Source organism: Pseudomonas sp. EB271-G4-1, from assembly GCF_058791355.1.
In genome coordinates, this window is record NZ_JBYTEO010000052.1 from 1 (window position 1) to 50,069 (window position 50,069).

General features: G+C 60.2%; 44 protein-coding genes. 27 read left to right on the forward strand and 17 right to left on the reverse strand.

Features of this window, described 5'->3' with window-relative positions; translation table 11 throughout:
* Positions 1–195: 195 nt before the first annotated feature.
* A complete protein-coding gene (locus AC3WWR_RS22760; protein ID WP_020795374.1) occupies positions 196–654 on the forward strand; it encodes a pilus assembly protein in 459 nt (152 codons plus the stop codon).
* 160 nt (positions 655–814) lie between these two features.
* The gene (locus AC3WWR_RS22765) at positions 815–2,152 is read left to right on the forward strand and encodes a sensor histidine kinase (protein WP_020795375.1); all 1,338 of its coding nucleotides are present in this window, start codon (positions 815–817) and stop codon (positions 2,150–2,152) included.
* A gap of 34 nt (positions 2,153–2,186) precedes the next feature.
* Here AC3WWR_RS22765 and AC3WWR_RS22770 read toward each other — a convergent pair whose 3' ends face one another.
* Entirely contained in the window at positions 2,187–2,750 is a 564-nt protein-coding gene (locus AC3WWR_RS22770) for an NAD(P)H nitroreductase (protein WP_020795376.1), read from the reverse strand.
* Between the two features lie 119 nt (positions 2,751–2,869).
* Between AC3WWR_RS22770 and AC3WWR_RS22775 the strand changes: the two genes are divergently transcribed.
* Positions 2,870–4,324 (forward strand): TrkH family potassium uptake protein, encoded by a 1,455-nt coding sequence (locus tag AC3WWR_RS22775; protein WP_020795377.1) that lies wholly within the window; start codon positions 2,870–2,872, stop codon positions 4,322–4,324.
* Here the strand turns inward: AC3WWR_RS22775 and AC3WWR_RS22780 are convergent.
* Entirely contained in the window at positions 4,281–5,342 is a 1,062-nt protein-coding gene (locus tag AC3WWR_RS22780; RefSeq protein ID WP_020795378.1) for an AraC family transcriptional regulator, read from the reverse strand. The genes AC3WWR_RS22775 and AC3WWR_RS22780 overlap by 44 nt on opposite strands.
* 161 nt (positions 5,343–5,503) lie before the next feature.
* Here AC3WWR_RS22780 and AC3WWR_RS22785 point away from each other — a divergent pair, with 161 nt between their 5' ends.
* Together AC3WWR_RS22785 and AC3WWR_RS22790 are read left to right on the forward strand one after the other, a co-directional pair.
* Positions 5,504–5,815, forward strand: coding sequence for an Mpo1-like protein (locus AC3WWR_RS22785; RefSeq protein WP_033043007.1), 312 nt, complete (start codon positions 5,504–5,506; stop codon positions 5,813–5,815).
* Between the two features lie 18 nt (positions 5,816–5,833).
* Positions 5,834–6,424, forward strand: a complete 591-nt coding sequence (locus tag AC3WWR_RS22790; protein ID WP_020795380.1) for an HD domain-containing protein — start codon at positions 5,834–5,836, stop codon at positions 6,422–6,424.
* A 135-nt stretch (positions 6,425–6,559) separates the two neighbouring features.
* On the opposite strand, the gene AC3WWR_RS22795 is transcribed toward AC3WWR_RS22790, so the two are convergent.
* Positions 6,560–7,375: a UDP-2,3-diacylglucosamine diphosphatase gene (locus tag AC3WWR_RS22795; protein ID WP_020795381.1), complete on the reverse strand. Its 816-nt coding sequence runs from the start codon at positions 7,373–7,375 to the stop codon at positions 6,560–6,562.
* 172 nt (positions 7,376–7,547) lie between these two features.
* Between AC3WWR_RS22795 and AC3WWR_RS22800 the strand changes: the two genes are divergently transcribed.
* On the forward strand, positions 7,548–8,306 hold the full coding sequence (locus AC3WWR_RS22800) for a helix-turn-helix transcriptional regulator (RefSeq protein WP_020795382.1): 759 nt from the start codon (positions 7,548–7,550) through the stop codon (positions 8,304–8,306).
* 189 nt (positions 8,307–8,495) lie between these two features.
* Positions 8,496–9,389, forward strand: a complete 894-nt coding sequence (locus AC3WWR_RS22805) for a DMT family transporter (RefSeq protein WP_020795383.1) — start codon at positions 8,496–8,498, stop codon at positions 9,387–9,389.
* Here the strand turns inward: AC3WWR_RS22805 and AC3WWR_RS22810 are convergent.
* The 4 genes from AC3WWR_RS22810 to recQ form a co-directional block, all read right to left on the reverse strand.
* The gene (locus AC3WWR_RS22810) at positions 9,383–9,673 is read right to left on the reverse strand and encodes an Rdx family protein (protein WP_020795384.1); all 291 of its coding nucleotides are present in this window, start codon (positions 9,671–9,673) and stop codon (positions 9,383–9,385) included. The genes AC3WWR_RS22805 and AC3WWR_RS22810 overlap by 7 nt on opposite strands.
* A 128-nt stretch (positions 9,674–9,801) precedes the next feature.
* Positions 9,802–10,974, reverse strand: a complete 1,173-nt coding sequence (locus AC3WWR_RS22815; RefSeq protein WP_033045699.1) for a type IV pilus assembly protein FimV — start codon at positions 10,972–10,974, stop codon at positions 9,802–9,804.
* A 128-nt stretch (positions 10,975–11,102) separates the two neighbouring features.
* Entirely contained in the window at positions 11,103–11,537 is a 435-nt protein-coding gene (locus tag AC3WWR_RS22820) for a MarR family transcriptional regulator (RefSeq protein WP_274074810.1), read from the reverse strand.
* A gap of 120 nt (positions 11,538–11,657) precedes the next feature.
* A complete protein-coding gene (gene recQ / locus AC3WWR_RS22825) occupies positions 11,658–13,784 on the reverse strand; it encodes a DNA helicase RecQ (RefSeq protein WP_020795387.1) in 2,127 nt (708 codons plus the stop codon).
* A 390-nt stretch (positions 13,785–14,174) separates the two neighbouring features.
* Between recQ and AC3WWR_RS22830 the strand changes: the two genes are divergently transcribed.
* The 4 genes from AC3WWR_RS22830 to lapD all read left to right on the forward strand — a co-directional run bounded on the left by AC3WWR_RS22830 (position 14,175) and on the right by lapD (position 17,918).
* Entirely contained in the window at positions 14,175–14,762 is a 588-nt protein-coding gene (locus tag AC3WWR_RS22830) for a UPF0149 family protein (RefSeq protein WP_020795388.1), read from the forward strand.
* 10 nt (positions 14,763–14,772) lie between these two features.
* Positions 14,773–15,168 (forward strand): YbaN family protein, encoded by a 396-nt coding sequence (locus AC3WWR_RS22835; protein WP_020795389.1) that lies wholly within the window; start codon positions 14,773–14,775, stop codon positions 15,166–15,168.
* Positions 15,169–15,247: 79 nt separating this feature from the next.
* On the forward strand, positions 15,248–15,955 hold the full coding sequence (lapG, locus tag AC3WWR_RS22840) for a cysteine protease LapG (protein ID WP_492599095.1): 708 nt from the start codon (positions 15,248–15,250) through the stop codon (positions 15,953–15,955).
* 22 nt (positions 15,956–15,977) lie between these two features.
* Positions 15,978–17,918 carry a cyclic di-GMP receptor LapD gene (gene lapD / locus AC3WWR_RS22845; RefSeq protein WP_492599096.1) on the forward strand — a complete coding sequence of 647 codons (1,941 nt, stop codon included), beginning with the start codon at positions 15,978–15,980 and terminating at the stop codon, positions 17,916–17,918.
* Between the two features lie 213 nt (positions 17,919–18,131).
* On the opposite strand, the gene AC3WWR_RS22850 is transcribed toward lapD, so the two are convergent.
* Complete coding sequence (locus AC3WWR_RS22850; RefSeq protein ID WP_492599097.1) at positions 18,132–23,786, reverse strand: retention module-containing protein; 5,655 nt, start codon at positions 23,784–23,786, stop codon at positions 18,132–18,134.
* A 524-nt stretch (positions 23,787–24,310) separates the two neighbouring features.
* Between AC3WWR_RS22850 and AC3WWR_RS22855 the strand changes: the two genes are divergently transcribed.
* The 3 genes from AC3WWR_RS22855 (at position 24,311) to AC3WWR_RS22865 (ending at position 29,346) form a co-directional block, all read left to right on the forward strand.
* Positions 24,311–25,678 carry a TolC family outer membrane protein gene (locus tag AC3WWR_RS22855; protein WP_492599098.1) on the forward strand — a complete coding sequence of 456 codons (1,368 nt, stop codon included), beginning with the start codon at positions 24,311–24,313 and terminating at the stop codon, positions 25,676–25,678.
* Positions 25,679–25,812: 134 nt separating this feature from the next.
* The gene (locus AC3WWR_RS22860; protein WP_168757431.1) at positions 25,813–27,972 is read left to right on the forward strand and encodes a type I secretion system permease/ATPase; all 2,160 of its coding nucleotides are present in this window, start codon (positions 25,813–25,815) and stop codon (positions 27,970–27,972) included.
* A gap of 9 nt (positions 27,973–27,981) precedes the next feature.
* A complete protein-coding gene (locus tag AC3WWR_RS22865) occupies positions 27,982–29,346 on the forward strand; it encodes an HlyD family type I secretion periplasmic adaptor subunit (RefSeq protein WP_492599099.1) in 1,365 nt (454 codons plus the stop codon).
* A 31-nt stretch (positions 29,347–29,377) separates the two neighbouring features.
* On the opposite strand, the gene AC3WWR_RS22870 is transcribed toward AC3WWR_RS22865, so the two are convergent.
* Entirely contained in the window at positions 29,378–29,974 is a 597-nt protein-coding gene (locus tag AC3WWR_RS22870) for a tRNA-uridine aminocarboxypropyltransferase (protein ID WP_083348417.1), read from the reverse strand.
* A gap of 5 nt (positions 29,975–29,979) precedes the next feature.
* Positions 29,980–30,873: a LysR family transcriptional regulator gene (locus tag AC3WWR_RS22875; protein WP_007984914.1), complete on the reverse strand. Its 894-nt coding sequence runs from the start codon at positions 30,871–30,873 to the stop codon at positions 29,980–29,982.
* Positions 30,874–31,208: 335 nt separating this feature from the next.
* On the opposite strand from AC3WWR_RS22875, the gene speB reads away from it, so the two are divergent.
* From speB to AC3WWR_RS22905, 6 genes are all read left to right on the forward strand, one after another.
* Entirely contained in the window at positions 31,209–32,159 is a 951-nt protein-coding gene (gene speB, locus AC3WWR_RS22880; protein ID WP_008060136.1) for an agmatinase, read from the forward strand.
* A 9-nt stretch (positions 32,160–32,168) separates the two neighbouring features.
* On the forward strand, positions 32,169–32,591 hold the full coding sequence (locus AC3WWR_RS22885; protein WP_020795398.1) for a YybH family protein: 423 nt from the start codon (positions 32,169–32,171) through the stop codon (positions 32,589–32,591).
* A 55-nt stretch (positions 32,592–32,646) separates the two neighbouring features.
* Positions 32,647–34,158 carry a purine-cytosine permease family protein gene (locus AC3WWR_RS22890; RefSeq protein WP_020795399.1) on the forward strand — a complete coding sequence of 504 codons (1,512 nt, stop codon included), beginning with the start codon at positions 32,647–32,649 and terminating at the stop codon, positions 34,156–34,158.
* 163 nt (positions 34,159–34,321) lie between these two features.
* Positions 34,322–35,701: a sodium:solute symporter family protein gene (locus AC3WWR_RS22895; RefSeq protein WP_492599100.1), complete on the forward strand. Its 1,380-nt coding sequence runs from the start codon at positions 34,322–34,324 to the stop codon at positions 35,699–35,701.
* 87 nt (positions 35,702–35,788) lie between these two features.
* Positions 35,789–36,514 carry an MBL fold metallo-hydrolase gene (locus AC3WWR_RS22900; RefSeq protein ID WP_151140947.1) on the forward strand — a complete coding sequence of 242 codons (726 nt, stop codon included), beginning with the start codon at positions 35,789–35,791 and terminating at the stop codon, positions 36,512–36,514.
* 66 nt (positions 36,515–36,580) lie between these two features.
* Positions 36,581–36,832 carry an acyl carrier protein gene (locus tag AC3WWR_RS22905; protein WP_492599101.1) on the forward strand — a complete coding sequence of 84 codons (252 nt, stop codon included), beginning with the start codon at positions 36,581–36,583 and terminating at the stop codon, positions 36,830–36,832.
* Positions 36,833–36,916: 84 nt separating this feature from the next.
* Here AC3WWR_RS22905 and AC3WWR_RS22910 read toward each other — a convergent pair whose 3' ends face one another.
* The 3 genes from AC3WWR_RS22910 to AC3WWR_RS22920 all read right to left on the reverse strand — a co-directional run bounded on the left by AC3WWR_RS22910 (position 36,917) and on the right by AC3WWR_RS22920 (position 39,033).
* Positions 36,917–37,045 (reverse strand): PA1414 family protein, encoded by a 129-nt coding sequence (locus tag AC3WWR_RS22910; protein WP_007914492.1) that lies wholly within the window; start codon positions 37,043–37,045, stop codon positions 36,917–36,919.
* A 185-nt stretch (positions 37,046–37,230) separates the two neighbouring features.
* A complete protein-coding gene (locus AC3WWR_RS22915) occupies positions 37,231–38,163 on the reverse strand; it encodes a DMT family transporter (RefSeq protein WP_492599102.1) in 933 nt (310 codons plus the stop codon).
* 33 nt (positions 38,164–38,196) lie between these two features.
* Positions 38,197–39,033: a CvfB family protein gene (locus AC3WWR_RS22920; protein WP_020795405.1), complete on the reverse strand. Its 837-nt coding sequence runs from the start codon at positions 39,031–39,033 to the stop codon at positions 38,197–38,199.
* A gap of 348 nt (positions 39,034–39,381) precedes the next feature.
* On the opposite strand from AC3WWR_RS22920, the gene AC3WWR_RS22925 reads away from it, so the two are divergent.
* From AC3WWR_RS22925 to AC3WWR_RS22935, 3 genes are all read left to right on the forward strand, one after another.
* Entirely contained in the window at positions 39,382–39,570 is a 189-nt protein-coding gene (locus AC3WWR_RS22925) for a PFL_1563 family small protein (protein ID WP_020795406.1), read from the forward strand.
* 202 nt (positions 39,571–39,772) lie between these two features.
* A complete protein-coding gene (locus AC3WWR_RS22930; RefSeq protein WP_020795407.1) occupies positions 39,773–40,495 on the forward strand; it encodes a TorF family putative porin in 723 nt (240 codons plus the stop codon).
* Positions 40,496–40,571: 76 nt separating this feature from the next.
* Entirely contained in the window at positions 40,572–41,432 is an 861-nt protein-coding gene (locus tag AC3WWR_RS22935; RefSeq protein ID WP_033043011.1) for a DUF6279 family lipoprotein, read from the forward strand.
* 59 nt (positions 41,433–41,491) lie between these two features.
* Here the strand turns inward: AC3WWR_RS22935 and AC3WWR_RS22940 are convergent, their stop codons facing one another.
* The gene (locus tag AC3WWR_RS22940) at positions 41,492–41,881 is read right to left on the reverse strand and encodes a hypothetical protein (protein WP_033043012.1); all 390 of its coding nucleotides are present in this window, start codon (positions 41,879–41,881) and stop codon (positions 41,492–41,494) included.
* 179 nt (positions 41,882–42,060) lie between these two features.
* Here AC3WWR_RS22940 and AC3WWR_RS22945 point away from each other — a divergent pair, with 179 nt between their 5' ends.
* Both AC3WWR_RS22945 and AC3WWR_RS22950 read left to right on the forward strand, forming a co-directional pair.
* On the forward strand, positions 42,061–42,795 hold the full coding sequence (locus tag AC3WWR_RS22945) for a DUF899 domain-containing protein (protein WP_492599103.1): 735 nt from the start codon (positions 42,061–42,063) through the stop codon (positions 42,793–42,795).
* Positions 42,796–42,864: 69 nt separating this feature from the next.
* Positions 42,865–43,140: a hypothetical protein gene (locus AC3WWR_RS22950; protein WP_179056196.1), complete on the forward strand. Its 276-nt coding sequence runs from the start codon at positions 42,865–42,867 to the stop codon at positions 43,138–43,140.
* Between the two features lie 143 nt (positions 43,141–43,283).
* Here AC3WWR_RS22950 and AC3WWR_RS22955 read toward each other — a convergent pair whose 3' ends face one another.
* Positions 43,284–44,624: a DEAD/DEAH box helicase gene (locus tag AC3WWR_RS22955; protein WP_033043023.1), complete on the reverse strand. Its 1,341-nt coding sequence runs from the start codon at positions 44,622–44,624 to the stop codon at positions 43,284–43,286.
* A gap of 192 nt (positions 44,625–44,816) precedes the next feature.
* On the opposite strand from AC3WWR_RS22955, the gene AC3WWR_RS22960 reads away from it, so the two are divergent.
* Both AC3WWR_RS22960 and ycaC read left to right on the forward strand, forming a co-directional pair.
* Positions 44,817–46,115, forward strand: coding sequence for a mechanosensitive ion channel family protein (locus tag AC3WWR_RS22960; protein WP_020795413.1), 1,299 nt, complete (start codon positions 44,817–44,819; stop codon positions 46,113–46,115).
* A 137-nt stretch (positions 46,116–46,252) separates the two neighbouring features.
* Positions 46,253–46,885, forward strand: coding sequence for an isochorismate family cysteine hydrolase YcaC (gene ycaC / locus AC3WWR_RS22965; RefSeq protein WP_020795414.1), 633 nt, complete (start codon positions 46,253–46,255; stop codon positions 46,883–46,885).
* A 150-nt stretch (positions 46,886–47,035) separates the two neighbouring features.
* On the opposite strand, the gene AC3WWR_RS22970 is transcribed toward ycaC, so the two are convergent.
* Both AC3WWR_RS22970 and AC3WWR_RS22975 read right to left on the reverse strand, forming a co-directional pair.
* Positions 47,036–48,679 (reverse strand): acetolactate synthase large subunit, encoded by a 1,644-nt coding sequence (locus AC3WWR_RS22970; RefSeq protein WP_020795415.1) that lies wholly within the window; start codon positions 48,677–48,679, stop codon positions 47,036–47,038.
* A gap of 179 nt (positions 48,680–48,858) precedes the next feature.
* Positions 48,859–49,725 carry a carboxylate/amino acid/amine transporter gene (locus AC3WWR_RS22975; RefSeq protein WP_492599104.1) on the reverse strand — a complete coding sequence of 289 codons (867 nt, stop codon included), beginning with the start codon at positions 49,723–49,725 and terminating at the stop codon, positions 48,859–48,861.
* Positions 49,726–50,069: the final 344 nt, after the last annotated feature.

Sequence of the window (50,069 nt, forward strand, 5' to 3'; positions counted from 1 at the left end):
GGCTGCGATCTTTTGATCTTAAAAAGCAAAATCAAAAGATCGCAGCCTGCGGCAGCTCCTACAGGGTTTGTCTTTGTCAGGTCGCCGGCAATCGGTCTTTACCCAAGCTTTACGTACCGCTGACCGCCGCTGACCTTGATCTGCGTAATCTGTACTCATCCGGAACGTACCGGGAATGAGACAAGGAGATTCACCATGCGCAAGACTCTTATCGCTCTGATGTTCGCCGCCGCCCTCCCGACCGTTGCCATGGCCATGCCCGAAGGCGCAGGCCCGATGGGTGGCGAGATGGACGGTTCGCACCACGGTGGGCAGATGCACGGCATGCATGGCATGCACGGCAAAGGCCCGTACAGCCAACTGGACCTGAGCCGCGAGCAGCGCGAGCAGATCCGCAAGATCATGGGCGAGCAGATGCATGAGCGTAAGCAAGTGGTCGACAAGTACCTGGAAAAACTCTCGCCAGCCGACCAGAAAGCCATGAAAGATGAAATGGCCGCCAACCACAAGAAAGCCGAAGCCGACGTGCGTGCGTTGCTGAAACCGGATCAACAGAAGAAATTCGACGAGATCCAGAAGAAACAGGCTGAACGTCGCGCCGAATGGGCCGAGTTCAAGGCGTGGAAAGCGCAACAGGCACAAAAAGCGCAATAATGCGCTAACCCCTAGGCCCAACAGCTGAACTGTGGGAGCGAGCCTGCTCGCGATGGACTTCAACGATAATGCGGGGCATCAGGTAGCCCGTGTTGTCCTTGAGTTTTTCGCGAGCATGCTCGCTCCTACAGGTGATTTTGTGTTTGCTTGAGGAATTTCCGTGCGCTCATTGTTCTGGCGGATCCTGGCCAGCTTCTGGCTGGCCATCGCCCTCGTTGCAGGGCTCTCCATTCTGCTCGGGCACATGCTCAACCAGGATGCGTGGATACTCAGTCGCCACCCAGGTCTCAATACACTGGCTGAGCAATGGACGCAGACTTACGAATCCCAAGGCGAAGACGCGGCGCAGGATCTTCTGCAGAAGCGCAAGCGCCAGTATCACATCGATGTCCAGGTCCTCAACGAAAGCGGCGACCCGGTAGTACGCGGCACCTTCCCGCGACGTGCCGCTGCGTTTGAAGCGCGGCAGAACAACGATGACCGTCGCTTGCCATGGCGTCGCCTGACGGATGAATACACCAGCGACAAAAGCGGTGACACCTATCTGTTCATCTACCGGATTCCACATCCAGAACTCGACGCCTGGCACCGCGAAAGCCTGCTCTGGCCGTTGAGTGCACTGGGGATCGCATTAGTGGTGCTGACCCTGTTCAGCCTGTTGGTCACCTTATCCATCACTCGCCCTCTCAGCCGCTTGCGCGGTGCGGTGCATGACCTGGGACAAACCACCTATCAACAGAACAGCCTGGTCAAACTGGCCAACCGCCGCGATGAATTCGGCGTGTTGGCCAACGACTTCAATCGCATGGGCGCGCGCCTGCAAAGCCTGATCGGCAGTCAACGCCAGCTGCTGCGCGATGTGTCACACGAACTGCGTTCGCCCCTCGCTCGCCTGCGCATTGCGCTGGCTCTGGCCGAGCGAGCCACGCCGCAGGAACGAGAGAAACTCTGGCCGCGCCTGACCCGCGAATGCGACCGCCTCGAAGCGTTGATCAGCGAAATCCTCGTGCTGGCACGGGTTGACGCCGATAACGCCAGTGCCGAAGAGGTGGATCTCAACGCCCTGCTCAATACGTTGCAAAAGGATGCACAACTGGGTTCACCCGATCAGCTCGTGCACCTTGAAGCCGAGTCGCAACTGACCCTCAAGGGTTGGCCGACGATGATTGAGCGAGCCGTGGACAACCTGCTGCGCAACGCCCAGCGCTTCAACCCGGCGGGCGGCCTGCCGATTGAAATGCAGGCGCTGCGGAAAGGAGAACGGATTGTAGTGACCGTGCGTGACCATGGGCCGGGGGCGGACGAGGAACATTTGAGACAGCTGGGTGAGCCGTTCTATCGTGCGCCCGGACAGTCGGCGCCCGGGCATGGCCTGGGCCTGGCGATTGCGCGCCGTGCGGCGGAACGGCATGGCGGAAGCCTGGTGCTGGCCAATCACCCTGAGGGCGGGTTTATAGCCAGCCTGGAATTGCCACTGGTGCCGGGGGCTGTCGCCTAAGTAATCATTCCCACGCTCCGCGTGGGAATGATCTTTATGCGGCTGGCCAGGCGCTGACGAACTTGGCCAGGTCAACCTTCTCCGCTACCCGCGGCTCTTTTTGCGGCGTGCCAAGGTACAGGAAGGCAATCACCTCTTCGCCTTCGGCCAGGCCCAAGCCCTTGGCCACATGCGGCGAATAGGCCAGGTCACCGGTACGCCAGACCGCACCAATGCCTTGCGCATAGGCCGCCAGCAAGATCCCGTGGGCTGCACAACCCGCCGCCAGCCGTTGCTCGGACTTCGGATACTTGACGTGATCCTGCACCCGCGCGATCACGACCACCACCAAGGGTGCCCGCAGTGGTCCGTTACGCGCCTTGTCGATGGCCGCTTCGGTCACTTCAGCGTCCTGCAACTTTGCCGCCTCGGCCAGCAACTCGCCCATTTGCTCGCGCGCCGCACCTTCGACAGTCAGGAAACGCCAAGGCTGCAAATGACCGTGGTCCGGGGCACGCATGGCCGCGGCAAACAGCACTTCACGTTGCGCCTGGGTGGGGGCCGGTTCGATCAGGCGCGGGACGGAAACACGGTTGAGCAAAACGTCGAGAGCCTGCATCGGCCACCTCCAGAAAAAATTGTGCGGCTATTCTAGCTGTAACTACTGAGGCAGTGCGGTTTACATGCCCCGCCCCGCAGGTAGAATGGCGCCTTCCTTACTTCAGCCGAGCGGATTTCATGGCGTTGCCGACCTTACGTCTCATTGGTTTCATCATCGGCATCTTCCTGATAACCCTGGCCATCGCCATGGTCGTACCCATGGGTACGCTGGTGATCTTCGATCGCACCGGCGACCTGCCGTCGTTCCTCTGGGCCAGCATGATCACCTTTGTCGCCGGCCTCGCCCTGGTCATTCCCGGGCGCCCCGAGCATGTTCATCTGCGACCACGGGACATGTACCTGCTAACTGTCAGCAGTTGGCTGGTGGTGTGTATCTTCGCCGCGCTGCCCTTCCTGCTGACCCAGCACATCAGCTACACCGATTCGTTCTTCGAAAGCATGTCCGGGATCACCGCCACCGGTGCGACGGTGCTCAACCACCTGGACGACATGTCCCCCGGGATCCTGATGTGGCGCTCGCTGCTGCACTGGATCGGCGGCATCGGGTTTATCGGCATGGCGGTGGCGATCCTGCCGCTGCTGCGCATCGGTGGCATGCGGCTGTTCCAGACCGAATCCTCGGACCGCTCCGAGAAAGTCATGCCCCGTTCACACATGGTGGCGCGCCTGATCGTCGCAGCCTATGTCGGCATCACCATTTTCGGCAGCCTGGCGTTCTGGTGGGCCGGAATGAGTCCGTTCGACGCGATCAACCATGCGATGTCGGCGATTTCCACGGGCGGTTTTTCCACCTCGGACCAATCCCTGGCCAAGTGGACGCAGCCGGCGGTGCATTGGGTAGCCATCGTCATCATGATTCTCGGCAGCCTGCCGTTCACCCTGTATGTGGCAACCCTGCGCGGTAACCGCCGGGCGCTGATCAAGGATCAACAGGTCCAGGGCTTGCTCGGGATGCTGCTGGTGACCTGGCTGGTGCTCGGCACCTGGTACTGGTGGACTACCCAGCTGCATTGGCTCGAAGCGCTGCGGCATGTGGCGCTGAACGTGACGTCGGTGGTCACCACCACCGGCTTCGCGCTGGGGGACTACAGCCTGTGGGGAAATTTCTCGCTGATGCTGTTCTTCTATCTGGGTTTTGTTGGCGGCTGCTCCGGCTCAACCGCTGGCGGGATCAAGATTTTCCGCTTCCAGGTCGCCTATATCCTGCTCAAGGCCAACCTTAACCAACTGATTCACCCGCGGGCGGTGATCAAGCAGAAGTACAACGGTCACCGCCTCGATGAAGAGATCGTACGTTCGATCCTGACCTTTTCGTTCTTCTTCGCGATCACCATCTGCGTGATCGCGCTACTGCTGTCACTGCTCGGGGTGGACTGGATGACCGCCCTGACCGGTGCCGCCAGCACCGTGTCCGGCGTCGGCCCTGGGCTGGGCGAGACCATCGGTCCGGCCGGCAACTTCGCCTCGCTGCCGGACGCCGCCAAATGGATTCTCTCGTTCGGCATGCTCCTGGGCCGACTGGAGATCATTACGGTGTTTGTGCTGTGTATTCCGGCGTTCTGGCGTCACTGACCGGCAGCGGCGTTCCCGTCAATCGCGCCCGGTACTCGCCGGGCGTGGTGTCAAACCAGCGGCGGAACGCGCGGAAGAAATTGCTCGGATCAGCGAACCCCAGCAGGTAGGCAATTTCCAGCAGGGTCATGGTCGGTTGCGCCAGATACTGTTCGGCCAGCTCACGGCGGGTGTCGTCGAGCAACGTCTGGAAACTCGTGCCCTCCTCCTGCAGACGCCGTTGCAGGGTGCGTTGCGACAGGTGCAACGTCTGCGCGACCGCATCGCGCTTGGGTTCGCCCTGGGGCAGCAATCGGCACAAAACCTGCCGCGCCTTGTGCGTGACTCGACTCTCGGAAAATCGCGCCAGGTATTCGCCGGCGAAGCGGTCATGCAACAACGCCATGGCTTCGTTGGCCGTCGGCAGCGGCGCCTCCATGTCCGCCCGTTCGAAAATCAGCGCATCGTAGGGTGCGTTGAATACCAGTGGCGCGTGGAAGGCTTGTTTGTAGGGTTCGAGATTGAGCGGTTCAGCGCCTTGCACCAGGACCTTGCGCGGATGCAGCGTGCGCCCGGTCAGCCAGCCACACAGCGCCAGGGCGCAAGCCAGCGAGGCTTCGGCGCTTTGCCGGGTAGGCGGCAAATGGTCGCCATGCACCGTCAGAATAAGCGCATAGCCCTCATCCAGCAGGCGAAAACTCAGGTCGGCGCTTTCGGCGATGATCCGCTGGTAGCGCACCAGCCGCTTGAACCCTTCGGCCAGGGTCTGGCTGGACATCAAGGCATAGCCCGTCACATGAAACTGTGCAGGCCGCACCACCTTGCCCATGTTCAGGCCAATCGCCGGGTTACCGGACAGTTCAACCGCCCGTTGCCACAGTCGTGTCATGGAATCTTGCGGGAAGCGTGCATCCGGATCATCGAGTGCCGCGTAGTCGAGCCCCAGCTGCTTGAACAGAACCCGGCAATCCAGGCCGTCCATTTCCAGTGCTTTGACAATCCCCATCGCCCAGCTTGCAGAAGTCGTTCGTTCGCTCATGGCGTTTACTGTCTTGGTGAGCCGTCTGTCGCGGCAAGTTTTCCGAAGGATACTAAAGTGGCGCCTATTGTCACTGGCTGGCGCCAATGATCACTCTAGACTCAAATAAGCTACCCGCCGAACAACTTGCGGCCAGAACAATGACCACAGAGATCGCAGTCGTGGAAAACATCAAGCGTTTCAACAGTTTCGCTGAGTTTTACCCGTATTACCTCAGCGAACACAGCAACAGCACCTGCCGACGATTGCACTTCATCGGCACGACGTTGGTGATTTTCATTCTGGCGCTGACCATCGGTCGTGGCGCCTGGATGCTGTTGTGGGTTTTGCCGCTGGCAGGTTACAGCTTCGCCTGGGTTGGGCATTTCTTCTTCGAGAAGAATCGTCCTGCGACCTTCCAGCACCCTTTCTACAGCCTGCTCGGCGATTTCGTCATGTATCGCGACATGATTCTGGGACGTGTGCCGTTCTAGATCACCAGAGGATTGCCGATGAATGCCAATGCCCGTTTTACTCACATGAAGGATGGTACGCAGGAAGACTGGGCGATCATCGCCGCGGACTTCAGCGCCTATGCTCGTCAGTTGCCAATACGGATCGTCGCGCACCTGAAGTTGCTGGAAGGTGACTTCGGCGGTTTCCCCGTGGACCGCCTGACCCACTCGCTGCAAACCGCCACCCGTGCCTGGCGCGATGGACGCGACGAAGAATACGTGGTCTGCGCCCTGCTCCACGATATCGGCGACACCCTGGGTTCCTATAACCACCCGGACATCGCCGCCGCGATCCTCAAGCCTTTCGTCAGCCCTGAAAACCTGTGGATGGTGGAGAAACACGGGATTTTCCAGGGCTACTACTTCTTCCATCACCTGGGCATGGATCGGCACCTGCGCGAGCAATTTTGCGACCATCCGCAGTATCAGGCGACCATCGAGTTCTGTGCCAAGTACGATGCGGCGGCGTTTGATCCAGCGTATGACACGCTGCCGCTGAGTTTCTTCGAGCCTATGATGGAGCGCTTGTTTGCCCAGCCGAAGAATTCGATCTACAAGGCGGCGATGGAAGAGTATTCACCAGCCTGACAGATCTGCAGTGCCCGTGCCGGCCTCTTCGCGAGCAGGCTCGCTCCCACAGTTTGATCGCACGTTACTGAAGGAATTCGGTCACCTGTGGGAGCGAGCCTGCTCGCGAAGAGGCCAGTCCAGACGCCAAAACTCTTAGGCCAGTTCCGCCACCTTCGCCGCCTTCACCTGCGCCTCCCGCGCCTGCGCATCGGCCAACCGATACAATTCGATCGTGCCATCCCAATGTTCGATCAACGCGGTGCACGACTCCACCCAATCACCACAATTGAGGTAATCCACCTCGCCGACCTTGCGGATCTCGGCATGGTGAATATGCCCGCACACTACCCCATGCAGCTCGCGCTTGACGCACTCATGGGCAATGGCCTCTTCAAAATCACTGATGAAGCTGACCGCGGTCTTGACCTTGTGCTTGAGGTACGCCGACAGCGACCAGTAACCGTAGCCATATCGGGCGCGCCAATGGTTGAGCCAGCGGTTGAGGGTCAGGGTGAATTCGTACGCTGAGTCGCCAAGAAACGCCAGCCAGCGGTGATAGCGAGTGATCACGTCAAACTGATCGCCGTGGATCACCAGCAGGTGCCGGCCATCGGCGGTCACGTGCACCGCTTCGTCCACCAACTGGATATTGCCCAGGATCAGTTTCGAATAACGGCGCAGGAATTCGTCGTGGTTGCCGGTGACGTAGATGACCTCGGTGCCGCGCTTGCTCATGGTCAACAGGCGCCGGATCACATTGGTGTGCGCCTGGGGCCAGTACATGCCGCCGCGCAGTTTCCAGCCGTCGATGATATCGCCGACCAGGTAGATCTTGTCTGCGTGATAGCCCTTGAGAAACTGCGACAGGTGCTCGGCCTGACAATCGCGCGTGCCCAGGTGCACGTCGGAAATCCACAAGGTGCGCACACGTTGCTTACGACTGGGTTTGGCGAGCTCGGCGCTGGTCATGGGCGACCCTCAGGACAAGTTTTGGCAAGCTTGAACCGGTCGGGTTAATGACCCATGACAATGGCAAGTCAGTCCTGTGACAGCGCGCGCAAGCCGTGTCGGTGTAGACTGGGCCCTGACTCATCAACCCTGCAATGAGAGCCTGTAACGAAAGCTTGTAACGAGAACCGCGATGAGACCGATCCTTACCCTGCGCCATTACACCCATGACCTGATCGTCCACAGCCACGAGCACGCGCAATTGGTGTTCGGGCTGTCGGGTGCGCTGGATTTCGAGGTCGACGGGCGTGGCAGCCAGGTGGTCCAGCAAAGCTTCGTGGTGATTCCCTCCGGTTTTCACCATGCCTGCGGCAGCCCCAATGGCAGTCGATGCCTGGTCCTGGACGTGCCCGGCGATCAATGGCTTGGCCAATCCCTGGGCGATCATGCCGATGCCAGTCGGCGCCTGCTCGACAACGCCGGTCGCTTGTCGCTGGATGCGGGACAGAGCCAACTGGTCGAATGGCTGGCCAACAGTCAGGTCGATGACCCGGTGATCGCTCAACAGGGCGCGGTGCTATTACTGGCCAGCCTCAACAACACCAGGCCGGACCCGGTTGGTGGCCGGCGCCTACCCTACGCCGCGTTGAATGCGCACATTGACCAATACGCCGCCTACCCGCTGCAAGTCGCCGACTTGGCCCGCGTAGCCGGTCTTTCCAGCGCGCGTTTGCATGCGCGGTTCGTGGCCGAATGCGGGCAGACGCCGATGGAATACATCCGCAGCCGACGCTTGCACAAGGCCATGAGCTTGCTGCGCCATTCGGCGCTGCCTATTGGCGAGATTGCCTGTCGGGTCGGCTACAGCTCCCAAAGCGCCTTTGCCGCTGCAGTGCTGCGCGAGTTCGGCGCATCGCCCGGTAAGCTGCGGCGCGAGGCTGGCGACAAATAACGCGAGTCTGGCGACAGACACAGCGGACGTTTGCACGTTCAATGTAGGAGCTGCCGCAGGCTGCGATCTTTTGATCTTGATCTTTTCAAGATCTCTAAAAAGCAAGATCAAAAGATCGCAGCCTGCGGCAGCTCCTACAGGGGTCGGCGATGTAGTCGGCCAGATTCGATACCTTTATCAAGGATTGCCATGACTCCCCGTACCGCCCTGGGCGCCCTGCATATCGGCGCATTGATGTTCGGCTTGACCGGCGTGTTCGGCAAACTTGCCGTCGCCTCTGCGTCAATCATCGTCTTCGGCCGGGCGGCGTTCGCGGTGCTGGCGCTGGCGTTCTTTGCACGCTTCGCCAGCCAGACCCGCTGGCAGAAACTCGAAGCCGTGGATGTGCGCCGACTGTTGCTCAGCGGTTTGCTGCTGGCCGGGCACTGGGTGAGCTTCTTCGTTTCGGTGAAGATCGCTGGCGTGGCCATCGCCACCCTGGGCTTTGCCAGCTTCCCGGCCTTTACCGTGATCCTTGAAGGGCTGATTTTCCGCGAGCGCATCCGCGCCAATGAAATCCTGCTGGTGGCACTGGTCAGTGTCGGGCTGGTGCTGGTCACGCCTGAGTTCGACTTGGGCAGTGGCGCCACCACCGGCCTGCTCTGGTCGATCGCCTCGGGCCTGCTGTTTTCCCTGTTGTCGCTGACCAACCGCGCCAGCTCCGCGCGCATCCCGCCGGTGCAGGCGGCGTTGTGCCAGAACGTGGTGGTCGGATTGTGCCTGCTACCGGCAGCGGCCCCCCACCTGAGCGAAGTGCGAGCCATCGACTGGCTGTGGATCGGCCTGCTCGGGGTGTTCTGCACCGGCGTTGCCCATAGCCTGTTTGTCGCCAGCCTGGCGGTGATCAAGGCGCGGACCGCTGCGGTGGTCTTCGCCCTTGAGCCGGTTTACGGGATCACCATGGCCTGGCTGTTATTCAATGAAAACCCGACCCTGCGCATGCTGCTTGGCGGCGCATTGATCATCGTCGCGATCATGGTGTCCAGCAGGCTTTCCAGCGGATCAGGCAAGAAAGCCGTTGCTGCGGAGGCGGTGTCTCACTGAGTGGTGCGATCGTTGTGGCCCAGGTCGCGGTCCGGATCGATCTGGTCGCGGACTCGCTGCTTGAGCACCTTGGCCTCGGGGAAACCGCCGTCTGCCTTGCGCTCCCAGAGCTGCACCTGATCACAGAAAATGTGAAAGACCCCGCCCGTGCCGGGCACCAGCGACACCTTGCCCAGGTCATCGCCAAAAGTGCTGAGCAGTTCCTGGGCCAGCCAGGCCGCACGCAAAAGCCACTGGCATTGGGTGCAATAGGTGATGACGATTTCCGGTTTGCTGGTGGTCATGATCGGCGCATTTCCTGAAACGGAGGGGACGACCATGATAACGGTCGTTATTGCCCGCGAAGAACGATAACGCGGTTTGGCAATTACACCGCAGCGCCTGGTTCGCCAGCAAGCCTGGCTCCTACGGGTTATCTGTTGGTTCGAAGGCTTTCGTCAAGGGAAGCGGGCTCGATGGTCCATTCGATTTCAGGCTCGGGTAACGCAGGCGCTTCGCAGGGCTGGATGTTTTCCATCGGGCCCAAATCCCAATTCGTATCCATCGACAAATCATCCAGATTCAACTGGAACTCCTCGGTGGGTGGCGGCTGCGAGGGTGCTGCCGGGGCCAAGACCGTCGATGTAACGAGCGCGACCGGCGCAAGAGTGCGCGATTGAGGAGAATCCACGCGCACTTCCTGAAATGTCGGCCCAGCGTGCATTTCGGGTGGACTAGCCTGGGGGTGATGTGGTGATGGCTCTGGTGAAACCTGATCCTGCTGTCGTTGACGACGTCCCCATGCAAGCAGCAGCGCCACGGCCAACAGCGTCACAAACCCCAACATCCATAGCCAATTCACCCTTGGTTCCTCAACCACGACCGGCGCTGGCGCCACGGCAACCGGCGCAGCTGGCTCTGTCGGTGCCTGCTCGACCTCGGCCAATCGGGTTTGCAACTCGGCCACCTGCTTTTTCTCAACGGCGATTTGCTCGTCCTTTGCCTGTAGCTTCCCGTTAAGCTCATCGATGGTTGCCTGCATCTGCTGGTTGTGCAGGACTCTGGCGGCCAGTTGTTCAGCCAGGGGATTCGTTTCCGGGGCGGCGACAGGCGTCGCCGGCTGCACACTCGGAAATGCAGAAGCAGAACGATCCGGCGGCGGTTCATCGTCAATCGGCGCAATGTCCGCGGCGCCCGGAGGATCGATGAGCACGGTGTACTCGCGCAACAAGCGGCCATTGGGCTGGTCGAGCTGAACGAGAAAATCCAGGTAGGGTTCCTTCACCGGTTTGCTGGAGCTGACCCGGATCAGGCTGCGATCGCCTCGCAGGATGGGCGTGAATTTCAGGTCGTTGAGGAAAAACACACGCTCGACCCCGGCGCGGCTGAACTCGTCAGCCGTTGCCAGGCGGACCGACAACTCGCCCTCTTCCAGTCCGGCAGCATCCACCAGGGCGATGTCAGCGCGCAGCGGCTGATTCAAGGCCGAATGAAGGGTGATTTCACCCAGGCCCAACGCCGGCACCCAAGCCGAGTACGTGACGGCGGCACTGGCCAGCAACAGCCTGGCACCATACCGTACAACCAACAGCCGACTCTTGAGCATGAACATCCCTTAGGTAACCAAAAACCAATCTGCACGTGTTCGCGCATCCGGTACGAACACGATATTGCCGAGTAGTTCTTATAGTCTGCCCAATGCGCTCACTAAAAAGTCTGACGGGAAGCTTTGTCTCAGGATTTTTCGAGGTTGGCCAGAATGTGCCCATGAACCCGCATGCAGACCTTTACGTCGGCCTCATCGACACCCTCGAAGAGTTCATGTCGCAGTTGGGTGGCAATGGTTTCAATTTGTTCGATCAGGGGAAGCGCCGGGGCACACAACACGATTTTTTTCGCCCGACGGTCTTCTACCACCGCCTGACGTTGCACCAGGCCCTGGCTTTCCAGGCTGTCGAGCAGCCGAGCCAGGGTCGGTCCCTCGACACCGACGCTTTGCGCCAGCTCACGCTGGGTCGGGGCCTGTTCGAAGCGCGCCAGGTGCAGCAGCACCAGCCAGCGGGCCTGGGACAACCCCAGGCCGGCAAGACGACGGTCAAGCTCGGCACGCCAGCCACGCGACATCTGGGCCAGTTGCATGCCAAAACGGTGTTGATCGGTCAACGACATAAAACACTCATGATCAGACTGAAATTAGGGAAATACTAATAATTAGTCAGCTAAGCATGAGCCTTGGCTGGAGGCAAGGCTTGTTCTGTACTGAATCGTTACATCAGCGGGACCGGACGCTCAAAGTTCGAATTCGGACTGCAGGGCAGCGCGAATACAGTACAAAACCCCTTCCGGCACCCGACCGGCGAACAGCGCGGAAATTTCCGACACGGGTGGCAGTTCGCCCTCACCGTCGAGGAACGCATCCTGGACTTCGCCCATCAGGTCCTCCGGTAGATCCAGCGCCTGTTCCAGTGACAGTTGCTGTTTGCCAATGGCTTCGGCGAGCATGGTGTAGACGTTCTTTTCCGAGCATTGCAGCTGCCCGGCGATCTGCAACGGCGTCATACCGGCACGCGCCAGGGAGATCAGCTCGTGGCGCAGGTCTGCCACCACTTTCGGTGCTTCGGCCTGGCCACCGAGGACTTCGAGGAAAGCCTCGCCATAACGCTCCAGCTTGCGCGCACCGACGCCACTGACACGGGCCATTTGCGCCAGTGAGGTGGGCTGGCTGCGCAGCATTTCCAACAAGGTCGAGTCGGGAAAAATGACGTACGGCGGTACGCCATGTTCTTCGGCCAACTTGCGGCGCAGGGCACGCAGGGCTTCCCACTGTTCGCGCTCTTCGCCCCGGACGAGCTGGCTCGCCTGGCTCTTGCTGCTCTTTGCTGTGGTTTGCGCCTTCAGGTCGCGACGCAGCTCCAGGGTCACTTCGCCTTTGAGCAGTGGCCGGCACGTGTCGCTCAGGCGCAGGCCGCCATAGCCTTCCAGATCGATGTCGGCCAGGCCTCGGGCAACCAACTGGCGGAACAACGAACGCCACTCGCCTTCGGCCATCGCCTTGCCGACTCCGTACACCGAGAGGTGCTGATGCCCGAAGTTGCGCACCTTTTCGTTGTCCTTGCCCAGCAAGACATCCACCAGGTGTCCGACACCGTAGCGCTGGCCTGTCCGGTAGATCGCCGACAGCGCCTGGCGGGCGGGCTCTGTGGCGTCCCAGGTTTGCACGCCGTCGACACAGTTGTCGCAATGCCCGCAGGGCTCGGGCATTTCTTCGTCAAAGTAGGCCAGCAATGTCTGGCGACGGCAGCGGGTTTCCTCGCACAGCGACAGCATGGCATCGAGCTTGTGTTGCTCCAGACGCTTGTGGCGTTCGTCGCCTTCGGAGTTCTGCAACATTTGCTTGAGCATCACCACATCTTGCAGGCCGTAGGCCATCCAGGCGTCGGCCGGCAAACCGTCACGGCCGCCGCGTCCGGTTTCCTGGTAATAGGCCTCAAGCGACTTTGGCAAGTCGAGGTGGGCGACAAAGCGCACGTTGGGTTTGTCGATGCCCATGCCAAAGGCCACGGTCGCGACCATGATCAGGCCTTCCTCGTTGAGGAAGCGCTTCTGGTTGTGAGCGCGCAGATCGTTGGGCAGGCCGGCGTGATACGGCAGCGCCGGGAAACCTTGTTCAGTGAGGAACGCGGCCACTTCCTCGACTTTCTTGCGCGACAGGCAATAGACAATGCCGGCATCGCTGCGACGCTCGGCGAGAAACGCCAACAACTGCTTGCGCGGCTGTTCCTTGGGCACGATGCGATAAAAGATGTTCGGCCGGTCGAAGCTCGACAGGAAGCGCTCGGCGTCCTGCAGGTGCAGGCGCGTGACGATCTCTTCACGGGTCCGCTTGTCGGCGGTGGCGGTCAGGGCAATGCGCGGGACGTCGGGGAACAGTTCCGCCAACTGGCCCAATTGCAGGTATTCCGGGCGAAAGTCATGGCCCCATTGGGACACGCAATGGGCTTCGTCGATGGCGAACAGTGAGATATCCAGCCCTTGCAGGAAGCTCAGCATGCGCGGCTGGACCAGGCGCTCGGGTGCGAGGTAGAGCATTTTCACCTCGCCGCGCCGGATCCTTGCCGCCAGGTCACGCTGTTGTTCGGCACTGAGCGTTGAGTTCAATGCCGCGGCGGCCACACCGAGCTCTTCGAGGGTCGCGACCTGATCGTCCATCAGCGCGATCAACGGCGAAACCACGACCGCCAAGCCATCGCGCAACAGCGCCGGCACCTGGAAGCACAGGGATTTACCCCCCCCGGTAGGCATCAGGACCAGGGCATCGCCGCCACTGGCCACGCGCTCAATGATTGCACCCTGGCGGCCACGGAAACTGTCGTAGCCGAAGATGTCCTTGAGGACGCGCTGAGCCTGTTCGAGCATAAAAACTCCAAAAATCACCGAAACATCCCTGCAAGGCTGGTACAGGACCCGCAACCTTGCACCGACAAATAGTAAGTACAGATTGCATGACGCTGTGTATTCGAGCCGCGAAGCCAGCAGGGCATCACAAAACGCGCAAGTATACCCGACCCCTGTCCGGCAAAGGGCGCCACTGAGAAGAGGGAATCAACATGAGTTCTATGTGGAGCTGCCGCAGGCTGCGATCTTTTGATTTTGTTTTTTTGCAAGCAAGATCAAAAGATCGCAGCCTGCGGCAGCTCCTACGGGAAATGCGGTGTCCATTAGGGTGCAAATATGCCGTGCGGCTGGCCCAAGCGCTCAAGAAGGCCTAGAATTCCCGCATCGAATATTCCCCAAGGTAGCCCTTTAATGTCCTTCGCTGAGCAACTAACCCGCCTGCAAGTCTTCCTCGACGCCGATGAACTGCATGACGAGGCGCTGGACTACGTGGCCGCCCACGGCTACCTCACCGCGCTGTCGATCTGTTCCGAAGTCGTTCCCGATCGTGAATGGATCGATGCCCTCTTCGCTGAAGAGCCGCATTACAGTAGCGAAGCCCAGCGCGAAGAGATCGAAGCCACGCTAATCGGCCTTAAAGCCCACATCGCCCGTCAACTGGCCTCCGATGAAGAGTTCGAGCTGCCGTGCGACCTGGACCTGGGCGAAGACCCGGACGATTCCGACCTGCGCGGCTGGTGCATCGGTTTCATGGAAGGCGTATTCCTGCGCGAAGAAGCCTGGTTCGAAACCGCCGAAGACGAAGTCAGCGAAATGCTGCTGCCGATCATGGTCGGTTCGGGCCTGTTCGACGAGCAACCGGAATTCTCCGACATTGCCGCGGACGCCAACCTGATGGACGACATGATCGTGCAGATCCCGGAAGCCCTGACCGCGCTGTACCTGCTGTGCAACGCACCGGACGAGAAACCGGCGATCCTCAAGCCACGTCACCACTAAGGTTTTGCCTATGGACAACCCCATAGGCAACCGCTCCCTGATGTTGCGCTACGTGCTGCTGGCTATCGGCTGGCTGAGCGTAGCGCTGGGGGTGCTCGGGATTTTCCTGCCGGTGTTGCCCACCACGCCCTTCCTGTTGCTGGCAGCAGCCTGCTTCGCCCGCAGTTCTCCGCGTTTCTATCATTGGCTGGTGGGGCACCCGCGGCTCGGGCCGTGGATCCGTGACTACCTCGAGGGTAACGGCATTCCGCTCAAGGGCAAGGTCTACGCCATCGGCCTGATGTGGACCAGCATCCTGTTCTCCTGCTACCTGGTGCCAATGCCTTGGGCCCGAGGGTTCATGCTGACCAGTGCGGTGTTGGTGACCCTGTACATCCTTCGGCAGAAAACCCTGCGTAAATCCTGAAGGCTACTCCCCCGCCCAAGGGTCGACGCCTACCCAACCACCACCTAGACTTCATCTCTCTGCATTCGAGCAGCCAGGCATGCCACGAAGTCCGGGTGGTCCAGAATGGTCAACATTCCGACTTCGGTTTGGCGCATGGCTGTTGCTGGTCAGTTTTCCTTTGGTTGTGCCTGGCAGTACCTGGCCCCGCTGGGATTTCGCGCAGATCGCGCAAACCGCCGAAAAGCGTTATGCCCGCCTGGGACCGACACAGGGACGTATCCAGTCCTGGAGTGAAATGCTGCAAGGCGAACGCAACCTGCCCGAGCAGGAGCAATTGAAGGCGGTGAATCGCTACTTCAACCAGCAGCTGGATTTCCAGGACGATGCTCGCATCTGGCACCAGAATGATTACTGGGCCACGCCGGTCGAGGCGCTGATCAAGGCCGCCGGCGATTGCGAAGACTACGCCCTGGCGAAATATTTCAGCCTGCGCCAACTGGGCATTCCCAGCGACAAGCTGCGCATTACCTATGTGAAGGCCCTGACCCAAAACCAGGCGCACATGGTGCTGACTTATTACAGCAGCCCCGGCGCCGAACCGCTGGTGCTCGACAACCTGATCGGCGAAATCCGCCCCGCTTCGCAGCGCAAGGACCTGTTGCCGGTGTATGCGTTCAACGCCGAAGGCCTGTACCTGCCCGGCAAGCCTGGTAACCAGCGCAGCGGCGACTCGAAAAAGTTGTCTCGCTGGCAAGATGTCTTGCAAAAAATGCAAGCCGAAGGATTCGCCGTGGGCGACGGTTAGCCGCCACGCCAAGGAGCGCTTGATGAAACTGCGCAACCAGTTGTTTCTCGCCATCTGCCTGTTCTTGCTGGTGGCCTTCAGCGGCAGTTTTTATGCCAGCCTGGAAAGTTCTCGCGAGCAGACGCTTGGGCAGTTGCGCGCCCACGCCCAGGACGCCGCAACCGCCCTGGGCCTGACCTTGACCACACAAATCGACGACCCGGCCATGATGGAGTTGATGGTCAGTTCGATTTTCGACAGTGGCTATTTCAGCGATATCCGCGTCACCCACCTCGAGAATCGGCAGGTGTTGGTGCAGCGCAGCAACCCTGAACAAATCGATGGCGTGCCTGGCTGGTTCGTCAACCTGGTTAATTTGCGTCCCGAGGGTGGCGATGCACTGATCACCCGGGGCTGGCAACAGGTGGCGCGGGTCGAAGTGTTGAGCAATCCACAATTCGCCCTGGCCAAACTCTGGGACAGCACACTGGGCAGTCTTGTCTGGCTGCTGCTCTGCGGGCTGCTCAGTTCGGTGTTTGGCGGCTGGTTGCTGCGTCGACAATTTCGTCCGCTCGACAGCATGGTCCGCCAGGCCGAAGCCATCAGCAAACGCGAGTTTCTCAGCTTGCCGACGCTACCGCGCACACCGGAATTGAAACGTGTAGTGCTGGCGATGAACCAGATGGTAGAGAAACTCAAGACGTTGTTCGCCGAAGAGGCTGCGCGCAGTGAAAAACTGCTCAACGAATCCTATCAGGACAGCCTGACAGGGCTGGCCAACCGGCGATTGCTCGACGAACAACTGGCCGATCAATTACTGGTCACCGAGCAAAATGGCGACGGTCACCTGCTGATGCTACGGCTAAACGACCTGGCCGGCCTCAATCAACGCCTCGGCGGGCAGCGCACCGATGCGTTGATCCGCGCGGTCGGCGAATTGCTCAAGCGCCTGACTCAAGTTCCGCAACGTCGCACCTGGCTGGCAGCACGCAATCGCGGGGGCGAATTCAGCCTGATGGCACCGGACCTCGATACCGAGGATGCAACACGCCTGGCCGCCGAGATCAGCGCCACCCTGGAGAACCTGCGCCTGACCGGTGAAAGTGATTGCATGCCTGTCGCCCATCTGGGCATCGTCGCCTTCCACCCCGGCGATCCGGCAAGCCACGTACTGCATCAACTGGACCAGGCACTGAACGAAGCCCGGCAGCATCCCGAGCGCCCCTGGGCCGTGTTGGGCCGTAGCGACAGTGCGCCAAAGCTGGCACAACAGCACTGGCATGCCTGGCTCGACGACGCCCTGAACGAAGGTAAACTGCAGTTGTATTTCCAACCGGTGGTGCAATGCGCCGACACCCACCAGGTGCTGCATCACAAAGTCCTCGCACGCCTGCTCGATCCACAGGGCGAAGCGATTGCCGCCGGCCAGTTCTTGCCGTGGATCGAGCGTTTTGGCTGGTCGGCGCGATTCGACCTGGCGATGCTTGAAGCCACCCTCGAATACCTCATCATCAACCGTTTGCCCCTGGCGTTGAGCCTGTCCGGCAGCACCTTGCGCGATCAGGCGCAGGTGCAACTGATCCTCGACATGCTCGAATCCCTGCCGGAACTGGCGCCCTTGCTGACCCTGGAAATCGATGAGCGCCAACTGCCGCCGCCGGACCAGTTGCAACGCTTGAGCCACAGCCTGCTAGACACCGGTTACCGTATCGGGTTGCAGCATTTTGGCGGTCATTTCAGCCATATTGGCAACCTCACTCAACTGGGATTGGCGTACCTTAAAATCGACGGGGCCTATATCCGTGGCATCGATGAGGAGACCGACAAACAGTTGTTCATCGAGGCGATTTGCCGCACGACCCACAGCATCGACTTACCCTTGATAGCCGAGAGAGTGGAAACCCAAGGCGAGCTGGAAACGATCAAGGCACTGGGGGTACATGGCGTGATGGGGCGTTTGATCGGACAGCCGCTGCCGATGTGATTTGCAAAGGTTCGCACACAGAAAAAACCACAGCCCCTTGCACAGGGACTGTGGTTTTTTGGGCTTATCCCCTGTAGGAGCGAGCATGCTCGCGATGATCTCAAGTGCACCGCGTGCATCCAGGATCCCCGCGTCATCGTTGACGTCCATCGCGAGCATGCTCGCTCCTACAGGGATATCGGCGTTCAACCAGTTTTTCATTGCGGTTTCAGGTCACACGGTATCCACCTTCAGCGAGTGGTCATTGAGCATACCGTTGATGATGGTGGCCGTGTCCGCGCCGCCGATGACCCCGCCCGCCCCCGGCGTCACCCCATAGTGACTGGCCAGGTTGACACCCGCCAGGTCGATGGTCTGGTTCGGCGCCGCGCCAGCCATGGCACTGACGTCGATGCTGGTCACCAGAGAAGCGCCGCTGCCGCTGACGGTGAAGTGCAGGTAGTCATCCAGTGAGGCGGCGGTACTGTTCTCCCCTTGCAGCAGTTGCGACAGGTCGAGCTTGTCGGCCCCCGGCGTAAAGTCGGTGATGACGTCGTGGCCGCTGTTGCCGTTGAGCCACTGGAAGGTATCGGCGCCGCTGCCGCCGGTCAGGGAGTTGTTGCCCAACCCGCCGATCAGGAAGTCGTCGCCACCCTCGCCGTTGAGCACGTCGTTGCCCAGGCCGCCGGTGATGAGGTTGCCGTTGTTGTCTCCCGTGAGGGCATCATTGAAGTTGGAGCCGGTCAGGTTTTCGATGGCGGTCAAGGTGTCAGTGCCGGCACCGAAGGTGTCCTGTGCGCCGGTCTCGCCGAGATTGACCGTGACGCCGGCAGTGGCGTGGGCATAACTGGCGGTGTCGATGCCCGTACCACCATCGAGCAGATCGTTGCCAAGGCCGCTGTACAGCAAGTCATTGCCGTCACCGGCATGGATGATGGCGTCGCCATTGCCGGCTACCAGCGTGTCATCCCCCGCTGTCCCGGTGAGGGTGTGGCCATCCTGGTAGCTGATGTCGCTGCCGCCATGGTTATCGCTGGCGCTGTAGGTGTCATGGTTGTCCGGTGCCATGTCGTGGGCCCCGGAGTAATCGACGGTCATCTTCAACTGGTAGTTTTCAACAGCACTTGCACTTGGGGCCGGACCATCAGGGAGGCTGGTGACGTGGATGTGATAGGTCGCATCCGAGGTCGCCGTGATGGTCTGGTCGTCAGCGATGGCGATGTAGGCGCCATCATTGATCGAGTACTCCAGGCTGATGTGCCCGGCTGTGAGGTTGTGATCCAGGTTGAGGGTTTCTCCCTGCTTGAGATTGACGGTGATCAGGTCATGGTCGTGGTTGCCGTTGACGGACCCAAGCGCTCCGCTGACCACCAGCACTGCGGTCATGGCTGCCGTATTGGCGACGAACGCACTGCGGGCAATGGCGGCATTGCTGCCGGTCAGGCTGTAGATCTGTTGGGTCCCGGTAAAGTCCGCGCCTTTGGCTATCAGGTCCTGACCGTCCTGGTTCAGGGTTTTGGCGTAGACGGTCACGTCGCTGTCGCAGGACGGCACGAGGCTGCTGTTGTGCACGTCGATGGTCACGGTGGTGGTGCTTTCGTCACCGTCACCATCGCGCAGGGTGTAGGTGAACACGTCGCTCGCGCCCGGGCCGCTGACCGAGTTCGGGTAGCTGTGGTACAGCGCATTGCCCGCGGCATCCAGCGTCAGGTAGCCGTAGGCGCCGTTGATCTGGCTGTTCAGGCCGCCATGTACCGGGGTCGAGGTGTCATCGCCGGCACGCACGCCGACCACGCCGCCGCCGGCGAACTGACCATCGGCTCCTACGTGGTCGTTCCACAACACATTGCCGCCGATGTAGCCGCCCTCTCCCACCGAGGTGGCATCGGCGATAGCGGTCGGTACGTCATCGACGATGTTGACCACGATGGTGCTGGTGGCGATGTTGCCCAGGGCGTCGGTGGCCTGGTAGGTAAAACTTTCCTGCAGGGTGTTGGCGCCGTCGTTGGCCGCCGGCGTGGTGCTGGCCGGGCCAGCGAGGGTGTAGGTGTAGCTGCCGTCGGGGTGCAGCAGCAGTTGGCCGTAGGTGCCGATGGCGTTGCTGACCAGGCTGTAGGTGATGGCGCCGCTGCCGCCATGGACCGCACCGACCAGGGTGCCACTGGCGATTTCGCCGGTGTTGCACGGCTGGGCCAGGGCATTTTCGTACACGGTGACGTCCTGATCGCTGGCTGCGACCAGGCAGCTGTTGTGCACGTCGATGATGATGGTGGTGGTGCTTTCGTCACCGTCACCGTCACGCAAGGTGTAGGTGAACACGTCGCTCGCACCCGGGCCGCTCACTGAGTTCGGGTAGCTGTGGTACAGCGCGTTGCCCGCGGCATCCAGGGTCAGGTAGCCGTAGGTGCCGTTGATCTGGCTGTTCAGGCCTCCATGCACCGGGGTCGAGGTGTCCCCGCCTGCACGCACGCCGACCACGCCGCCGCCGGCGAACTGGCCGTCGGCCCCCGCGTTGTCGTTCCACAGCACATTGCCGCCGATGGAGCCGCCCTCTCCCACCGAGGTGTGGTCGATGTTAGCGGTGGGCATGTCATCGACGATGTTGATCACGATGGTGCTGGTGGCGACATTGCCCTGGGCATCTGTGGCCTGGTAGGTGAAGCTTTCGTGCAGGGTGTTGCCGCCGTCGTTGGCCTGCGGCATGGTGCTGGCCGGTGAGGTCAGGGTGTAGGTGTAGCTGCCGTCGGGGTGCAACAACAGCTGGCCGTAGGTACCGATGGCATTGCTGAGCAGGCTGTAGGTGATGGCACCGCTGCCGCCGTGAACCGCGCCGACCAGGGTGCCGCTGGCGGTTTCGACCGGGCTGCTCGGCTGGCTGCCATTCACGTTGCTGGGGGCCAGGTCCTGGCCGTCCTGGTGCAGGTCCAGGGCTTTTTCGTAGACGGTCACGTCGTGGTCGCTGGTCGCCACAAAGCAACTGTTGTGCACGTCGATCGTGACGGTGGTGGTGCTTTCGTCACCGTCGGCATCGCGCAGGGTATAGGTGAACACGTCGCTCGCACCCGGGCCGCTGACCGAGTTCGGGTAGCTGTGGTACACGGCGTTGCCCGCGGCATCCAGCGTCAGGTAGCCGTAGGTGCCGTTGATCTGGCTGTTCAGGCCGCCATGCACCGGGGTCGAAGTGTCATCGCCGGCACGCACGCCGACCACGCCACCGCCGGCGAACTGACCATCGGCTCCTACGTGGTCGTTCCACAGCACATTGCCGCCGATGTAGCCGCCCTCTCCCACCGAGGCTATATCGGGAGTAGCGATCGGCACGTCATCGACGATATTGATCACGATGGTGCTGGTCGCAACATTGCCCTGGCTGTCGGTGACCTGGTACGTGAAGCTTTCGTGCAGGGTGTTGGCACCATCGTTGACCTGCGGCATCGTGCTGGCCGGTGAGGTCAGGGTGTAGGTGTAGCTGCCATCAGGATGCAGCAACAGCTGGCCGTAGGTGCCGATGGCGTTGCTGAGCAGACTGTAGGTGATGGCGCCACTGGCACCATGGACCGAGCCGACCAGGGTGCCGCTGGCGGTTTCACCGGCGCTACTCGGCTGGCTGCCATTCACGCTGCCGGGCGCCAGGTCCTGGCCGTCCTGGTGCAGGTCCAGTGCTTTTTCGTACACAGTGACGTCCTGATCGCTGGCCGCGACCAGGCAGCTGTTGTGCACGTCGATGGTCACGGTGGTGGTGCTTTCATCACCGTCGGCGTCGCGCAGGGTGTAGGTGAACACATCGCTCGCGCCCGGGCCGCTCACCGAGTTCGGGTAGCTGTGGTACACGGCGTTGCCTGCGGCATCCAGCGTCAGGTAGCCGTAGGTGCCGTTGATCTGGCTGTTCAGGCCGCCATGCACCGGGGTCGAGGTATCTGCGCCGGCGCGCACGCCGACCACGCCACCGCCGGAGCCATCGGCACCGCCGACGTCATTCCACAGTACGTTGCCGGTGACAGTGCCACCCTCCACCACCGAGGTCGCATCGGGTTTGGCGGTCGGCAAGTCGTCGACGATCTTGACGTTGATTTCCCCACGCGCCTCGCTGCCGTCGGCATCGATGGCGATGACCTCGAAGTTCTCGCTGACGCTGTTGGCGCCGTCGGCGTTGGGGTGGGTCTCGGTGTAGTTCAGGGTGTAGCTGTAGCTCACCACGCCGGTGGCAGGGTCAAAGCCGGTGACGGTCAGGGTGCTGCCCAGCCAGGTACTGCCGGAGATCGGCAAGGGCTGCACCACGCCACCGCTGATGATCGAGACACCGGAAATGCTCAGGCTCTGCAGGCCGTCCGGGGCGATGACGGTGAAGGTCCCGTGCTGGGTCAGCGCCGGGGCATCGGGGTCGCTGCCGTACATGAGGTTTTTTTCGTAGACGGTCAGTTCGCCGCCTGCGACGTCCAGGCCGCCGAGGGTCACCCCGTCATCGTTGTTGTGCACGTTCAGCACCAGGTTGGCAGTACTGGTATCGCCGTCGGCGTCGGTCAGGGTGTAGGTGAAGGTCTCGGTACCATTGCCGCCCGCGTGCAAGGCCTTGAAGTCGGCATCGCCGGGATTGAGGGTATAGGTGTAGGTGCCATTGGCGTTGAGCACCAGGGTGCCGTAGGTGCCGATGAACGTGCCGGGGGTGATTGGGCCGCTGTTGGGTCCGATCGCTACACGGTCGGCACCTTGCACGTCATTGCCCAGGACGCTGCCTTCGAGGGTGAGTCGGGTTTCCGAGGCGGTGTCGAGGTTGTTGTCATCGTTCGCCTTGGGCATGTCGTCGACGATGGTGACGTCCAGGGAACCGGTGGCGGAGTCGCCATTGCTGTCACCGGCAATCACGGTGAAGTGTTCGCTGAGTTGAGTGCCGTCGCCGCTCGAATGGTTTTCGTTGTCGTTGAGGGTGTAGCTGTAACTCACTACGCCTGTTGTTGGGTTGTACCCGGTGATGGTCAGGGTGCTGCCCAGCGGCGTGATGATCGACTGCGGAAAACCGTTGGCTACGCCAGCGCTGATCACGGCGATCCCACCGATGCTCAGGCTGGTCAGCCCGTCAGGCGCCGTGACGGTGAAGGTGCCGTTCTGGGTCAGTGCGGCGGGATTACTTGCCGAACCGTCAGGCAGGTTGGCTTCGTTGACGGTCAGTTCACCACCCTCCACTGACAGACCATCGAGGGTGACCGGATGGTTCACCGGTGGCGTGATGACCGGGGGCAAGACTTCAGGTGGCGTGACGACAGGTGGCGTGACATCCGGTGGTATGACGGCTGGCGGCGTGACCTCCGACGATGGGACTTCGGGCAGTGTGACCACTGGCGGTGTAATCAGCGGCGCAGGCTCAGCGTTGTCAGAGTTGTTATCGCCGTCGTGCCGTGCAAGCGGGAACTCTGGAATGCCATTGAACCCGGCGGTGGGGAAGCCAATGGTCGGCTCGACCCGCCCCCCGACTTCCTCGAGCATGACGAAACTGTGGCCCCCACCCTGTGCTCCATCGGCAGGTTCGGTCGAACCCGGGCCGGCCGCCGTCGCTTCGGCGGTCTGGGTTGGGTCGTCACCGGCGGCGATGGCTTTTTGCAATTGCTCGACATCGGTCAACTGTGCCTGGCTCGGAGTCGTCGCTTCAGCCGTCTCCACATGGGGCGACGAATGCGCCAACAACTGGGCGGTCATTTGCAGGCTACTGCCGCGACCCAGCGTCAGTTCCTGGCCATTTTGCAGATGCACCGCCACTGCGCCTTCGGCCCCGGTCACCAGTTGATCGCCGGCAAACAACCGGTCCCCCTCGATCAACACTCGACGGGTGCCGTCACCCGCCACCGCGAAGACCTGACCGATAACCTTGCTGACGATACCGATGAGCGTAGCCATGTGCATTCCCTCCGCTGCCAACGCTTTGTCGGCACCCTGTCTGAATGCGGAGAACATGCCTGTGGGCTTAATTGGATTCCCTGGCGAATTGTGTGCGCTGTCCGCGATCTCGATAAACCCTTTGCAATCAATGGCATTGGGCCACCCGCCTCTACAACGTCATCCACCAGCGTTGCGTAACAGTCCTGAATCACACTGGCGACAAAAAACCGTCACCCCAGTCTGCGCCGCATCCCTCCCCTCCAGCACCTCTCCGTCCTTTTTCGATAATTGGACTTGAACTTTCCTTAAGCCCTGATGATCGCCATAAGGCACATAAATCAAGGGCTTTCGCAGTGAACAATGTGCTGGATTTGGCAGAGTACATAAGTTTTTTTTGGCATAAGTCTTATGAGAAAAACTTCTTAGGTTCGCCTCAAAATGTTCTTAGCTCTCTTGTTACAAGCATGAAACGGTTTTACCTATAAATGTCGTCAAATAATTGGCGACTCATAAAGCATCATTAGGATTCAGGGAGATGAACCATGCGTCTTTTAAACCCCCTCTGCAGCGCGGTTCTGCTGGCGATTGCCTGCGGTACCCAAGCGCATGCAATGTCACTGACGGAAGCGATCCAGAGCACTATCGCCACCCACCCGGAGCTTGCATCGCGGGTGGACAGCCGTCTGTCGGCTGATGAAGATGTGAAGGTCGCCAAGGGGGGCTTTTATCCATCGGTGGACCTGAATGCCGCATACGGGCGCGGGTACAGCGACAACACCAACACTCGCAACAATCAAGCGTTTGGCAATCACCACACCGAAATCCTCAATTACACCCAATCAGAACTGCGCCTTCGTCAAATGCTCTTCGATGGGTTCAACACCGCCAACGAAGTCGAGCGGACCAAGGGCGTCGTCAACTCCCGGGCGTACTACGCCCAAGGCACCGCCCAGGACCTGGCCCTGCGCACCGCCGAGGTTTACCTCGAAGTGCTCAAGCGCCGTGAACTGGTGACCCTGGCCAAAAACAACCTGCAAGCGCACCTGCGAGTCAACGACCAGATCGGCATGCGCACCCAGCGGGGGATCGGCAGCACCGCCGACGCCGACCAATCCACTGCCCGTCGGGCACTGGCGGAAAACAACCTCGACACCGCCGAAGTCGATTTGGCCGATGCCGAGTCGAACTTCGCCGCCGTCGTCGGGCGCCTACCCGATGAACTGGAAGCCCCGCCGTCGATCCGCGGCGAGGTGCCAGCCTCCCTGCCGGATGCCCAGCAAAGCATGGTGGAGAACAACCCCTACCTGAAATCCGCCCAGGCCGACGTGCAATCAGCCGAGAGCCAGTACGAAGTCGCCAAGTCGCCGTTCTACCCGCGCTTCGACGCCGAAGCCGCGGTGGGCGCGAACAACAACATCGCGGGCGAAGAAGGCCATGACAACGAGTGGCGGGTCGGGGTGGTGATGAACTACAACCTGTTCCGCGGCGGCAGTGACAAGGCGCGCCTGCAGTCCGATGCCCACAAGATCAATCAGGCAATGGACATTCGCAACAACGCCCTGCGCCAGCTCAACGAAAACATCCACCTGGCCTGGAACGCGATGGTCAACGCCAAGAAGCAAACCCCGACCGCCCGCGAGTATGCCGAAACCAGCCGACGCGTACGCGTGGCGTATCAGGATCAGTTCGGCCTCGGCCAACGGACCCTGCTCGACCTGCTGGACAGCGAAAACGAGCTTTACAACGCCAATCGCCGCTACACCGAAGTACGCTACACCGAGGAGTTTTCGATGTACCGGGTGCTGGCGAACATGGGTCAGTTGCTGAGCAAGCAACGCGTGGTGCTGCCCGCCGATGCAATCGCCCAGGCCGAAGTGAAAAGCGAAGCTCGCCTGCCTGAACTCAAATGACCCCCTGTAGGAGCTGCCGCAGGCTGCGATCTTTTGATCTTTTCTTTCTTAAAATCAAAGTCAAAAGATCGCAGCCTGCGGCAGCTCCTACGGGCTGATGTGCAGGTATCTATGCAATTACCGGAGCGATCAATGTGACCAGCATGGAAACCGCCAACACCGGTGTCGATCCACGCCTGAGCTTCGATGACCCACTTCTTGACGGTCTGTTGATCCTCTGCAAACTCCACGGCGCGACGGTCAGTCGCGCCAGCCTGAGTGCCGGGCTGCCTATGGCACACCAACGCCTGAGCCTGGACCTGCTGCCCCGCGCAGCGGCCCGGGCCGGATTGCAGGCGCGCCTGTTGCGCCGCGACCTCAAAGATATCTCTGCACTTAACCTGCCAGTGCTGCTGTTGCTCAACAACGGTCGTACCACCGTGCTGCGCCGCTTTGGCGAGGATGGCCGGGTCCTGGTTTTGCCCAGCGAAGCCGATGGCGGCGAACAATGGACCACGACGCAAGAGCTTGCCGGGCATTACAGTGGCCAGGCGCTGTTCGCCCGGCCACGGCATGAACTCGAAGACCTTCGTTCACCGCTGGTGCCACGGGTAGAGGCGTGGTTTCGCGACACCCTGAAGCTGTCGAAATGGTTGTACAGCGATGCGATCCTGGCGAGCTTCCTGATCAACCTGCTGGGGCTGATGGTGCCGCTGTTCGTGATGCAGACCTACGACCGCGTGGTGCCGAACCAGGCCACCTCGACCCTGTGGGTGTTGTCCATCGGCCTGCTGATCGGCACCGGTTTCGAACTGGTGCTACGGGTGGTGCGCGCGCATCTACTGGACACTGCCGGCAAGAAAACCGACGTGATTCTCTCGGCGACCCTGTTCGAACGCATCACCGGCATGGCGATGAAAGCCAAGCCTGCGACCATTGGTGGCTTTGCCCAGAGCATTCACGATTTCCAGGGCCTGCGCGAGTTCCTCACCGCCGTCACCCTCACCAGCCTGATCGACCTGCCCTTCGCACTGCTGATGCTGGTGGTGATCGGGCTGCTGGGTGGCTGGCTGGTGGTGATTCCGCTGCTGGCGTTTCCGATCACGATCATTTTCGCCATGATCATTCAGGCGCGCTTGCGTGACACCGTGCAGAGAAGCCTGGCCCTGGGCGCCGAACGCCAAGCCCTGCTGATCGAAACCCTGGGCGGCCTGGAAACCCTCAAGGCCTGCAGCGCCGAAAGCGAACGCCAGCACAAATGGGAAAGCACCCACGGCGCCCTCACCCGTCTCGACAGCCACGCGCGCAATCTCTCGGCGCTGGCCACCAATGGCACGCTGTTCATCCAACAGTTTTCCGGCATGGCCACCATCGTCGCCGGGGTCTACAGCATCATCGCCGGCAACCTCAGCGTCGGTGCGTTGGTAGCGACCTACATGCTCGGCAGTCGCGTCTTGGCGCCGCTGGGGCAAATCGCTGGCCTGATCACCCGCTACCAGCAAGCGCAACTGACCATGAAAAGCACCGACGCGCTGATGTCCCTGCCCCAGGAGCGCGATGCCAGACAACGGCCTCTGGAACGCACACAACTGCAAGGCGCCTTGGATGTGGTCGGCGTGACCTTCCACTACAACGGCCAGAACGCCCCGGCGCTGGCCAATGTCAGTTTCAGCGTGAAACCCGGCGAACGGATCGGCATCATCGGTCGCAGCGGCTCCGGCAAAAGTACCCTGGGGCGGCTGGTGATGGGGTTTTTCGAACCGGCGCAAGGCCAATTGCTGCTCGATGGCCTGGACCTGCGCCAACTGGACGTCGCCGACCTGCGCCATCAGATCGGTTACGTTGCCCATGACCTGCCGTTGCTGGCCGGCAGCCTGCGCGACAACCTGACCCTGGGCGCGCGCTACATCAGTGACGCACGCATGCTCGAAGTGGCTGAACTGACCGGCGTCACCGAACTCGCCCGGCAACACCCGCAAGGCTTCGACCGCCCGGTCGGCGAGCGTGGGCAGTTGCTGTCTGGTGGTCAACGCCAAGCGGTATTGCTGGCCCGCGCTTTATTGCTCGACCCACCGATCATGCTGCTCGACGAGCCCACCAGTGCCATGGACAACAGCAGCGAAGACGCCTTGCGGCAAAAACTCCACGCCTGGGTCCAGGGCAAGACCCTGCTGCTGGTGACCCATCGCACCTCGATGCTCAGTCTGGTCGATCGCCTGGTGGTACTGGACAACGGGAGGATCGTCGCCGACGGCCCGAAAGAAGCGGTCATCGATGCACTGCGCAAGGGCCGTGTCGGCTCTGCGGCCGTCTAGGAGTCGCCTATGCATGCTTCATCGAATGCATCGAAAGCACGTGGCTACTTTGACAGTTTCGGCAAAAGTGCCGAAGCCGAGTACATGCCGGAAACGGCTGGCGCCGCTCTGCAGGACTCCCCACGCTGGTCGCGGATCACCGTGTGGCTCGCCGCCGCGTTGCTGATCAGCGCTTTGGCCTGGGCCAAGTTCGCGGTACTGCAGGAAGTCACCATGGGCGAAGGCAAGGCGATTCCGTCGAGCAAGGTCCAGGTGATCCAGAACCTTGAGGGCGGCATCGTCACCGAGATCTTCGTGCGTGAAGGGCAAATGGTGAACAAGGGCGATACCCTGCTACGCCTGGATGACACGCGCTACCTGTCGAACAAGGGCGAAAGCGAGGTCGATCGTTACGCGCTGACCGCTCAGGTCGAACGCCTGTCGGCCGAAGCCGAAGGACGGCCATTCAAGCTGTCGGAAGAGGTGATAGCCAAGGCGCCGCAAGTCGCCGAAGACGAACGCTCGCTGTACGAACAGCGCCAACGCCGACTGGCCAGCGAACAACGCACGTTGACCGAACAACTGCGGCAAAAAACCCAGGAACTGGCGGAGTTTCGTTCCAAAGCCGGGCAGTACGGCTCCAGCCTGGCGTTGGTCAACCAGGAGATGGCGATGTCCGAGCCCCTGGTCAAGACCGGCGCCGTGTCGCCGGTGGAGATCCTGCGGCTCAAGCGCAGCGCGGTGGAAATCCGCGGTTCACTGAACGCCACTACCCTGGCCATTCCCCGGGCGGAATCGGCCATTGCCGAGATCCGCAGCAAGATCGACGAGTCCGAACAGTCGTTCCGCTCGGATGCAGCGAAAGAGCTGAATGAGAAACGCACCGACCTGTCGAAAATCACTGCCTCGAGCATTGCCATCGACGACCGCGTGACCCGCACTACCGTGTCCTCGCCGGTCAAGGGCATTATCAAGCTGTTGAAGGTCAACACCATCGGCGGTGTGGTCCAGCCGGGCAGTGACATGGTGGAAATCGTACCGCTGGAAGACAACCTGCTGATCGAGGCCAAGGTTCGACCACAGGACGTGGCGTTCCTGCATCCGGGCCAGAAAGCCATGGTCAAGTTCAGTGCCTACGACTACACGATCTACGGTGGCCTGAGTGCCAAGCTGGAATTGATCGGTGCCGACACCATCACCGACGACAAGGGCAACAGCTTTTACCTGATCCAGGTGCGCACCGATAAAAACCACCTTGGCGGGGACGCGAAACCATTGCTGATCATTCCTGGGATGGTGGCGACGGTGGATATCATTACCGGGGAAAAGACGGTGCTGGACTACCTGCTTAAACCGGTGCTGAAAGCACGGACCGAGGCGATGCGCGAGCGCTAGCTACCGATCGTTCCCACGCTCTGCGTGGGAACTATTGGTGGGTGTGATTGCGTAGGAAAGTCTCCTCCCCCATCGCCGCAATCTGCCCCTCGATCAGTGCTTCAAACGGCTTGAGCAACGGCGCAAACGAGGTCGGCGCCTCTAGAGTTTCCAGCGCCTGCACTATCGCCTCCACCGTCGACAAAGCCCCGGGCCCTGGCGCCTTGCGCAGTCGATAGCGGGACACGCCACCCTCGGCCAGGGTTACCCTGGGCAGCGCCGCCAGCAACGGGTTCAAGTGCAACATCTTGCGCGCCTTGCGCCAGGTTCCGTCCGGGACCACCAGCAACAGCGGCTCATCGGATGCGGTATACGCCTGCATCGGATGCGCATCCTCGCCGGGAAACAACAACCGCGCCTGATAGCCCGTCTGACTTAATAACCTCGGCAGATCCTCGAACACCTCACCGACGATCAGCTCGGCGTTCTTCAACCCAAGCGCCGCCAACCGCGCGGTGTTCAGCGCATGGTTCACTTCGCTCGGGTGTTGCAGCAGCAACACTCGGGTGCGGCTGTCGAGGCTGGGGATCAGCGGGCACAGGCAATGGCTCTGAGGACGCAGGCAGCGGGGGCATTGAATTCTCGGCATCTTCTTCACGCCTGGTTGAGTTGTGCTTTGAGCAAATCGCGAAAGGTCTGGATCAACGGCTCGCGACTACGCCCCCGGCGCACGATCATCGAGAACGGAGCCTGATAACCGAAGGTCGCCGGCAGCAACACACGCAGGTCACCCTTGTCGGCCCACGCCTGGGCATAGTGTTCCGGCAAGTAACCGATGTAGGCGCCGGACAGCACCAGAATCAGCTGCGCCTCCATACTCTCCACGGTCGCGGCACTGTGCTTGAAGCCGTGACGGGCCAGCTCGGCCTGACTCCAGTAGCCTCGGCCGACCATACGTTGCTGGGTGATGACTTGCTCGGGAATGCGCCGTTCATTGAACAACGGGTGCCGCGTGCTGCAATACAACCAGTGCTGCTCGCGGTACAGCGGCATGTACACCAGACCGCTCATGCGCGTGGAAAACGCGCCAATGGCCAGGTCGAGGCGGTTGTCCTGCACGCCCAGTTGCAGTTCATAGGGGCTCATCACCGACAAGTGCAAGTGCACCGCCGGGTGCTCCTGGCTGTAGGCGCCAATGGCTTCGGCGAACGGCAAGGCTTTGTCGCTGACCGTGGAGTCGATCACCCCCAGGTTCAGCGTGCCACGCAACTCGCCCTTGAGCGCGGCGGCGTATTGTTCGAAACCTTCGAGCTCACCTAGCAAACGCAGGGTTTCCTGATGAAACAGCTCACCCTTGCTGGTCAGGCTGAACCCGCCACGGCCGCGATGACACAGCACCAGCCCCAGGGCGGATTCGAGCTGGCTCATGTAGGTGCTGATGGCTGACGTCGAAAGGTTGAGCTCTTGCTGGGCGTTGGCGAAGCCCTGATGGCGGACCACGCTGACGAAAATGCGCAAAAGTTTCAGGTCGGGTAAAGCGTTGGCCATGGGGGCTCCGATTACAAAATAGCGCGTGATGCTCATGGCGATGGAGATCAACTGTGGGAGCGGGCTTGCTCGCGAAGGCGGTGTATCAGGCAACATTGATATCGACTGACACGACGCCTTCGCGAGCAAGCCCGCTCCCACATGGGTTGCGGCGTTCAACCTGTGAAGTCTATCTCTCCCACTTCCATTAGTTTAGAAAAATCTGAACTAAGTATTTGCCCGTAGCGATTCTTCCCGGCCACTACATTTCGCAGAATCGCTGCCACAAGGTTCGCCCGTGCCCTCCGTGAACGGCGAAACCCAATAAATAAAACAACGACGATGAGGCCTTACCCGTGGACAAGATTCTTCACCAACCACTGGGCGGCAACGAAATGCCGCGCTTCGGCGGCATCGCCACCATGATGCGACTCCCCCACGTACCGACCGCTGCAGGTCTGGACGCCGCTTTTGTCGGCGTGCCGCTGGACATCGGTACTTCCCTGCGCCCTGGCACCCGCTTCGGGCCTCGCGAAATTCGCGCTGAATCGGTGATGATTCGCCCGTACAACATGGCCACTGGCGCTGCGCCGTTCGATTCGCTGTCGGTTGCCGATATCGGCGACGTGGCGATCAACACCTTCAACCTGCTGGATGCCGTACGGATCATCGAAGAATCCTACGACAATATCCTCGAACACGATGTGATCCCCCTGACGCTGGGTGGCGACCACACCATCACCTTGCCGATCCTGCGTGCCATCCATAAAAAGCACGGCAAGGTCGGCCTGGTGCACATCGACGCCCACGCCGATGTGAACGATCACATGTTCGGCGAGAAAATCGCCCACGGAACCACGTTCCGTCGCGCCGTCGAAGAAGGCCTGATCGACCCGGACCGTGTGGTCCAGATCGGTCTGCGCGCCCAGGGCTACACCGCTGACGATTTCAACTGGAGCCGCAACCAGGGCTTCCGCGTGGTTCAGGCCGAAGAGTGCTGGCACAAATCCCTGGCACCATTGATGGCCGAAGTGCGCGAGAAAGTCGGCGGCGGTCCGGTGTACCTGAGCTTCGACATCGACGGTATCGACCCGGCCTGGGCACCTGGCACCGGCACCCCGGAAATCGGTGGCCTGACGACCATTCAGGCAATCGAGATCGTTCGTGGCTGCCAAGGCCTGGACCTGGTCGGTTGCGATCTGGTAGAAGTCTCGCCCGCTTACGACACCACCGGCAACACCTCGCTGCTGGCCGCCAACCTGCTGTACGAAATGCTCTGCGTACTGCCTGGTGTGGTCCATCGCTGAGTATCGGTCATGAATGAACGCGATCAGGTATTGAAAGCGGCTGCCGATCTGGTATCCGCCTTCGCCCGCAACGATCGCGAAGCCTACTTCGGCGCGTTCAGCGCCGATGCCAGCTTCGTCTTCTACACCCTCGAACAGCCCCTGCTGTCGCGCGATGCCTACCAGGCATTGTGGGACAGCTGGCGCGCCGAGGACGGCTTCGAGGTGCTCTCATGCACCTCGAGCAACGCTTTCGTCAGCCTGCAAGGTGACGCGGCGATTTTCATCCATGACGTGGCCACCGAGCTGCGCATGCAAGGGGAGCAGCACTTTAGCCAGGAGCGCGAGACGATTGTTTTCAGGAAACAAGCGTCTGGCCAAGAACAACAAGGCCTATGGCTGGCCTGCCACGAACATTTGTCCGCGATGCCGGAAGGGCTGCCATCCCCTTAGCCAACACAGGTGACGCTCACGCACGATGAGCGCGCCTTTATGATCGGAGCAGATCATGAATAACAACAACAACGACCAAAGCCTTACGCAAATTGAAACCCACGGGGTCGAACAGATCCCGGACAACGAACGCACCGCAGGCCCGACGGACTTGTTCCGGATGATTTTCGGGGGTTCCAACACCTTTGCCACCGCCGTACTCGGCAGCTTCCCGGTGCTGTTTGGCCTGTCCTTTCAGGCGGGCGTACTGGCGATTGTGCTGGGCGTGTTGCTGGGTTCGCTGATCCTCGCGCCGATGGGCCTGTTCGGCCCGATCAACGGGACCAACAACGCCGTGTCTTCCGGAGCGCACTTCGGCGTGCACGGGCGGATCGTCGGTTCGTTCCTGTCGCTGCTGACCGCCATCGCCTTCTTCTCGCTGTCGGTATGGAGTTCGGGTGATGCGCTGATCGGTGGCGCCAAGCGCCTGATCGGCCTGCCGGAAACCGACCTGACCCTGGGCCTGGCCTACGGTCTGTTCGCGATCCTGGTGCTGACCGTGTGCATCTATGGTTTCCGTTTCCTGCTATGGGTCAACAAGATCGCAGTGTGGAGCGCCAGCCTGTTGTTCCTGCTGGGCGTTTTCGCGTTCGCAGGTCCCTTCGATGTTAACTACGCCGGCACCGTGAACATGGGACAACCGGGTTTCTGGGCGGCGTTTATCGGCGCCGCGCTGGTGGCCATGAGCAACCCGATCTCCTTCGGGGCGTTCCTGGGCGACTGGTCGCGCTACATTCCGCGTGAGACCTCCAAGCGCCGGATCATGGCAGCGGTGGTGATTTCGCAGATCGCGACCTTCATCCCGTTCCTGTTCGGCCTGACCACCGCCACCATCGTAGCGATCAAGGCACCGGACTACATCGCAGCCAACAACTATGTCGGCGGCTTGCTGGCGGTATCGCCGAGCTGGTTCTTCCTGCCTGTCTGCCTGATTGCGGTGATCGGCGGCATGTCCACGGGTACGACTTCGCTGTACGGCACTGGCCTGGACATGTCCAGCGTGTTCCCCCGGGTACTGTCGCGGGTCAAGGCCACGCTGCTGATCGGTGTGATGTCGATTGCCTTCATCTTCATCGGTCGCTTCGCGGCGAACCTGGTGCAGAGCGTCTCGACCTTCGCCGTGCTGATCATCACCTGCACCACCCCCTGGATGGTGATCATGATCATCGGCCTGCTGGTGCGTCGCGGCTTCTACTGCCCGGATGACCTGCAAGTGTTTACCCGTGGCGAGAAAGGTGGCCGCTACTGGTTCACCCACGGCTGGAACTGGCGTGGCCTGGGTGCCTGGATCCCGAGCGCGGCTGTCGGCCTGTGCTTCGTGAACCTGCCGGGGCAATTCGTCGGACCACTGGGCGAAATGGCTGGCGGTATCGACATCAGCCTGCCGGTCACCCTGGGCCTGGCCTCGCTGGTGTACCTGGCGCTGCTGAGCCTGTTCCCGGAATCGAGCGCGGTGTTCGGACCCAATGATTCACGCAGCAAGAGCATCAACACCACGCTCAAACCCGAAATTCGTCAGCCCGCCTGACATCGGTCCACCTGTGGGAGCGAGCCTGCTCGCGAAGACGACGGCACATCCAACATTAATGTGACTGACTGACCGCTTTCGCGAGCAAGCCCGCTCCCACAGAAAGCAGCCCCACAGAAACGCTTTTGTTTCACATAAAAAAGACAATCGGAGACACGCCACAATGGCTTTGGATTTATTCGTCGTACTCATCTACGCCGCCGCGATGCTGATACTCGGCTATTACGGCATGCGCAAGGCCAAGACCAACGAAGACTTTTTGGTCGCCGGTCGTAACCTCGGCCCGAGCCTGTACATGGGCACCATGGCTGCCACCGTCCTGGGCGGCGCGTCCACCGTGGGCACCGTGCGCCTGGGCTACGTGCATGGCATCTCCGGTTTCTGGCTGTGCGCCGCACTGGGTTGCGGGATCGTCGCGCTGAACCTCTTCCTCGCAAAACCGCTGTTGAAACTGAAGATCTACACCGTCACCCAGGTGCTGGAAAAACGCTACAACCCGATGGCGCGCTCCGCGAGCGCGGCAATCATGCTGGCGTACGCGCTGATGATCGGCGTGACCTCGATCCTGGCCATCGGCACCGTGCTGCAAGTGCTGTTCGGCCTGCCGTTCTGGGTCTCGGTCCTGCTCGGCGGTGGCGTCGTGGTGGTCTATTCGGCCATTGGCGGCATGTGGTCGCTGACCCTGACCGACATTGTCCAGTTCGTCATCAAGACCGTGGGCCTGATGTTCATCCTGTTGCCAATCTGCCTGTACCGCGTCGGCGGTTGGGATGATCTGGTGTTGAAACTGCCGGCGGCAAGCTTCAGCTTCACCACCATCGGCTGGGACACCATCATCACCTACTTCATGATCTACTTCTTCGGCATCCTGATCGGCCAGGACATCTGGCAACGGGTGTTCACCGTCAAGACCGCCAAGGTGGCCCAGGTCGCCGGTACGTTCGCCGGTGTCTACTGCATTCTCTACGGTCTGGCCTGCGCCCTGATCGGCATGGCCGCTCACGTCCTGATCCCGGACCTGGACAACGTCAACAACGCTTTCGCCGCCATCGTCAAACTGTCCCTGCCGGACGGTATCCGCGGCCTGGTGATCGCTGCCGCACTGGCTGCCATGATGTCCACCGCCAGCGCCGGCCTGCTCGCCGCCGCTACCACCCTGACCGAAGACCTGCTGCCAAAACTGCGCGGCGGCAAACAGTCGAGCCTGGGCCTGAACCGCCTGGTTACCCTGCTGACCGGTGTCGTGGTGCTGGGTATCGCCCTGGTCGTAAACGACGTGATCAGCGCCCTGACCCTGGCCTACAACCTGTTGGTGGGCGGCATGCTGGTTCCGCTGATTGGCGCTATCTTCTGGAAACGCGCCACCACCGCCGGCGCCATCGCCAGCATGGGCCTGGGATTCGCCACCGCACTGGTGTTCATGTTCAAGGACGGCCTGGACGCCAATACGCCGATCTACTACAGCCTCGCCGTAGGCCTGGTGAGCTTCGTGGTGGTCAGCCTGTTGTCCCCTCGCCCCGCGATGCAGGCAAGCGCCGCCTAAGCTGAAACATAACGACTTGATGCTTTCTTCGACGAGTGTGGCGTCGGTTGCCACACTCGTTTTTTTTTCGCTTGAAGGAAACTGCCCATGAAGATCGTCAGCCGCGATCACTGGTTCGAAGTCAAACAGCTCAGTGATGGCATCCGCCTGATTCACGAGCCTTACATTCGCCCCTTCTATCGCTGCAACCTCTGGCACATACAAGGCCGCGACAAAGACCTGCTACTCGACAGCGGCTCGGGGCTGGTCAGCCTGCGCGAACAACTGCCGTGGATTACCGAGCGACCCTTGGTGGCAGTGGCCAGTCACTGCCATTTCGACCACATTGCCGGGCATCACGAATTCGCCGAGCGCCTTGTACACCCGGCCGAAGCGGAAATCCTCGCCGCGCCGGACGGCGAAAATGACTTGAGCAAAGCCTTTGTCGGCGATGACATGTTCGAAGCGCACCCCGACTGCCCATTGTGCTACGCCGAGTACCGGGTCAAGGCTGCACCGGCCACCGGGACGATCGACGAAGGCGACGTGCTTGACCTGGGCAACCGGGTGCTGCAAGTGCTGCATACGCCGGGGCACTCGCCGGGAGGCATCAGCCTGTACGAAGCCGCGACCGAGACCCTGTTCAGCGGCGACATCATCTACGATGGGCCGTTGATCGAAGACGCCTACCACTCCAACCTCGATGATTACGCACGCAGCCTGCAGCGCTTGCGCGCCCTGCCGATCCGTACGGTACATGGCGGGCACTTCGGCAGTTTTTCCGGGGACCATCTGCGGCACATGATTGACCAGTGGCAGCGCTCACACGCCTGAAGCCTGCTGTACTCAACCTCAGGAACAACCAGCAGGGACAGTCACCACAATCGTAGAAGACCTGCCATGAAGAAAGCTGCCGTGCGTGCCGCTGTACATCACTTCATCAGCCGCCTGCTGGAAGGCCAGGATGACTTCGACGACAACGCCAGCCTGGCGCAGCTGGGATTGGATAAAGCGGATATCGAAGACTTGATCTTCCATCTCGAAGACGAACTTGGCTTGACGGCTTTCACCGCCGAGGAAGACCAGATGCTCAACACCGCCAGGACGGCGAACGACTTGAGCCGGTTCTTGATGGAGATCGGGCGGCATTGACCTGGCCGATCTTCCTGCACGCATCACTGCGCATGGAGTAGCCAGCAGCAACCCTTGGCTGCTGCTGCAAAGACGGCGTCGCGATTACCGGCGACGCTGCTGGCGTCGGCGCTGTTCGTCGTCGGTGCGAATAGGCACAGGTTGCAGAGGCGGTTCGATCAAACCGAGTGCAACACCCAAGTCGTGCAGCCAGTTTTGAATTTTCTCTTTCATGATGCCCCCTTCAGGGTAGTGCCGGGCGACCGGAATTCTGTAGCCGCTTCGCACTGATAATAGTCCGAAGTGTCGAGCAATGCTCGTCGAACATCACAACGATCTGTTACTGAATGGATCACAATCCGACGGCCTGACTTCATCTTGGCGCATCACAGACCGCGGGCGGCCTGCATGCCAGCCGTTCAAGCCTGCCCAAGGACCCTGCGCAACCGGCGACGTACCCACTGTTCAGCGCTGACGAAGGTAATCCCCAGCAACACCAGCACGGCACCGATGACGAAGTTGAGGCTCAGCGCCTCCCCCAGCAGGACAACCCCGAACGTGACGCCAAACAAGGGCGTCATGAATGAAAAAACCGCGAGGTTGGCCGCCAGATAACGGCGCAGCAACCAGAACCAGACCAGATAGCTGAAGAACGACACCACGATGCCCTGGAACAGCACACTGGCCAGCGCGACGCCGGTCAAGCTGACATGGGTAATCTGGCCGCTGAGCAATGCAATCAGCAGCAGGCCGACAAAACCGAAGATCAACTGGTAAAACAAAGTCAGGGTCACCGGCGCCTCCGACAGACGCGACGCGCGCACCACCACAGTGGTCGCCCCCCAGCAAGCCCCCGCCAGTACGCCCAACGCATCGCCCAGCAACATGCGGCGATCGAGGTTATCCCAGGACACCCCTGCAGCAAACGCAATGCCGATCCCGACGAAGGCCAGGAAAATGCCCAGCCATTGCACAGGCCGCAGACGCTCACTCGGCAGCAACCAGTGCACGCCCAACGCCGTAAAAATCGGCGCGGTGTAGAGGAACACCGACATGTGCGCCGCCGTGGTCAATTGCAGGCCTTCGGAAATGAACAGGAACTCCAGGCCAAACAAGGCCCCGGCCAACAGCCCGCCACGCCAGGTGGCGCCTACCTGATCCCAGCCACCCTTCCAGCAGATCAACAATCCCACCAGCAGCGCGGACATCCCCGAACGCCCCGCTGCCTGCATGACCGGCGCAATATCGGGCGCCGCCCACTTGATCATCACCTGCTGGATGCCCCAGACCAGGCACAACCCCACCATCACTTGCAGGGCAAATCCATCGGCGCTGCGCCGGGTGGCGCTCACCCTGATACCTCGACATCAAAGCACATGGGCGACTCAGCTCAATTCGATACGATCGGCATGAATCACGATCTGGCCGTTCTTGTACAACGCGCCGATAGCCTTTTTGAAGTTGCCCTTGCTGACGCCGAACATGCTGCTGATCAGGGTCGGATCGCTTTTGTCGCTGACTGCCAGGCTGCCGTTGTTCTCGCGTAACTTGGCGAGGATCTTGGAGTTCAGGCTACTGGCCGCTTCGACGCCTACGGGCTGCAGGCTCAGGCTGATCTTGCCGTCGCTACGAACTTCCTTGATGAAGCCCTTCTCTTCCTTGCCAGCGCGCATGAACTTGAAGATTTCGTTCTTGTGAATCAGGCCCCAGTGCTTGTTGTTAATGATGGCCTTGAAACCCATGTCGGTGGCTTCGGCCACCAGCAAGTCAACTTCCTGGCCTGGGGTGTAGTTGGCGGGCGTCTTGTCCAGGTACCGATCCAGGCGCGCGGTCGCCGTAATGCGACGGGTATGCTTGTCGAGGTAGACATGCACCACGGCGTATTCCCCGGCCGTCATCTGGCGTTTTTCTTCCGAATACGGCAGCAGCAGGTCTTTGGGCAGCCCCCAATCCAGGAATACGCCAATGCTGTTGACTTCCACAACTTTCAAACTGGCGAATTCACCGACTTGAACTTTCGGCTTTTCAGTCGTTGCGATGAGTTTGTCATCGCTGTCCAGATAAACAAAAACGTTTAGCCAGTCTTCATCTTCACTGGGAATATCTTTTGGAATATAACGATTAGGCAACAGGATTTCGCCATCCGCGCCACCGTCCAGATATAAACCGAAGTTAGTGTGTTTAACTACTTGCAAACTGTTGTAACGCCCGACTAAAGCCATGTCCAATACCCTCATTGCGTGGCGGCATTCTACCCGGTTTTAGCGGCCAGGATCGCCAGTCAGCCCGATGGCGCCAGAAATTCCCTGCAAAGCCTTAGTTTTTCCCGGTTTTGCCATTTTCTGGCCGCCGCTCGTCAGACCGGAGCGGCGATTGTCCTTGCCGCCCGCCCAAGGCGAAAACGCTCTATTTTCACCAGGTTCTTAGTTAAAACAGCGGCTTAGGGCGATATTTCAAAATACAACTTACCAATTATGCCCCCCCGCTCAATGTGCCCCAGCGGATATTTGCCAAGCAAATAGGCAGTTAATCCTGTACGATGCCTGGCCAAGTTAATTTTCTACAGGTTAATGGCCGCCATGCGCGTAAAAGCATCCAACAGCAAAGCAAAGCCAGCTCCAGCCGTCGAAACCAGCGAATCGATCAACAACCAGATCGCTGCGTTCCTCAAATCCGGTGGTGAAATCCAGCAAATTGCCAAAGGTGTCAGCGGCCAGTCGTTCGGCCCATCCAAGCAGATCACCCTGGGCAAGAAGTAATAGCCTGCGCTGCACCTGGTCCCTAAGCGCTTTGAGCTTCGAAGCGCTTGGACTGGAACCTGGCAACATCCTCGCCTGACCCTCCTTTCTTGTAAAAATCGACGAACGGCCTACGCGGCTCATTATTCGTCGGTATCCTTGCACGCGTCTAGATCAAGCGTTTCAGCAGGCCTTAGCCTGTCCGCGGTTCATGGAGTGACGCATGCGCACACCTTCTTTTTTATCCTTGCTGCTCGGCGGCCTGCTGGCGAGCCAAGCGGTGCACGGGCAAATCTTTCAACGCGAGTTGGGGGATTTCGACCTCAAGCTCGGGAGCAGTCCCAGCCGCAGCATGGCCCAAGGCCTCGTCAAGCCATCGGCCATCGGTTCGTTCCATGGCGGCCTGGACCTGACCCATGACAGCGGTTTCTACGTCGGCCAATGGTCGCCGAGCATGGGCATCAGCCCGGGAAAAAACCTTGAAATCGACTCTTACGCGGGCTTCAAGCAACCCTTCGACCAGGTCCTTGGCTACGAAGTGGGCATCATCCATTACAGCTACCCCGAAGTTGCGACCCTCGACAGCCAGGAAATCTTCGGTGGCCTGACCCTGCTGGGCAGCCGCTTCGGCGCAGCCTTGAGCAACGATCCAGACAAGCAGAACAGCACGCTGTTTGCCGACCTGCGCGGCAACCAGCCGTTCGGCATCGGCGTCAGCATGAAATACACCACCCATCAGTTGAACACGCCGGTCGCCGTGGACGGTGGGTATGTCGGCAGCTTCACCGATTGGTCGGTAAAACTGTCCCGACCGTTCATGGGCATCGACCTCGATTTAATCTATAGCGATTCCAGCCTCAGCGGCAGCTATTGTTCAGCCTATACCGGGCAAAACAGCCAGTGCGACGCACTCCTCACCCTCAAGGCCGAACACACCTTCTACTGATGGGCTGAACTGCCGGGTTCATTGCGCGTTCAGATGAGAATCAGCGCCAGAAACCAGGCTTCGCAAGGATTCGCCCATGTCACGCTGGATCAAACACATTGCCTTTGTGCTCATGTTCACCCTCGCCCTCGGCGCGTGCAACCGCATGGGCCTGGCTTATCGCAACCTCGACGTGATCATTCCCTGGACGCTCAGCGATTACCTGGACATGAACGGCGAGCAGAAAAGCTGGCTCAATGAACGCTTGAAGGAACACCTGAGCTGGCATTGCACGACACAAATGCCGGGTTATCTCGACTGGCTGGACCGCTTGCAGACCATGATCGCGACCAATCAGGTCACCGATGACGCGCTGAAGGCGCGCACGGCGGAAGCCGAAAAAGCGATTGCCGAAACAGCCCGGGAAATCACCCCGTCAGCCATCGAATTGCTGCAGGGCCTGGACGACAATCAGGTCGCGGAAATGAACGAGGCCTTCGCCAAGGACCAGCGCAAGCGCCAGGAGCGATACGTGAAACCACCGCTGGACCAGCAGATAAAAAAGCGTGGCGAGCGCATGGTGAAGCGCCTGAATGAATGGCTCGGACCACTCGGCCCCTCGCAACAACAGCGAGTCATGGCCTGGTCGAATGCCTTGGGCGACCAGAACACCGAGTGGATTGCCAACCGCGTCCACTGGCAGAAACAGTTCAGTGCCGCCGTGGCGCAGCGCCAGGCACCACAATTCCCACAGCGAATCGAGACGCTCCTGGTCAACCGCGAAAGCTTATGGACACCCGCCTATCGACAGGCCTTCGCCAACACCGAAGCCCAGGCGCGGGCGCTGTTTGTGGATTTGATGGCGCAAAGTACGCCACAACAACGTGAGCGCTTGTTGACGAAGATCGAGGGCGTGAAGAAGGATTTCAGTGATTTGAAGTGTCTCAAATCAGGTTGAATGCCACGTATACATTGTGGGAGCGAGCCAGCTCGCTCCCACAGGAGCATTAAATACAATCAGGCAATCTGCGCCTTGGAAGCCACTTCATCAAACGTCAATTCGTTTAATGCGTCCTCCTGCTCGTCCAGCACCTGACGCGGATGCTCATCGCCCGGAATACTGCTGTCAATCAGGCTCAACAGCCTCGAACCACGCATCGTTAAAATGTAGTTCGAACCAGTACCGCCCTGCTCTTCGGGCCGCGGCTCGATATAACCGCGCATTAACAGTAACTTTTCATACTCGCCGGCCACCGCCTTCAGGTGGTCCAGGTTTTCAGGCTGCTCACCTTCAGCGGCTTTCTGCGCGGCGTACTGTTCGGCGTAGTGGCGCGGGGTAAAGCTAGCCTCACCGTTCTGCACTTCATGCAGTAAGCGCTCAATCAAATCCCAGTTATAAGTCATCATCCCGAATCAACCTCCGGTAGCCGTGAGTGAGAGGGTCTTCATAGTTGTGACAAAAGAGCACGGCAGCCGTTCAGCCCGAGTTTCCATACCGCTACCGACCGACGGTATGTCGATTTGCCGGTACGCCAAACGACTAGGCTGTGTAAGTCGCCTCCCCGCATCACGCAGGAGAAAACCAAATGAATATTCAGAACCACCCCGTTGTGTCGCGGGAAGAATGGCTTGCCGCGCGCAAACAACACCTGGCCCATGAAAAAGCCTTCACCAAGGAGCGGGACAGGCTCAGCGCAGAGCGCCGCGCCTTGCCGTGGGTGAAAATCGACAAGGACTACCACTTCCAGGGGCCTGACGGTGAACTGAAACTCGCCGACCTGTTCGGTGGCCGAAGCCAGTTGGTCATTTACCATTTCATGTTCGCCGACGGCTGGGACGAAGGCTGCCCAGGTTGCTCTTTCCTGTCCGACCACATCGACGGGGCGAACCAGCATCTGGCGCACCACGATGTCTCTGTGGTGGCGGTATCCCACGCACCGTTCGCCCAGTTCCAGGCGTTCAAGCGGCGCATGGGCTGGAAATTCGACTGGGTGTCGTCCGAAGGCTGTGATTTCAATTATGACTTCGGTGTGACGGCCCGCCCCGAAGACGTCGCCGCCGGAAGGGCCACCTACAACTACGAAAAAACCGACGGTTCGGAAGAAGAGCTTCCCGGCCTCAGTGTGTTTTATCGCAACGACACCGGCGAGATTTTCCACACCTACTCCACTTATGCCCGAGGGCTGGACCTGCTGGTAGGGACCTACAACTACCTCGACCTGACGCCCAAGGGACGCAACGAAGATGAAATCATGGATTGGGTGCGACATCATGATCGGTATGAGGATAAAGCACCGACGAGCTGCTGCCATGGGGGATGAGGGTGAACTTTTTCCCTGCTGCAAGCCTCAACCGGTTAACCCGCCTTAACCGGAACCGAGGCCCGACAGATGAAAATCCTGCTGAAACTCACCCTCGCCACTACCCTCGCCTGCGCCCTGCCCGCCTGGGCCTGCACCCCGGAGGAGGCCACTCTCAAGCGCGAACAGCTGGCCAAGGAAGTCACCAAGCTCACCGAGCAGAACCCGGCCAAGGCCAAGGAGATCAACGACGAGTTGCAGAAGATGGATCTGGGCACTGCTTCCAAGGATTTGCCGGACAAGTGCCAGTTGATCGATCAGCGGCTAAAGGAATTGGGTACCGCAGAGAAGAAAGCGGAAAGCTAAAGATCAATAGATCAAAAAATCAAAAGATCGCAGCCTGCGGCAGCTCCTACCGGTGATTTGGTGTAGGAGCTGCCGCAGGCTGCGATCTTTTGATGTAAAAAACCCGGACACTGTCCGGGTTTTTATTGGGCTAGCCGAGGTGCTTACTCAGCGGCCGGCGCTTCTGGCTTGCGACGCTTGAGCGGGGCCATGCCGTCTTTGCTGACCAGAGAGTCGCTCTTGGGCCGGTTGACGCTCTTGCGCTTGGTTGGAGTCTTGGCGGCGACTTTTTTCTTGTCGCCCTTGGCGTCGGTCTTTTTCTTCTTCACGCCGACAGCCTTGCCGGAGGCCTTGACCTTTTTCGGTCCGCCGTAAGCGCCTTTGACTTCCTTGATGGTGCGACGCTCGAAGCTCTGCTTGAGGTAGCGCTCGATGCTCGACATCAGGTTCCAGTCGCCGTGGCAGATCAGCGAGATGGCCAGGCCATCGTTGCCGGCGCGGCCAGTACGACCGATACGGTGTACGTATTCGTCGCCGCTGCGCGGCATGTCGAAGTTGATCACCAGGTCCAGGCCGTCCACGTCCAGGCCGCGAGCGGCAACGTCGGTAGCCACGAGGATTTTCACCCCACCCTGCTTCAGACGGTCGATCGCCAGTTTGCGATCCTTCTGGTCCTTGTCGCCGTGCAGCACGAACGCCTTGTATTCCTGGGCTACCAGGCGGCCATAGATGCGGTCGGCCATGGCCCGGGTGTTGGTGAAGACGATGGCCTTCTGGTAGGTCTCGTTGGCCAGCAGCCAGTTGACGATCTGTTCTTTGTGCTGGTTGTGGTCAGCGGTGATGATCTGCTGACGGGTGGTCTCGTTCAGCTGGCTGACCGCGTTGAGCTGCAGGTGCTCAGGGTTGTTCAACACCTTGGCGACCATCTCGCGCAAGCCAGAACCACCGGTGGTGGCGGAGAACAACATGGTCTGCTGGCGGTTGGTGCACTCGTCCACCAGACGCTGCACGTCTTCGGCGAAACCCATGTCGAGCATGCGGTCGGCTTCGTCGAGCACCAGCACTTCGACTTCCTTGAGGTCTAGGTTGCCAGCGTTCAATTGCTCGATCATCCGGCCCGGTGTACCGATCAGGATGTCCGGCACCTTGCGCAGCATGGCGGCCTGGACCTTGAAGTCTTCACCGCCGGTGATCAGGCCGGACTTGATGAAGGTGAACTGCGCGAAGCGTTCAACCTCTTTCAAGGTTTGCTGGGCCAGCTCGCGGGTTGGCAGCAGGATCAGGGTCTTGATGCTGACACGGATCTTGGCCGGGCCGATCAAGCGGTTGAGGATCGGCAAGACAAATGCAGCGGTCTTGCCGCTACCGGTTTGCGCTGTCACCCGCAGGTCACGCCCTTGGAGCGCCAGCGGAATAGCCGCTGCTTGCACTGGCGTTGGCTCGACAAATTTAAGCTCGGCCACGGCTTTGAGCAGGCGTTCGTGCAAGGCGAATTCGGAAAACACGGGTGCTACCTCGAAGAAATACAAAAAAACAGCTGCATAGGTTACCGGTTTCGAGCGCGTAGGCCGAGTTTCTTTGTACAAAAGGCGGTAAACAGTGGTTTTTTTATTGCCCGATTTGTCACCGACGGTCATACAAAACGTCTTAAGTGCTCTAATCGTCCCCCGTGTCCCATTAAAGAATCGTTTTTGCCCATGGATATCAAACAGCTCTGGCTCAATGCCCAAGACCTCTGGGGTGCCCTTGACCAGCATCCGCTCGTGCATGCCAGCCTGGCACTGGTGGTGTTGCTGGTCATTGCCCTGGTCCTCGGACGAGTGGCGCGCTACCTGATCCTGCACGCCAGCAAAATCCTCGGCCGCCAGCCGGCGCTGCACTGGATCAACGACTTGCGTCACAACAAGGTGTTCCAACGCTTGGCACAGATCACACCGTCGCTGGTCATCCAGTTCGGCCTGCACCTGGTCCCTGAGCTGAGCAAAACCGCGATGGTCTTCCTCGGCAACGTGGCACTGGCGTTCACCATTCTGTTCCTGCTGCTGTCGATCACGGCCCTGCTCAATGCCCTGCTGGACATCTACGCCCGCACCGAACACGCCCGCACCCGCTCGATCAAGGGCTATGTGCAACTGGCGAAAATGGTGTTGTACGTGTTTGGCGCGATCATCATCGTCGCCACATTGATCGACCGTTCGCCGCTGTTGCTGCTGTCGGGCCTGGGCGCCATGTCGGCGGTAATCCTGTTGGTCTACAAGGACACCCTGCTGTCGTTCGTCGCCAGCGTGCAGCTGACCAGCAACGACATGCTGCGGGTCGGCGACTGGATCGAGATGCCACAGGTCGGTGCCGATGGCGATGTCGTCGACATCACGCTGCATACGGTCAAGGTGCAGAATTTCGACAAGACCATCGTTTCGATCCCGACCTGGCGCCTGATGTCCGAATCATTCAAGAACTGGCGCGGCATGCAGCAGTCCGGCGGCCGGCGGATCAAGCGCAGCCTGTTCATCGACGCCAGTGGCGTGCGGTTCATCCGCGATGACGAGGAACTGAGGCTGTCCCAGGTACACCTGCTGACCGACTACATCAGCCGTAAACAGGCCGAACTCAAGGCCTGGAACGAAGCCCAGGGCAATGTCGCGGCGATGTCGGCCAACCGCCGGCGCATGACCAATATCGGCACATTTCGCGCTTATGCGCTGGCGTATCTCAAGAGTCACCCAGAGATTCAGCCGAATATGACCTGCATGGTTCGACAAATGCAGACCACGGCCCAAGGTATTCCGCTGGAAATCTACTGCTTCACCCGCACCACGGCGTGGGCCGATTACGAGCGGATCCAGGGGGATATTTTCGATTACCTGTTGGCGGTGTTGCCGGAGTTTGGCTTGAGCCTTTATCAGCAGCCGAGTGGCGGGGATTTGCGGGCCGGGCTGTTGCCAGCGGTGCTGGGCGCGAGCCACATGCCGGAGGCCGAAAAACACGTTATGTAGCAACGCAAACCCTGTCCAGATTGTCTCTTCCAGGTTGACAGTTAAACGCTTTTCACCGGCTTTTTCTGCCTCATCGCAAACCCTAATCTGTGCTCATGTTGAACGACGCCACTCACCTACCTCGAAAGGATTTCATCATGAGCAACGCTACCTACAACCGCCTGAACAAAGACGACGCCGTAGTTTTGTTGATTGACCACCAGACTGGCCTGATTTCCCTGGTTCAAGACTTTTCGCCCAACGAGTTCAAGAACAACGTACTGGCACTGGCCGACGTGGCAAAATTCTTCGAGCTACCCACCATCCTCACCACCAGCTTTGAACAAGGCCCCAATGGCCCACTGGTACCCGAACTCAAGGAAATGTTCCCGGACGCGCCCTACATAGCCCGACCTGGCCAGATCAACGCCTGGGACAACGAAGACTTCGTCAAGGCCATCAAGGCGACCGGTCGCAAGCAACTGATCATCGCCGGTGTGGTGACTGACGTCTGCGTGACCTTCCCAACGTTGTCTGCCCTCGCAGAAGGGTTTGAAGTGTTCGTAGTCACTGATTCTTCCGGCACCTTCAACACCACCGTACAACAGGCAGCCTGGAACCGTATGACCCAGGCCGGGGCGCAAATGATGAACTGGTTCTCGGTCGCTTGCGAATTGCAGGGTGACTGGCGCAACGACATTGAAGGCCTGGGCAACCTGCTGTCCCAGCGCATCCCGAACTACCGCAACCTGATGAACAGCTACTCGGCAATGGCAGCGCGCCAGGCTTGATTGGCCATTGAGTTCAGACGACGCGTACGCCAAAAGGGCCCTTGAAGGGCCCTTTTGTATTTGCACCTGCCAGGACTTCAATGCTTCAGCCTGCGCCCGCCTATGCTCGCGATCAGGTATACCAGCTCGTCAAAAAATCTTGCTGCGAAATCAAATGGCCGCGCTACGCTGGCGCAACTCCATGTTCAGGATGCGGTCGTTTTCGCTGTAATCGACAGGACAGTCGATCACATGCACACCAGGTGTCTTGACACAGTGTTCCAGCAGCGGCAGGAAACCCTCGGCGCTCTCCACGCGGTGGCCATTGGCGCCATAGGCCTCGGCGTACTTAACGAAGTCCGGGTTACCGTAATCCAGGCCGAAATCGGTAAAACCCATGTTCGCCTGCTTCCAGCGAATCATGCCGTAGCCGTCGTCCCGCAGGATCACCACGGTCAAATTCATGTTCAGGCGAACCGCTGTCTCCAACTCCTGGCTGTTCATCATGAAGCCGCCGTCCCCACACACGGAGATCACCGGACGATCCGGGTACACCAAATGCGCGGCCATGGCCGAAGGCAGCCCTGCCCCCATGGTCGCCAGCGCGTTGTCCAGCAGCACGGTGTTGGGCTTGTGAGCCTTGTAGTTGCGAGCAAACCAGATCTTGTAGATGCCATTGTCCAGGGCAACGATGCCTTCAGAAGGCAACACGCGACGAATGTCGGCAACCAGGCGCTGTGGGTAGACCGGGAACCTGTTGTCGTCCGCCCCTTCGATGATCTGGGCTTCGTTCGCATCACGAATCGCCATCAGCCGTGTGAAATCCCAATGGCTGGTATCGTTCAGCGCTTCGCCGATCTGCCAGACGGCGTTGGCGATATCGCCAATGACTTCAATCTGCGGGAAATACACGGCATCGACTTCAGCAGAGCGGAAGTTGATGTGGATGACTTCGGTGCCGCCACGCACCATGAAGAATGGCGGCTTCTCGATCACATCGTGGCCGATGTTGACAATCAGGTCGGCAGCCTCGACGGCGCGGTGCACGAAGTCTCCCGACGACAACGCGGCGTTACCGAGAAAGCGCGGGTGGCGCTCATCAACCACGCCTTTGCCCATCTGGGTGGTGATAAAGGGAATGCCGGTATCGTCGATCAGTTGCTTCAAAACCTTGGCAGTCATCTTGCGGTTGGCACCTGCGCCAATCACCAGGATTGGACTGCGAGCGTTCTGCAACTTCTCGACGGCGGCCTCGACAGCCTTGTGCTCGGCCAATGGACGGCGATGCAGGCTCCGCGGCATCGGCATGCTATCGGTTTGCTCGGCGGCGATATCTTCCGGCAGTTCCAGGTGGACGGCTCCGGGCTTCTCCTCTTCAGCGAGACGAAACGCTTCACGCATCCGCGCCGGGATATTGTCTGCCGAGGCGAACTGGTGGGTGTACTTGGTGATCGGCGCCATCATGCCGCAGACGTCAATGATCTGAAAACGGCCTTGCTTGGACTTCTTGATCGGCTTCTGACCCGTAATCATCATCATGGGCATGCCGCCCAGGTAGGCGTACGCGCTGGCAGTCACCAAATTCGTTGCACCAGGGCCGAGGGTGGAAAGACTGACGCCAGTCTTACCCGTGAGGCGGCCGTAGGTGGCGGCCATGAAGCCGGCGGATTGCTCGTGACGCGTCAGCACAAGCTTGATCGTCGACTTGCGTAGGGATTCAAGCAGGTCAAGGTTTTCCTCGCCGGGAATGCCGAATACATACTCGACGCCTTCACTTTCCAGGCATTGCACAACCACATCGGCAGCTTTGGCCATTTTCTTGTCTCACCTACGCTCGGCGGAAATCCGGTAATTGTTGAGTTTGTGTGCGCTCGACTCCTTGGACGCGCCACATACAGTGCCTTATAAAAAAACATCGACGTTCTATTTTCTCAATCGGTCGATTTAAAGGCGCACGCTAGAATGATAGACGGCCGTTTGCGCAAGCCGACGGATCAGTGCGCGATGGCTGGTTGGCGTACACCCAGCCGGCTGATCCACACCGCCATCAAGATCACCGAACCACCGAGCAATAATCGTCCCAATTCTTCATGCTGATTCCAGATAAGCAGGTTGATCAGCAGCCCCACCGGCACATGCAGGTTGTTCATCACCGCCAGCGTCCCGCCATTCACCAGGCATGCGCCCTTGTTCCACCAGTACAGCCCCAGCGCGGTCGAGACCAGGCCGAGGAACAACAGCACCGCCCATTGCAGCGGTGCTTCAGGCAGGAAGTTCTGTTTGCCGAACAGCAGGAACGCCGGCAATGCCACCGCCAATGCCCCCAGGTAGAAATAGCCAAAACGCCGGTAATGTGGCAAGTCGCTGGGGTGACGTGCGACCAGATGTTTGTAGAGCACCTGCCCGGCGGCGTAGGTGAAGTTGGCCAGTTGCAGCAGCAGGAAACCCATGAAGAAGTCCGGGTTGATCCGGTCGAAGCGAATCACCGCGGCCCCCGCCACCGCCACCAGTGCCGCGATCAGGGCCCAGGGGTTGAAGCGATGGTTCAATGCGTCTTCGATCAGGGTCACGTGCAGCGGCGTGAGGATGGTGAACAGTAGCACTTCCGGCACCGTCAGCACGCTAAAGCTCAGGTACAGGCAGACGTACGTCACACCGAATTGCAGTGCGCCGATCAGCAACATGCCGCGCATGAAGGCCGGTTCCACCGAACGCCAGCGGGTCAGCGGGATAAACACCAGCCCCGCCAACAGCACGCGTATCAGCACCGCGAAGTAGCTGTCGACATGACCGGCCAGGTACTCGCCGATCAAACTGAAGGAAAACGCCTGGATCAGCGTGACAAAAAGTAGATAGCCCATGCTCGCCTCATTTCGAATGGCGGCGAAGATAGCGGTTTTTGACGGGGATCGCGAACAGTCAAACGATACAAAAACCCTGTGGGAGCGAGCCTGCTCGCGATAGCGGTGCGAAAGGCAACATCGATGTCGTCTGACACTCAGTCATCGCGAGCAGGCTCCCACAGGGGATCCAGGTACACCCGTAACAGTCAGGTCGGCTTTAAGGCCGCCTCGCTTTTGTTTTTGATCGCAGGCGCCCCGTTAAACCACGATGGCCGAACGCAGGCCTTGCGCAGTGGGGAAACCGGCAGGACGCCGGTTTAGCCGCGCTGGGCCAAGGATGGCCCATCGCGGCGACCCACGGA

What these genes read in the sequence shown, in the direction of transcription:
- AC3WWR_RS22905 (WP_492599101.1), top strand. Translation starts at nt 36,581, where the DNA reads ATGAAGAAAGCTGCCGTGCGTGCCGCTGTACATCACTTCATCAGCCGC.
- AC3WWR_RS22770 (WP_020795376.1), bottom strand. Translation starts at nt 2,750, where the DNA reads ATGCAGGCTCTCGACGTTTTGCTCAACCGTGTTTCCGTCCCGCGCCTG.
- AC3WWR_RS22895 (WP_492599100.1), top strand. Translation starts at nt 34,322, where the DNA reads ATGGCTTTGGATTTATTCGTCGTACTCATCTACGCCGCCGCGATGCTG.
- AC3WWR_RS22850 (WP_492599097.1), bottom strand. Translation starts at nt 23,786, where the DNA reads ATGGCTACGCTCATCGGTATCGTCAGCAAGGTTATCGGTCAGGTCTTC.
- AC3WWR_RS22760 (WP_020795374.1), top strand. Translation starts at nt 196, where the DNA reads ATGCGCAAGACTCTTATCGCTCTGATGTTCGCCGCCGCCCTCCCGACC.
- AC3WWR_RS22940 (WP_033043012.1), bottom strand. Translation starts at nt 41,881, where the DNA reads ATGATGACTTATAACTGGGATTTGATTGAGCGCTTACTGCATGAAGTG.
- AC3WWR_RS22820 (WP_274074810.1), bottom strand. Translation starts at nt 11,537, where the DNA reads ATGTCGTTGACCGATCAACACCGTTTTGGCATGCAACTGGCCCAGATG.
- AC3WWR_RS22775 (WP_020795377.1), top strand. Translation starts at nt 2,870, where the DNA reads ATGGCGTTGCCGACCTTACGTCTCATTGGTTTCATCATCGGCATCTTC.
- AC3WWR_RS22900 (WP_151140947.1), top strand. Translation starts at nt 35,789, where the DNA reads ATGAAGATCGTCAGCCGCGATCACTGGTTCGAAGTCAAACAGCTCAGT.
- AC3WWR_RS22930 (WP_020795407.1), top strand. Translation starts at nt 39,773, where the DNA reads ATGCGCACACCTTCTTTTTTATCCTTGCTGCTCGGCGGCCTGCTGGCG.
- AC3WWR_RS22910 (WP_007914492.1), bottom strand. Translation starts at nt 37,045, where the DNA reads ATGAAAGAGAAAATTCAAAACTGGCTGCACGACTTGGGTGTTGCACTC.
- AC3WWR_RS22975 (WP_492599104.1), bottom strand. Translation starts at nt 49,725, where the DNA reads ATGGGCTATCTACTTTTTGTCACGCTGATCCAGGCGTTTTCCTTCAGT.
- AC3WWR_RS22875 (WP_007984914.1), bottom strand. Translation starts at nt 30,873, where the DNA reads ATGGCCAACGCTTTACCCGACCTGAAACTTTTGCGCATTTTCGTCAGC.
- AC3WWR_RS22935 (WP_033043011.1), top strand. Translation starts at nt 40,572, where the DNA reads ATGTCACGCTGGATCAAACACATTGCCTTTGTGCTCATGTTCACCCTC.
- AC3WWR_RS22890 (WP_020795399.1), top strand. Translation starts at nt 32,647, where the DNA reads ATGAATAACAACAACAACGACCAAAGCCTTACGCAAATTGAAACCCAC.
- AC3WWR_RS22800 (WP_020795382.1), top strand. Translation starts at nt 7,548, where the DNA reads ATGAGACCGATCCTTACCCTGCGCCATTACACCCATGACCTGATCGTC.
- AC3WWR_RS22780 (WP_020795378.1), bottom strand. Translation starts at nt 5,342, where the DNA reads ATGAGCGAACGAACGACTTCTGCAAGCTGGGCGATGGGGATTGTCAAA.
- AC3WWR_RS22870 (WP_083348417.1), bottom strand. Translation starts at nt 29,974, where the DNA reads ATGCCGAGAATTCAATGCCCCCGCTGCCTGCGTCCTCAGAGCCATTGC.
- AC3WWR_RS22835 (WP_020795389.1), top strand. Translation starts at nt 14,773, where the DNA reads ATGGACAACCCCATAGGCAACCGCTCCCTGATGTTGCGCTACGTGCTG.
- AC3WWR_RS22945 (WP_492599103.1), top strand. Translation starts at nt 42,061, where the DNA reads ATGAATATTCAGAACCACCCCGTTGTGTCGCGGGAAGAATGGCTTGCC.
- ycaC (WP_020795414.1), top strand. Translation starts at nt 46,253, where the DNA reads ATGAGCAACGCTACCTACAACCGCCTGAACAAAGACGACGCCGTAGTT.
- AC3WWR_RS22810 (WP_020795384.1), bottom strand. Translation starts at nt 9,673, where the DNA reads ATGACCACCAGCAAACCGGAAATCGTCATCACCTATTGCACCCAATGC.
- recQ (WP_020795387.1), bottom strand. Translation starts at nt 13,784, where the DNA reads ATGCTCGAACAGGCTCAGCGCGTCCTCAAGGACATCTTCGGCTACGAC.
- lapG (WP_492599095.1), top strand. Translation starts at nt 15,248, where the DNA reads ATGCCACGAAGTCCGGGTGGTCCAGAATGGTCAACATTCCGACTTCGG.
- AC3WWR_RS22925 (WP_020795406.1), top strand. Translation starts at nt 39,382, where the DNA reads ATGGCCGCCATGCGCGTAAAAGCATCCAACAGCAAAGCAAAGCCAGCT.
- AC3WWR_RS22790 (WP_020795380.1), top strand. Translation starts at nt 5,834, where the DNA reads ATGAATGCCAATGCCCGTTTTACTCACATGAAGGATGGTACGCAGGAA.
- AC3WWR_RS22885 (WP_020795398.1), top strand. Translation starts at nt 32,169, where the DNA reads ATGAATGAACGCGATCAGGTATTGAAAGCGGCTGCCGATCTGGTATCC.
- AC3WWR_RS22830 (WP_020795388.1), top strand. Translation starts at nt 14,175, where the DNA reads ATGTCCTTCGCTGAGCAACTAACCCGCCTGCAAGTCTTCCTCGACGCC.
- AC3WWR_RS22795 (WP_020795381.1), bottom strand. Translation starts at nt 7,375, where the DNA reads ATGACCAGCGCCGAGCTCGCCAAACCCAGTCGTAAGCAACGTGTGCGC.
- AC3WWR_RS22970 (WP_020795415.1), bottom strand. Translation starts at nt 48,679, where the DNA reads ATGGCCAAAGCTGCCGATGTGGTTGTGCAATGCCTGGAAAGTGAAGGC.
- AC3WWR_RS22855 (WP_492599098.1), top strand. Translation starts at nt 24,311, where the DNA reads ATGCGTCTTTTAAACCCCCTCTGCAGCGCGGTTCTGCTGGCGATTGCC.
- AC3WWR_RS22865 (WP_492599099.1), top strand. Translation starts at nt 27,982, where the DNA reads ATGCATGCTTCATCGAATGCATCGAAAGCACGTGGCTACTTTGACAGT.
- AC3WWR_RS22815 (WP_033045699.1), bottom strand. Translation starts at nt 10,974, where the DNA reads ATGCTCAAGAGTCGGCTGTTGGTTGTACGGTATGGTGCCAGGCTGTTG.
- AC3WWR_RS22920 (WP_020795405.1), bottom strand. Translation starts at nt 39,033, where the DNA reads ATGGCTTTAGTCGGGCGTTACAACAGTTTGCAAGTAGTTAAACACACT.
- AC3WWR_RS22805 (WP_020795383.1), top strand. Translation starts at nt 8,496, where the DNA reads ATGACTCCCCGTACCGCCCTGGGCGCCCTGCATATCGGCGCATTGATG.
- lapD (WP_492599096.1), top strand. Translation starts at nt 15,978, where the DNA reads ATGAAACTGCGCAACCAGTTGTTTCTCGCCATCTGCCTGTTCTTGCTG.
- AC3WWR_RS22950 (WP_179056196.1), top strand. Translation starts at nt 42,865, where the DNA reads ATGAAAATCCTGCTGAAACTCACCCTCGCCACTACCCTCGCCTGCGCC.
- AC3WWR_RS22960 (WP_020795413.1), top strand. Translation starts at nt 44,817, where the DNA reads ATGGATATCAAACAGCTCTGGCTCAATGCCCAAGACCTCTGGGGTGCC.